This is a genomic window from candidate division WWE3 bacterium, from assembly GCA_026396615.1.
Classification (GTDB): domain Bacteria; phylum Patescibacteriota; class WWE3; order JAPLWK01; family JAPLWK01; genus JAPLWK01.
This window is the reverse complement of record JAPLWK010000004.1, coordinates 9,668-66,829: the sequence shown is the minus strand read 5'-3', so window position 1 is coordinate 66,829 and position 57,162 is coordinate 9,668. Positions and strand designations below refer to the sequence as shown.

Genomic DNA, 57,162 nt, shown 5'->3' with positions numbered 1-57,162 from the left:
GCTCCAGTAGCAGCTTCAACCGTGCCTGTTATTACTGATATTTATGATGCCTCGGAAGAGGAAGAAGTTGTCGTGTCAACTCCGGCTCCTAAACCAATAGCGCCTGTTCAGAAAAATAAATTGCTGTATCGCAGTAATATTCGTGATCTTCGTCTTCTAGCCCAAAAGATTCAAAAATCCTGTACCAATGCTCACGTCCCATACGCTTTAACCGGCTTCGCTGGCATGTCGCTGCAGCGAGAGATGCCGCCTTTTTCTGTGATCCATGTTTACGTTCGTTTCGACGATTTGCCGTTTTTTGAAAATGTGCTGCAAGCTGTTACCGCAAACGATGAGGCCAACGCTAACCTCTGTTTTCTGGATGTTACCGACATTAACCTCTGGCGCGAGGTAGAAAGTGTTAAAGGTTTTAAAGTTGTCGCCAAGAATAAATTGGAAGCCGATCTTCGTAATATTTAATCATTGACAACTTTATTACTTCTGCTAACTTTAAGACAAGTAATGACTAATTCATTTTCGACTAGGTCGATGTGAGACAAGCAAATATTGACGTGTTTCCACCGTGCAAAACACGCCTCGTTTCCCACGAAGCTTTAGCGAAGTGGGGGTGCCTCGACCTTTCAGATATTTAGGAAAGGTCTTCCTCGTATTACAAATCGCGATAAAATCCGGAGATTGAGAGTGTCGACAATTATTAAATAACCATAAAACTCTCCAAAATGCATTTGGGGTAAAATAAATGGACGAGTGACACTTAAGATCTAACGTATCATCGTCCCAGAGACAGACTACGCAGCCAAGGTACCAGTCGCCAAACGTTATTACTTGATCAGTAATCGCGCGAGGCGACTTTTTGTTTCCCAACTTGTCATTCCGGCCCCAGAGCCGGAATCCAATAACAAAAAACAATAACGTAGGGGCCGGATTTATCCGGCCCTCGGTCAATTGAATCGAGGGCTTGATGAATCAAGCCCCTACGTTTGTTGGATTGTTTACTGGATTCCGGGTCAAGCCCGGAATGACATATCTGGTATTGTGCTATACTTTTATTTAATGACGATCCTCTCCAAAGTCCAAAAATTCATTACAGAAGAAAGCAAAACTGACAAGCCACTTAAGATTCTAATGGTCGGTGCCGAGGTTTCGCCGTATGCCAACGTTGGTGGTTACGCTCGGGTCCTCGCATATTTGTCTCGGTCACTCGCTGCCAGAGGACATGATGTCCGCTTATTCATGCCTAAATTTGGTTCTATTGACGAGTCCGTTTACAAAATGAAGATGGTTAAAGTCGGTCTTTCAGTACCCACCGATTCCGAAGATGGTCTAAAAGAGTTAATTTGTAACGTTAAAATGAATAAATTTGAGGACGGTGTACCCACTTACTTTTTAGAAAATCAGGAATACTACGAAAAACGGGCCAATGTTTACGGTTACAACGATGATCCGGTTCGTTGGGCCTTGTTGTCACGCGGCGCTTTGGAGTTCATCAAGACTTCCGACTGGGTGCCGGATATTATTCAAACTAACGACTGGCATACCGGTATACTGTCAAATTACCTAAAAACTGTTTATAAAAATGATCCGATCCTCAAGAAAATCGCCACTATATTTACGATTCACAATCTCCGCTTTCAAGGGATGTTCGACCATCGCACGATTTCAGAAATGGACTTTGATGACGGCCATTCCGAAGTGGCGGCACTATTTTCACCGCGTTTGGAAAAGCAGAATTTTATGCGTCGCGGAGCGATGTATGCCGACTTGGTGAACACCGTTTCCGAAACTTACGCTCATGAAATTTTAACGCCGGAATATGGTGAGGGCATGGATAAGTTACTTTTAGAGGTTCGCAGCAAGTTATTCGGGGTCGTCAACGGCATTGATTACAGCGAATTTAATCCGGCTACCGATAAATATATTGCCAAGAATTTTTCGGTAAATAGTTTAGAAGATCGTCCCGAAAATAAAGCCGCGTTACAAAGGGAGTTTGATCTGCCTATCAAACCAAACATCCCGGTGCTAGCTTTTGTGGGGCGTCTTGACAGCCAAAAAGGGGTGGACCTGATACTTGATGTCATTCATCCCTTAATGCGTGATTTTGACATTCAGTTCGTGCAAGTGGGTGGGGGAGATGGCTCTTTCATCGAAGCTCTAAAGAAACTGCACGAGGAATATCCGCGTAAAGTCAGCATTCACCCCATGCCTAATTTCACTTTACCTCGCTTAGTCTTTGCCGGGGCCGATATTGGCTTGTTCCCATCCCGTTTTGAGCCTTGTGGGCTAGTTCAAATGGAGTACCAGCACTACGGCACTATTCCTGTTGTCCGCGCCACTGGAGGACTGGCCGACACGGTCACTAATTTTGACGCTGTAACAGGCATCGGTACCGGCTTTGTGTTTCATGATTTTGACATGTGGGCCTTTTTTGCCCAGATCGTGCGGGCTATCGAGTCCTACCACCATGTTAATACTTGGCGCGGTCTTCAAGAGCGCGCCATGACCCGTGATTTTTCTTGGAAAAAGGTTTCCAAGGATTATGAAAAGCTATTTGCCAAGGCTCTTGATTTTCACAATCGCAGTCCGCTTATTGAAACGGGTGGTTTAACGCTGTCATGAAAATTTCCTGGCTTTTACACCTCCATCAACCATCTTTTCAAGACCCAGAGGTCGTCGCCAGCATTAGCAATTCATCTTACAGACCGCTGCTGGCCATTTTACAGCGTCACCCCGCTTTCCACGTCACTTTAGATATTAGTGGGACTTTAATCAAATGGTGGTCGGATTCGCCGGAATACGCCGATATCCTTAACAGTTTGCGGGAATTAATTGGGCGTGGTCAGGTGGAAGTGACTGGCGGTGGCTGGTGCCATCCCGTTTTGCCATTATTACCTGAAGCCGAGATTAAGCGACAAATTGAGTTGCAGGAAGACTGTCTTAGGCATAACGGGCTGTGCCACGTTTCGCCCAAAGGGCGATTACGTGGATTCTTTCCTCCCGAACTCGCCATAAATGACACTGTCATATGTATCCTAAATGAGAAGAAGTATGACTGGGTGTTGGTCGATGAAGTAGCGGCCTTAGGTAAATCACACTTTTTGTCACTGCCTAGCACTGCGACAAAGGTGATTGTTCGTGATCGCGGTGCCAGTCTGGCTGTCGCCTTTGGTTACGCTCAGAACATCGCCGGTTTTAAAAATTTAATTGACGCTTACGGTCGTTTTTCTGATCAATTAGTGCTGGCACTTGACGGCGAAACCTTTGGTCATCACTGGACAGAAGGCGTTAACTTTTTAGAAGCCGTGGCGGCCCTTAATTACGAGTATCTAACTATTAGTGAATTGGCATCCGTAGTCGATTTTACCGCCACTACGGCCATTGCCGAGTGTAGCTGGGGGACGACTGATGCCGGTCTTAAAGCCGGAGTTCTGTATCCCCATTGGCAGCGAGAGGGGAACGCAATTCATGCGTTGCAGTGGGAGTTGATAGGGTTAGCTATTAATGTTGTTGAAAAATCCGAATTAATCCGAAACGGAATCCGAATTAATCCTAATCTTGAAATCGATAAAAATAGGAGTCTGCTAGATCGCGCTCTCAACTCCGATCAATTCTGGTGGGCCTCTCGTGACCCGTACTGGAGTCCGGACATGGTTCAGCGGGGCGCAGAACTATTGCTTTCAGTCGTGGGGAGTACTAATGACGGGATAGCAAAGGTTAAAGCGCAGGATATTTACAATAAAATTGTTAATTTACTGGATTCCGGGTCAAGCCCGGAATGACATTTTATCTATGATCTGGAGTAATTTTCTTCATTTTTATCAGCCACCTACTCAGAAACAATACTGGGTAGATCGGGTTACCAATGAATGCTATCGCCGGATCGTGACGGAGCTTCTAAATAATCCTGAGGCTAAATTGACATTGAATGTCAATGCCGTTCTATGTGATTTATGGTCACAATATGGCCATCAGGATGTCATAGATGGTCTTAAGATTCTAGTGCAACGAGGTCAAGTGGAGTTAGTGGGCTCTGCCAAATTTCATCCTTTATTACCTAAAATATCTAAAGAGGAGATTACTCGTCAAGTTCATCTTAATGAGGAGGGTCTTTTTAAGTATTTTGGGGTTTTGCCGCCAACCTCTCGTCATTCCGGGCTTGACCCGGAATCTAGTAAATCCGATCAATCTGAGTTACTGGATTCCGGCTCCGGGGCCGGAATGACAAGTAAAACCGCGCCTCGATTACGTGGCTTTTTTCCTCCCGAAATGGCTTATGACCGCTACGTAGCAGAAGTTGTAGCTTCGCTTGGTTACGAATGGATCATTGCCGAGGAGTTGTCGTATTCGCAGCATTTAGGTCAAGTAAAATATGACCGTATTTACAACGTTTCCGATGTTGGGTCGTTACAAATCTTTTTTCGGGATCGGAATTTCTCTTACCACGTGCTTTCCGGTCAACTTGGCACTCCGGCTTTGTTCCTGCAAGCTCTGGGGGAACGCCGAAACGACGGCTCGTACCTCTTAACCGCTATGGATGGTGAGACTTTTGGTCATCACCGCCCCGGAATGGAGAAATTACTGTTTGAAATCTATAAAGATCCCGAAATCAAGTCCGTTACTATCAGTGAACTGCCTACTTTGTACCCAAAACGAGAGTCGACTCCGACCTTCCCGTCCACCTGGGCCTTAATGGAGAAAGATATTCCGCGCGGCGTGCCTTTTAATCGATGGGATGAGCCAACAAACGAAATTCATCAGTTGCAGTGGGAGTTGACGAGGTTGGCTACATCTGTCATTCCGGCCCCAGAGCCGGAATCCAGTAAACAAATAACAAACAACAAAAAACAATCGGCCGGGGTTACTGGATTCCGGGTCAAGCCCGGAATGACGAGTAGAGAGCTGCTAGACCGCGCCCTCCACTCCGATCAATACTGGTGGGCTTCGGCTACTCCCTGGTGGAGTTTGGAAATGATTGAACGGGGCGCGATGGAGCTTCTGGCGACCGTCAAAGCGGCTAAAGAAGAGGGTCTGTGTGGTCAAGATAAAGTCGACGAAGCCCAAGATCTTTATTATCGAATTTTAACGACGGGATTTGCTTGGCAACGATCTGGAAAAGTTGACGAAATGAGCAAGGCTGAAGATGAGGCGGTGCGGATGTCTACCGACCAGGGCCTGCCCAGCATTCCGGGAAGCGAACTTGATAAGATGATTGCGACTATCAAAGTAGAACTTAACAGTGTCGTCGCTCATGAAGAGTACGAGCGGGCCATTCAGCTTCGCGATCGCATAAAAGAGTTGGAAGGGTATCGGAAATAATATTCCATCCTGACAAAAATGTAGTGGCGGGGTTTTCCCGCCCGCAATCCAACCACTGGATTCCGGGTCAAGCCCGGAATGACGGAAGTGGGTTGAATGTGCTAAATTATTAGTTGATGAAAGTACTGCTCGCGGCCTCAGAGTGCGCCCCGTTTATAAAAGTCGGTGGTCTTGGCGATGTCATTGGAGCTTTACCCAAGGCTCTTTTGTCACTCGGGGTAGAGGTGGCGGTGGTAATTCCGCTTTATAAATCTCTCGTTGACACTGTAACGACAAAGCGCGAAGAGTTTTCGGTCAGGTTTAACAACAAAGAAGAGTCGGTCACAGTTTACGTTAGCAAGATTCCTGAGTCACAAGTTCCGATTTTCTTTCTGCAAAACGAGACTTATTTAAGTAACGGCGGCGTTTATTTTGACAAATCAGCCTTCGCCTCCTCCCAAGAAGAAATTTCTCGCTTCGCCTTCTTCAGTAAAGCCGTGGCTCAGTTTTGCGACAGTCTTCAGCCAGATCTTGTTCATTGTAATGACTGGCACACGGCTTTAATTCCATATTTTCTAAAAGATAAACACGTGCCCACGATTTTAACGATTCACAATTTGGCTAACCAGGGCTTTTCCTCTTTAGATATAAACAAAAGTCTTGATCTTATCACTAACAGAGATAGACTGCTTGATTGGGATGAAGCTGATAGCAATCTAGACCTGCTTCTGCAAGGGGTGACTCGTTGTACTTTAGTGACAACAGTTTCCGAGAATTACGCTCGTGAAATCACGACCCAGGAATTTGGGGAAGGGTTAGACGATGTTCTGCGAGCCCGAGCCGGTCGGCTGGTTGGCATTCTTAACGGCATCGATACCGACACTTATGATCCTAAAACCGATCCTAATATCTCAACTCACTATGACAGTGAGCTTTTCGTTAGCGGTAAACTCGCTAACAAAATAGCTCTTCAAAAAGAATTAGGACTTAATCCGGATCCGACGAAGTTGGTGATCGGTTTAATTGGCCGTTTGACTCATCAAAAGGGTATCGACTTAGTTCTCGGTAGTTTGAATGAGGTACTTAGAAATAACGCACAACTTATCATTTTAGGCAGTGGGGAAGAGTCCCTGGAAGAAAAATTGAAGTCGGAAAACGATCGGTTCGGTCAAAATTCTGACTTTAAGGCCGTTCTTGGTTTTGATGAAGGACTGGCGCGGCGCATTTATGCGGGGTCGGATTTGTTCCTGGTTCCCAGCCGTTTTGAGCCCTGTGGTCTCACTCAAATGATTGCCATGCGCTACGGCTCACTACCTGTCGTTCGGGACGTCGGTGGGCTTCACGATAGTGTTAAAGACGGGATCGACGGTTTTGTATTTAAAGACTTTTCCCCGAAATCACTAGGGGAAGCGATAAACCGCACTGCTAAAACGTTTGGAAACCCTTATTCGTGGAAAAAGATGGTTTGTAATGCCATGGCTTATGACTGGTCCTGGGCCCGGTCAGCGGAGAAGTATGTGGAAGTGTACAAGAAGGTAGTGATTTTAGAGAAAACCAACAACCAAATTCGTCATTCGGGACAAGACCTGGAATCCAGTAAAGCCGATTTCGATAACAAACAACAAACAACAAACAACAATCGGGCCGGGTTACTGGATTCCGGCTCCGGGGCCGGAATGACAAGTAAGGCAGGGGGTCTCTTTCGTTTCGATAAAACCAAAGAATTGTGGACTGTTATTGCCCCTAGTCGAAAGTCTCGACCGGTTTCCGTGGGTTCAACGGTCAAAGTTGACCCTTTTGCTTATGGCAATGAGGCTTTAACGCCTCCCGAGGTTTTCAGAATTGGTGGCGGTGAGATCAACAAAGAGGGTTGGCAAGTGCGGGTCACGCCCAACAAATATCCGATTACCGACTACCACGAAGTCATTATTCATAATCCTGATGGGACTCGCGACTGGGCAGATTACACTGTTCCTGAAGCTTTAAACGTTCTAGCCGCCTACAAGCAACGCTTCGAATATTATGCAGCCGAGCGGGAAGACTTTTACCCCCACTTATACTGCAATCATGGGGCGGCGGCCGGGGCCAGTCTCTCGCATCCTCATTCGCAACTTGTCATCTTCAATCGTCTACCGGAAACGATTGCCGAAGAGGTCACTCAGTCTGATTCTTACTACGCTGAGCGGGGCGAGTGCGTGTATTGTCGCCTTATAGAGAATGACAACGTCTTCACGGAGCGGCTTATCTACGAGGATAAGTACATCATTGTCGTGACGCCCTTCGCTTCGGCTTGGCCTTATGAGCTAATGATTTTGCCGAAGCGCCATCAAAGTGACTTTACGGAAATTCGCAAAGAGGAAATGGCGGCTTTGGCGGCGTCATTAATCAAAGTCACCGCGGTCATTAAAAAAGGCTTTAGTGATGCTGCTTATAACTTCTGGATTCATAGTCTTCCCAAATACGGTCTTTATAGCAGTCATCAGAAGTCCTATCACTGGCACTTGGAACTGGTGCCGCGCCTCAAGGTCCTGGCTGGCATTGAGCTGGGGGCGGGCGTTATGGTTGATGATAAGGCCAGTCCGGAAGAAGCGGCGAAATTTTATCGGGAGAATTTGTAGAAAAGATTCGTCATTCCGGCCCCGGAGCCGGAATCCAGTAAACAAATAACAAACAACAAAAAACAATCGGCCGGGGTTACTGGATTCCGGGTCAAGCCCGGAATGACAGGTTTATTTTATGAATACTCTTTATTACCTCGCTTTCTCCCAACTCTTCGACGTCATCGGTCCGTCACGTCTTCATAAATTAATTGATATTTACGGTGACGTGGAAACAGCGTGGCGTAGTTTCCAGCTGCGGGATTTAGCTTCAATTGGCATGTCAACTGAAGTATCTGCTAGAACTATACAACAACGAGATAAAGCTGATATGAAAGGACTAGAAAAGATTATTGATAGTAAAGATGTGAGTGTGCTAACCGAAAAAGATGCTCTATTTCCCGCAAATTTGTTGGCCATTCCCGATCATCCCTATTTAATTTACGTTCGCGGTCAGCTGCCGGATACGATCGCGAGGGCCGTTGCTATCGTTGGTACTCGCCGCATGACGGCCTATGGCGAGCGGGTCATCGAAACTATCGTCCCTGAACTCGTCCGGGCCGGTCTGACGATTGTTTCCGGACTGGCCTTTGGGGTCGATGCTAAAGTGGCTGAAGAGACCCTTCGACAAGCTCAGGGCAGGCCCGTGGCGGTCCTTGCTTCCGGGGTCGACAATATTACTCCGGCCGCCAACGAACAACTCGGTCACGCTATCATCGAGAAAGGCGGCGCCATCGTCTCCGAATTTCCGCTCGGCACAATCCCTCAGAATTATTATTTTCCAATTCGGAACCGCATCATCTCGGGCCTGTCACTGGGAACGGTCGTCATTGAAGCGGCCGAAAAAAGCGGTTCGCTGATCACTGCCGGTAACGCCGCGGAGCAGGGGCGGGAAGTGCTCGCCGTGCCGGGGTCTATTTTTAGCGAAGAATCCGCGGGAACGAACCGTTTAATAAAGGATGGGGCCACTCCTGTGAGTAGTGCCGCCGATATTCTACAAGCGTTAGGTTTGTTGGTCGATAAGTCTGATAGGTTTGATAAGTGTGATAGGGACAATATGAACATGGGTTTATCGGCCGACGAACGGCTGGTTTTCGATCTTCTCGCTCGAGAAGAGTTATACGTTGACGATTTGAGCCGTCGCTTGGGGTTGCCTTCGTCACAAGTCGCCGTGGCGCTCACAATGTTGGAATTAAAAGGATTGGCCAAGAGTAAATCTGGTAAATGGGGACGTTGAATCGTAATTTGAAATTTAAAATTCGAAATTTGAATTCAATATTAAATTTGAAATGTTTCAAACATCGGTTGTTACTACTTTATAAACGATTCTTTCAAATTAAAAATTCTAACATTTCAAATTGACTTCAAATTGTAAATTTCAAATTGAAAATTGGATTTACATTTTTGTTAGTGGTCACCTCTTGACAGTTATGTTACTCTTTTAGAATATGCCAAAAAAGCTTGTCATCGTTGAGTCTCCCACCAAAGCCAAAACTTTAGGCAAGTTTTTAGGGGAGGATTATACCGTCCTGGCCTCTTACGGTCATGTGGCCGATCTACCCAAGTCCAAAATAGCCGTTGACACAGAGCATGACTTTAAGGCGACATATATAATTCCCGAAAAAGCCGAAAAGCACGTGGCCGAGTTGCGAGCGGCCGCCAAAACCGCTTCCGAAATTTATCTGGCCACTGACCCTGATCGCGAGGGTGAGGCGATTGCATGGCATATTGCGGATTTGTTAAATAAGTCGAATAAGTCGGATCCTTCGACAAGCTCAGGACAAGTAGGTCGCTCTTTTAAGCGGGTGGCGTTTCATGAGATTACTAAAAGCGCAGTGGAAGAAGCGTTTGCGCATCCGGGTGTCGTCAACATGGATCTAGTTAACGCCCAGCAGGCGCGGCGCATTCTAGATCGGTTGGTTGGCTATGAGTTATCGCCGTTACTTTGGAAGAAGGTCATTTTTGGCCTCTCGGCCGGTCGGGTCCAAAGTGCGGCAGTCCGCCTCGTCGTCGAGCGGGAGCGGGAGCGACAAGCGTTTAAGCCTGTTGAATACTGGGAGGTTTTTGTTCCCCTCGCACGTGAGGCAACGGCAAAAACTTCTGGCTTCGATGCTCAGTTAGTAGCAGAGATACGGGGCAATCAGGGAGATACAGGCGATACGGGGGTTAAATTTGAGATCGGATCGGGGAAGCAAGCTACCAGCATTGTTGCGGAACTAGAGTTGGCTAAATACCAAATTAGTGCTGTCACCAAAAGCGAGAAGCGGCGAAATCCTTACGCGCCCTTCATTACTTCATCCTTGCAGCAGGCGGCCGGCAATGCTTACGGTTTCGCGGCTAAACGAACCATGGACGCCGCTCAAAAGTTGTTTGAGGCTGGTCTCATCACTTATCACCGCACTGACTCCACTAACCTCTCACCTCAATTCGTAGCTTCTGTCAGGGAATATATCGGGAAGCAGTTCGGTCATAATTATTTGCCCGAAGTGGCGCCCGTTTATGCCACTAAATCCAAAAATGCCCAGGAGGCGCACGAGGCTATAAGGGTTACGGATGTTGATTTGTCTGATATGGGTGATAAGGGAGATAAGGCTGATTTGGGGAAGATCTATAGATTGATTTGGGAACGATCACTCGCTTCTCAAATGACACCGGCCGTTTATGATACCGTAAGCGTTGAGGTCACCGCGGATAATAAATATTTACTGCGTGCTTCCGGTTCGGTCTTGAAGTTTGATGGATGGATGACGGTTAGTGGTAAATCAGCATCCTCCTTCGCTGAAGCTACGGACGATGCTGCCATGAGTGGTGACACTACGAAAATACTAGCTAACTTAGCTGAGGGGCAGATTTTACATTTAGTGCCACCGATAAAGAGCGGGCAGCATTTCACGGAGCCACCAGCGCGTTACACCGAATCTTCCTTGATCAAAATTATGGAGGAATACGGCATTGGGCGCCCCTCCACTTACGCGCCCACCATTAACACCATTCAAACTCGCGGTTACGTAGGAAAAGATGGCCGGGCCTTGTTTCCCAAGGACGTCGCCTTTGTGGTTAGTGACTTGCTGGCCGCCAATTTTCCGGACGTCGTTGATTACGCCTTTACGGCGCACCTGGAGGATGAATTAGACGAAGTCGCTGCCGGCAAGATAGAGTGGGTCCCTGTCATTCGCGATTTCTACGGACCTTTTCACCAGTTAATTCTTGCCAAAGATAAGGAACTTAAAAAGTCCGACTTTGTAAACGTTGGGAAAAGTGACAAAAAATGTCCGCAGTGTGGAAGGCCGCTAATTTATAAGTTGGGGCGTTACGGAAAATTCCTCAGTTGCAGCGGCTGGCCGGATTGTAAGTACGCGGAGTTTATGGAGACACCGGAAAAGAAGATGGCGGCCGATGTCCTAGTCAATTTAGAGCAAGCGGGTCGCCTCACCGAGCAATTAAAAGAACCGTGTCCAACCTGCGGCGGGAAGTTGGTCCTTAAATCCGGTCCTTTTGGCGAATTTATCGCCTGCGAAAAATACCCTAAGTGCAAATTTTTAAAGCCAATCACACACTATTTAGGTCTACCGTGTCCAAAATGCAAGACTGGCGAGGTCGTAATTAAACAATCCAAACGCAAGCAGACGTTCTTTGGCTGTAGCCGCTATCCTGCGTGTGACTTTGTGTCGGGAACTGATCCACGATTACCGGTCACAGAAGCAGCCAAAAAGCCGCGCAAGAAAGCAAAATCTTAATTGAAAATTAGATTTACTTTCCAACTATTTGTTCAAACCTCTGCATCGTTGTGTACCCGTTAACATTATCTCTCGGTAGTGTCCGACTTTTTCCGGCCGCGATGCCGCCCCGCGTGCTCACCCCGCCCACAAACCCCACCGCTTGAGCGGCTTTAAGAGCAGTATCGTTAAAATATCCATATGGGTATGCGACGTACTCAACTTTGCTGCCGGTCTGCGTCTCTAAAGCCACTTTGCTGTTATAAAATTCATCATAAATTGCTTTGTAACTTAGCCGTCGTAAATCAGGATGAGTGACAGTATGATCCTCAAATTCTATTAGACCGGACTGCTGAATCTCTTTGATTTGGTCCCAGGTCATATAATTTGACTTGCCTATAGAGCCGGTGATTATAAAGGAGACAGCCTTAAAGTGATGTTTTAGGAGTAGGGGATAGGCATTGGCGAAAAAGTCGGCGTAGCCGTCATCAAAGGTCAAAATGACAGGGTGCACTGGTGTCTTTAGCTTGCCGTCGAGTATATTATAGTAGTCGCTAAGGGTAATTGGGGTAATCTGTTGTTGGTCTAAATAGTCTAATTGATCACCAAAGTTACTCGGAGTCACTGCCAACCCCGTCCTAAGCCTATCCTTAGGGTTGGGGTTCACTTCTACGTAGTGATAAGTCAGAATCTGGACTTTAGCCAGGGTCACCGCTTTCGTCGCTTGTGCCGTCACTGACGCCTCTCTGGGGGTCATCAGTAACGAGGTCCGAGAGCTCTGTGGCTTTGGTGACAGGGTCGACGTCTGTGTGTTAGTACTAGGGAGGAGGGTTGTCATTGGCGGGGTTAGCGTCGTAACCAGCAGCACAACAATGGCTAATACAGCGGTGGTAATGACAAAAATATACTTACTTTCGGGATGGGGCATGTCTGTTTATTCTATCATTTTTGAAGATCCTAAAATTGGGATTTTACAAAGCCTCTAACTCTTGTTTCTCTTCCGCAGGCTTCGTCACATAGGCCAGGTACTTCTCGGTCGTCGAAATGCGTTTGTGACCGGCAATCTTGCTTAAAAGATCTAAACTAACCCCGCGGCTTAAGTGGAAAGTAATAAAAGTGTGACGAAGATCATTAACTTTGGCGTTAGTAATACCGGCTTCTTTAAAATAACGATCAATCGTCGCTCGAATATTACGGATCAACAAAGGCCGTCCGGTCTTAGTAATAAATAAATGCTCATCGTGACTTGTCGGTCGAATCTTAATGTACTCGGCAACCGCTTCCGAAGCCGTTAAGTTTAAAGGCACGTTGCGACTGGGGCGATTCTCAAAGATGGCAATGGTGAGTTCACCATTCTTTTTAGAAGTCGCGGCTTTAAAATCCTGAACCCGCAAGCCGGCCACTTCGCCAATCCGAATGCCAGTCTGCAGAAGTACTTCAACGACGGCTCGAGTGCGGACGTCATTACGAGCGGCATCACGCAGGGCTCGGTATTCGGAGACAGTCAAAATCCGGGGCGCTTTGGGAGACAGTTGCGGGTGGGTTAATGTTGACGCCGGGTCTTCCTTAATAATTCCTTCAACTTTTAAGTACTTAAAGAAGGTGCGGGTAGAATTTATTTTTCGGGAAATGCTTTTGGCGGTGTAGTTTTTGGCAGCCAGATCATCTAAAAAGCCTTTTAAATCAACTGTTTCCACGTCGCTGGCGGTTAGTTTAGCTAACTTTTCCAAATGGGTAATCACCTGCTCAATGTCCTTGCGATAGGCGATAACGGTGGCTGACGCCCGCTTTTGAGAGCGCAAATTTTCGACGAATTTAATATGGGCGTTGCGTAAAGTAGTGGTATTAGCCATAGATTTTGTGATTATACACATAACTTGTAGTGATGTCAACTGGGATATCCCACAATTTACGACTCGTAAATTGGTAGCGAGCGAAGCGAACGTCCATTAATCCGAAATGGTATCCGAATTCGTCCGAATATCGGTTGACGTGCTCTTCGTTATGCGGCATTATTAAGGGGTGGCTAGTGAGATGGTTCCTGAAGACAAACTTCGTGAAGTGAACTCGGAAACAGAGTTTAAGCTTTTTGTAGACGCTCCTGAGGATTTTTCTAAAAGGCAATATTTGTGGGATGTTCTTGGCACCCGTCCTGAGAATTTTTATGGCGATTATTTAGAGCATGCTCGCGAAGAGCTGGAAGACTTGTATGTGAGAAATCGGCCGCTGGCGAAGGCCGTCAACGAGACTTTATATGCCGCTGGGTACGACACTTTAGCCGCGGAGGCTACTAAAGCTCGTCATGATACTCACGAGGCTTCGTCAACTCTATCTAAGTATGATACTCACGCGGCTAATTTAATGAGCGTGGGTTCTAGTGACGTAAAATCTAATAGTTTACCTGGGCTATCAGACTGGGCAGCGTCAGAGTCACAGGAAAAGTGGTCAAAAGGTGCCTCTAGTCCTTTTGATGAAAGCAAATTAAGTTCATCTGAACTTTCAGCAGTAAAATATCTAACCAGTAAAAATGACGAAGAGTCGGCCGAAAATCTGCAGGCAGTCTTGTCAACCTTTGAAGATCTAGCCACTGGTTCGCCGGAAATGGCCATTAAAGTTATTAACCGGACTTTTTCGGAAGACCATGGTGAGGAGGCAGCCGCCTTGTCTGCTATGCTTGCTAAGGATCATCCGGAATTGGCTGAGCGCTATATTGATTTGCTGCGGGAACGTTATCAAGACAAAGAATTCGCGGGGGCGGTGGCCCTGGCAGCCGGTCAGCCAGAAGTGGCTTTGGCTGAAGCTCAGGAGTTGCTTAATGTTAATCCGGCGGCGGCCTTAAAAATAGCCGGTTTTATGGAAGTTAATTATCCGGAGGCGGCTACAAATATTCGCGAGGCTCTTCAAAAGGCTGGAGCTTACACCGAAATTGAATTGCGTAGTCCTGCCGAAAAGGCCCATTTCTTGACTCTCGATGGTGAGTCGGCCGTCGCCAACGGCGATATTTCTGAAGCGATTAATGATCTGGATGACTTACTCAAATTTGGAAAAGCTGATCCTCTGGCAATTTACAAACTAGCTAGAGACCTTGGTCCCGATCTTGACCCCAATTTAGCCGAACGGGTCCATCAATTCCTAGTTGCAAACAAGCGAACTCCCTATTGGAATGGCCTTGAGCGTCTACTAGCTGAACAACCGGCCGATGCGGTCAATATGATTACGACTTTAGCGGCGGCGGAGAGCTCCTTTATTAACGGTAACACGCAAGTCACACAGAACGAAGATCACTACCAGAAACTTTTTAGAGAGAACGCTATCACCGGCGAGCGGGAAATTAGTTACTACGGACTTCAGGTGGCCGCTGGGCTTTCTGATGAGCGACGAAGCGAGTTATCTCAATATTTAGTAGAATCGAAATCTTTTAATGACCTGCTACTTTTGGCGGAAGTGGCTTTGGACCCAAAGCCAATGCTGGAAGCCGCTATAGCTAGCGAGGAGGCGGCGACTCTATTATATCCGGTTGCAGCCGAGTATGCGGTTCAATATTACGCCTTGTCAGATATTCAAGATTTTTATATTAGTAAAGGTCATTACCGGGCGGCCCGGCAGATAGTTGACTATTACAAAACTCAGGTAAAGCCCCCGGTTATTCTTGGTTCTAATGAGGATTTAACTATTGAAGCTGATTTGCGGGCACGGATGGCGGCCTTTTTAGACGGGGCGCAAATCCAAGAAGCTAGAGGTGGGTTTTCACAAATTGAGGATCCTAACGAACAAGTGGAGATTTTAGTTAGCGTGGCCTCCGAAGATCGCACCAAGGTATTTGTGGGACTGACGATACCGGAATTGTTAGTCCTTGGCGAACGCATTAACAGTTCCAAAGATTCAGTAGTGCGCGATTTACTAAAACCGTTGTTTACTTCGTTGCTGCGTAGTTCGTATGATGAAGAGGCGGCCTTGCCGCTAGCTAAGGAAATTGCTTGTACCGGTAAAGCCGACTTGTCACTCATTTTAAATTTATACTCGCAAGCCGATCGGTTTGATTTAGTAACGCAGGTAGCGGCGGAGTACCGGCTTCGGGCCACTCGCCGCCGTCTAAATCCTGAATCTGCTTAATAATTTCCGTTAAATTGTCGGCGGTAAAGAAATTAGTTAGTCTATTAATGTCTTCTCCCGGGTCGTAATTAGCGGGGGAGCCGGCAAACCACTGTCCCATATTGTCACAGGCCAGAAAATAAGCGTGATACTGCCAAACACTACTTTTAAAACGGTGCGCAGGGCTGTCAATGCTGGTTTGCAAAATCATCAGCTGGTTAAAATTATCACCGTAGTTATTAGCTAAAAACCGCAAGGCTCTTTTAGAGTTAATCAAGCAGTTTTGCGAGGTCGACTCTTGTAAACAGGCCACGTCGCCCTCGTTGCAGGCTTCCGGTTGATAGGCATAGTGCATCGCTTTTTGAATCATTTCCGATGATGTCATTAGGCGATTATGACTAAACTCTAGGGGTTTCACAAGTTGTTGACAGAAGACAAAATGTTGCTAAAATGCTATTAAGTCTTGATATTGCTAACCCCTCCCAGCTCTGTAACAGGACCTGGGAGTTTTTAATTCATTAGTGAGGCGAAGTCGATCGTTCATTTGTGATATTATTTTTGTGTGTCTAAATCAGCATCTAGAAATCTGGTAATAATTGATGGCAGTAATTTTTATCACAAAGCCAAGAAATTAGCCCCAACTGTTCATTTATCTCATGTAGATTACCGTCAACTCTTATCAAAAGTTTTAGATATTGGTATTCACAAAATGGACATTCTTTATTGTGTCGGTGAAGTAATCAATATTCGCGGAGACGCAAAATCCAAACTACTTTTCGCTAATCAGCAGGCCCTGTTTTACTTATTGGAACAACAAAAGATTATAATCAAGAGGGGATATTTATTGAAAACAGGTAGCATTTATCACGAGAAGGGAGTTGACGTAAGAATGGCATTAGAGATTCAACGTGGGGCTCTTACCAGCACTTATGATTCTTGTTTCTTAGTATCTTCTGACACTGATTTACTCCCGGCGGTTGAAGAAGCCCGTACAATAGGAAAAGAAGTGGTTTATGTTGGTTTTGAGAATTCGCTTAGTAGCGCAATGACAAAAGGTTGTTCCAGAACAAGAGTGATCACGAAAGTAATTCTTGAAGAGACGCCGAAATATCAGAAAAAATAACCCCTGCAAACAGCCGAAGCTCTCACAGGGGGGATTAACGTTTATTATTATATCACGAATACCAACATCCCACTTCGCTAAAGCTTCGTGGGATTGATGGTTGCTAGATTCGCTGCGCTTATCAAGCAACCAATCAAAAAAACCTGCAAAGGCTCGTCAGCGTTGCAGGAGATTTAAGATCCTCATTTTAGGTCTTTTTGAGAGGTACGTCAAGAATAAAATGTGCGGTGTCCAACACATGTCACACAAATAACTGTTGCAATTTGGTTAATATTTGATATAGTCACTACCAGCCATTCGACTCGCTTCGCTCGCTCATGGCAAGCCCTCGATCTCGAATGACATTACATACGGCAGCGGTTCTCCTAACATTCAAGCCGCCGTAGGTGAACAAGGAGAAATTGGAACTTATCATGTCAGACACAGCAAAGACGAAACAATCTATACCATCTGTTGAAGAACTCTTATTATCCGGAGCGCATTTTGGTCACCAAGTTTCCCGCTGGAATCCCAAGATGGCGCCTTTTATTTACAAAATTCAGGCCGGGATTCACATTATTGATCTTTACCAAACTCACAGTGCTTTGCAGAAAGCGACTGACTTTTTGGCCTCGGTATCCGCTTCCGGGCGCCAAATCATTATTGTGGGTACTAAAGGCCAGTCCAAGGAAATCGTAAGATCCGAGGCTACGGCTTCCGAAATTCTCTATGTCTCTGAGCGTTGGCTGGGCGGCACGTTAACTAACTTTAACGAAATCAAAAAGCGTTTACACTATTTAAAAGAATATTATCGTAAACTTAAAACTACCGAGCTTGACCGCTTTACCAAGCGAGAGCGGCTTCTTATGTCCCGCGAGGCCGACAAGATGAAGAAGGTTCTCGAAGGAATTTTGGATTTAAGCGGCATGCCTGGAGCGGTCATTATTATTGACCCGCATCGCGAGCATTTAGCAGTCCGGGAATGTCTGCGAATGCATATTCCAATTGTGGCTATAGCCGATACTAACTGCGATCCGACCGGTATTGATTACTTGATTCCGGCTAACGACGACGCTTTGCGGTCGATTAATATAATCGTTAGCGCGCTCTGTTTGTCTATTAAGACGAACGCAGTCACCAAAGAAACTTTGGAGCCTGTAATGACAAAGAAGACAGCCCTTCGACGAGATCAGGGTAAAGAAGTGGTTGAGCCGATGAAAGTTGTAGAGAAATTTGTTGTTGCCAAAAAGATTGATGAGTTAGGTCTATCGAACCGGTCTGTTAATGCTTTAACTAAGGCTGGGATCAAGACTTTGGCTGAGTTGAAGAAAGCCAATCTTGATGAAGTGTTTGGTCTTGGGGAAAAGAGTTTGACCGAGATTAAGGCCGTAATATGAACCTAGAACTACTCAAAAAACTACGAGAAGAAACCGCCGCTGGGGTAATGGACTGCCGTCAGGCTCTTGATGAATCCGGTGACGACTACGCCAAAGCCTTGGAATCGCTCCGTCAAAAAGGCGTTCTTAAGGCAGCTTCCAAAGAAAGTCGTGAGGTTAAAGCCGGAGTAGTGGCTTCGTACATTCATTCCGGGGACAGAATTGGATCATTAGTTGCTGTCGCTTGCGAAACTGATTTCGTGGCCAGAATTGACGAGTTTAAAGAACTCGCTCACGAAATTGCCATGCAAGTCGCCGCTATGAATCCCGCTTCTGTTGAAGAGCTTTTAGAACAACCGTTCATTCGCGATTCCAGTAAAACCATCAAAGACCTCATCATTGCCGTCGTCGCCAAGACCCGTGAGAATATCAAAATCGTCGAATTTTCCAGATTTCAAGTCTAACTTTTTTCGTGTTATTATTAAGGCATGCTTGCTGATCCTCTGTCTAAAAAAGATGCTTTGGCCGATCTTTGTCGTCAATACGGCATTAAATATTTAGCGCTATTCGGGTCTTATGCCCGTGGTGAGGCCACGCCGGAAAGCGACGTTGATCTGTTAATCCGTTTTAAGCAGGAATCAGTACCGTCGTACTTTGGTTTATTTGATATCGAGAAGGGCTTTGAGAATTTATTGGGAAAGAAAGTTGATTTGGTGCAGAAGGATTATTTAAAGGAGCTAGTTCACCCTTACGTTGATAGAGATTTGAAACCTATATATGAAGAAAGATAGCCGAGTATATTTGGACGATATACTGAAAGTTATTTATAAAAGCGAGCAGTATATCTTAGGTAAGAGCTTTGAGGAATTTTACGAAGATGAACCCGTGAGATATATGATTGTCCATTTTATTCAAGTAGTTGGAGAAGCGGCTGGTCATTTTGGGAAACCGCCATCACTGATTTTCCTAAGTTGAAGGCAATTATTGAAAGTTATAATAATACTTTATGAAAGCTTCAGAATTTACATCACACCTCCAAAAAGTCGTTGATCATTTTAAGGAAGAGCTGGCTGTCATTCGTAGCGGGCGGGCGACGTCAGCCTTGGTTGAAGACGTCAAAGTGGAAGCCTACGCCGGTAGTTTAATGTCGCTACGGGAGTTAGCCTCAATTACGGTGCCTGATCCCACCGTCATAATTATTACTCCTTGGGACACTTCCACCATTCCGGCAATCGAGAAAGCTCTACGGACGATTAATGGCGCCAGTTTTAACCCGGTTGCTGATAAGTCGCAACTGCGTCTTCCTATCCCGCCTCTTTCCGAAGAGCGTCGGCGGGAGATGGTTAAAGTTGTGCGGATGAAGCTTGAGGATGCTCGTGTCGCTATCCGAAATATTCGTCAAGACGAAATGAAGACGCTCGATGAAGAAGAGGAAAATGGTGCGATCAGTAAAGACGAGCGCTTTAAAACACGCGAAACGGTGGAAATCGAAGTCAAGAAGTTCAATTCACATTTAGAGGATGCGGCGAGTAAGAAGGAGCAGGAGCTACTTCGGATTTAATTTGAAATTGTAAATTAACAAGCATGCAAATACTCATTACAATTCTAGTTTTTCTAATCCTGTTTTCAATCATCATCATGTTCCACGAACTGGGTCATTTCTTGGCCGCTCGAGCTTCCGGTGTCCTTGTTGAAGAGTTTGGCTGGGGCTTTCCCCCTAAAATCTGGGGTAAAAAAATAGGGAAGACCACTTACACGATTAACGCTTTGCCGATCGGCGGCTTCGTGCGGCTCTATGGCAGTGAGTTTGAGAAACCGAACGACCCTAAAGCCTTTTGGAACCAATCAATTGCCAAACGTTTACTGGTCCTTTCGGCCGGCGTCGTTTTTAATATCTTATTAGCCGCCATCTTTTACTATTTTATTTTAGTCACTCATAACTTTGTTTCACAGCCGATTTTCCTATTTAACGAGTACAAATTTCCTTTCGGTCAAACGCAGGTCTACAGTACTTTAATCACGAATGTCGCGGTCTCGTCACCTGCCGCTAACGCCGGTCTGCTGCCTGGAGACCTCGTCACCGCTGTTAATAGCCACGCAGTTACTACCAGCGTCGAATTAAACAACGCCGTGGCAGGAAAGCAGGGTAAAAGCCAAGTCCTTACCGTTAAAAACATTTCTTTAGGCACGACCCGAACGGTCAACGCCACGCCATATTATGACAGTCAGTACCAGAAAACTCGTTTCGGGCTGGAACTGGGAGAAGTGGCTTACGCTAGTTACAACACACCACTGGAAAAGGCTGCTTCCGGCTTTTTACAGACAGCCAACATTGGGGCGTACACCGTTAAAACTTTAGTGGACCTCGTTAGCGTCTCTGTGAAGACCAAAAGCTTTGCGCCAGTATCAGAGAATCTCACCGGCCCGATTGGGATTGCCCAGATTGTCGGCATTGTCGTTCAAACCTCCGGTCCGCAATTAATATGGAATCTCCTCGAAATTGGAGCACTACTTAGTTTAGCCTTAGGAATCACCAATATTCTGCCGATTCCGGCCATGGACGGCGGCCACATTGCCTTCGTGCTTTTTGAACTGATCACCAAGCGCAAGCCCAGTCGCGTTATTCACGAAAAAGTGACTCAGTACGGCTTCTACGCCCTCATCGCGCTTTCTATATTGATTGCGGCGAAGGATATTTGGCGGCTCCTTAAACAGTAGGGGTGAAGCAGTCTGAACCCGCACGCCGATCTCTTTACAGTCTTAATTCTCTCCGCTATTCTGTTCATATGCGATTTTCCCAATTATTTTCAAAAACTCTAAAGAATGTACCAGCCGATTGTGATTCACTCAATGATCGTCTTCTCACTCGGGCCGGCTACATTCATCAAGAAGTGGCAGGAGTTTACACCTTTCTTCCTTTAGGCCTAAAAGTTTTAACGAAAATCGAAAACATTGTTCGTGAAGAAATGGACGCTATCGGTGGGGCTGAAATTTTAATGCCTGGGTTGTCACCGAAGGAATATTGGGAAGCGACCGGCCGGATCGAAGCGGTTGACGTACTATTTAAGGCCGTAGGTGCCAACAAGAAGTCACAGTTTCAAAATGACAAAGAGTACGTTCTTAACCCCACGCACGAGGAAGTAGTCACCCCGGTCGCCAAAAACATCATCTTTTCCTACAAAGATTTGCCGTTGCTGCCTTATCAACTACAGACTAAATACCGCAATGAACCGCGGTCTCGTGGTGGCCTGCTACGTGGTCGGGAATTCCGAATGAAGGATTTGTACTCGTTTCACACTGACGACGTTGCGTTTCAGGATTTTTATCGCGTCATCGCTTTGTCTTATAAGAAGATCTTTACCAGGCTTGGTCTTAGCGATAAAACTTACTACACTTACGCTAGCGGCGGCGATTTTACCGAAAAATATTCGCACGAATTCCAAACGGTAATGAATGGAGGGGAAGACACTATTTACATCTGCCAGAATTGCTCGTCGGACTTCGGGGCGGGGCTCGCCTACAACAAAGAGGTAGTACTTCCAAATAGCGCTGAGTTTAAGTGTCTCCATTGTGGCAAGTCAGATTTTAGGGTCGAAAAAGCCTGCGAGGTGGGGAACATCTTTCCCTTAGAAACCCGCTTTCCTAAAGCCTTTGATCTTAAATATTCAGCTAGCGACGGGTCATTACAATACCCAATCATGGGGAGCTACGGGCTGGGAACAAGTCGGGTCGTTGGAGTTCTCGCCGAAGTCTTTGGTGACGCCTTAGGTCTAAACTGGNNNTGGCCAAAAGAGGTGACACCATACGATATTCACCTAGTGGGCCTAACAAAAGAGATAGATAGAGTACAAAATGTGTACAATAGTCTCGTCACAGCGGGTAGCACAGTTCTTTGGGATGATCGACAAGATGCCTCTGCCGGTGAAAAGTTAGCTGACGCCGATCTCATCGGAATAACGACCCAGATTATCGTGTCCTCCCGTTCGCTTGAGAAGGGTGGGGTGGAGGTTCGGGCGCGGGCCGGTCGCGCGGAAGACCCGAAGAAGCCTGGGGAAATCGTTGCAATCGAAAATTTGAAATTGTAAATTTCAAATTATGTCTGACTGCCTTTTCTGCAAAATTGGAAAACACGAGGAAGCGTCCGAAATCGTCCTCGAAGACGAGAACTATATTGTCATCGAAAATAAATTTCCCAGCGCCCCCATTCATCTTTTAGTGATGCCGAAAAGCCACATTTCCAAAAAAGACGTTTTTACGTCGCCCGGTGTCAACATCTACGACGACATGGTCCGATTAGCCTTTACCGCCGCGGCAAAGATGGGGTTGAATGATGGCAACTTTAAAATTATAATCAATGGCAATAAACTGGCTCATTTTGAGCACGAGCACCTGCACTTGCTTGGTGGTTGGGCAGAGGGCGCCGTCCCACAACTAGAGTAGACTAAACCGCTTTGATTGAGTACAATAGACACTCAGTTTAATTGACTATTAACGATTGATGATTGACGATTTAATCGCAGTTATTAATCGTTAATCGTAAATTGTAAATCGTCAATTCGATAGGAGGTGTTTTCTTGTTTAAGAAACAATTATGGCTAAAATTAAAGTTAACGCAGGTGAAAGCATTGATGCCGCGTTGCGGCGTTTCAATCGTGAGGTGCTGCGGGATGGAATACTTCTGGAGATTAAAAAACGGGAGTTTTATCAAAAGCCTTCCCTTAAGCGAAAATTAGAGAAGGAAGAGCTTCGTCGTCAAAGTATTTATAATCGTCACAATTCTAAATAATAAGATCCATTGTGACGAATACATGATCGTAAGATTAATTCAATAAAACGCGTAACAACAATTAAAATCAATGCTAACCGAAAAATTACACGAAGATTTAATAACAGCCCAAAAAGCCGGCGACACCGCTAAAGTCGCCGCTTTGCGGTATCTTTTAGCCGATGTTAAAAATCGCGAAATAGAGCTGCGCTACCTGCAAAATACCGGGAAGGTACCAGTCGGTACCTTCCAGGCCGATGGTAATATTTCTGATCAGGAGGTCATCTCAATTATCCAAAAGCAAGTTAAGCAGCACATTGAGTCGGTAACGGCTTTTGAGTCTGGGAATCGGGCCGATTTAGCCAACAAAGAGGCCACAGAACTGTCTATTTTGGAAGCCTATCTTCCTCCTCAAATGGCCAGGGATGATATTAAGGCCGAGGTCAGCTTACTGGTTGGAATTCTACCGGAACCGGATCAAAAGAATTTTGGCTTGGTGATGCGAGCGGCCATGGCAGAACTTAAAGGTCGGGCGGATGGATCTTTAGTACAACAAGTGGTTAAAGAGGTACTTGGAGTTTAGCCCATTTTGTCATTCCGGGCTTAACCCGGAATCCAGTCAATCAGATCCAATCTTTTACTAGATTCCGGCTCTGGGGCCGGAATGACATGTTTTTTATGGATACTTTCATTAATGTAACTATCACCACTGACTCCGAAATTCAGAAGCTTAATAGGAAGCATCTAAAGCATGACAGGCCGACCGATGTTTTGTCATTTAACATTGATGAGACTTTGCCAGATGGGCGTTACTATCTAGGTGACATCATCGTGAGCCGCGAAACGGCCGAACGTCAAGCTTTGTCACAGGGTCACAGTGTGGAAGTTGAGATCTCCGAACTCATTGCCCACGGCGTTTTACATCTTCAAGGAGTCCATCACGAAGGACACTAAATTGAGACGCTCGCATTACCCGCTACCAATTTTACCGAGGCGATAAAATTGTAACGCTCACTCCGTTCGCTACCAATCGTCTCGTGGCGATCCGATTGTAGTGGCGACATTTATGGCGCTTTTCCAAGCTAATTAAGCGTAGCGTCAAGTTAATTTTACAACCTTTCCAAAAAGTGTTACCCTATAGCCACTAAATTAAGATAGAGGAGAGTATCAAATGAATTCCACACTGTGCACCTTTCAACTAAAGGCGCTTTTTGACCTTTTTTACAAGAAAATGTCAGTAAATGGCATAGCCACCTCGGCTTGGTTATTGCCGGTTTCAGTTGAAGTTGGTGGTAAGAGGCAAAGTTTGTTTTTACAGCTAAAACTTTCGCATAACGTAGTAAGCAAGATTATTACGACCGAAATTGCCTGGCATAAGCGTTCCAAGATTACTAGCTGGGCCTACAGTATCACAGAAGCGCTACCACCGCTGCACGAGGCGCTATACAATGTTATTGCACGGGTTCAGAAGTGCGCCCTTGAAAATAAGGAGGTAATTTTTGAAGTTCTTTGCAATGGAAACAGGCAGTTAATTACAGGTAGTAGCAACGTTTCGCCAGATACTTTGATTGTTAACGCATTACTAGCCGCGCAATTGGAAGTTAAAGCATAGAAATAGGTTGTAAATAAGGCCCGAAGTGTTTTTTTTAAATTAAACACCTTGGGCCTTTTAAGAACTAAATTAGAAAGGGAGGAAGAGATGTCAACTCAGAACTGTATTAACAGTCTGCAAGTAAATTATTTGCGAAGTTTTGGTCATCGGGATAGGGGCACACGACTCAATAGTAACTATATCTGGTCGTTACCAGTTAGGAGTGGGTCAAAAGTTGATTTTTTAGAGATCATAATCGCAGAAAGTTCACTGGGTGGGGTGAGGGTTGGTCTGGAGTGGAAGCACTATCACATGGCGGCCTTCACGGCTCAAATCTCTGGCAAGAAGATTTTAGACTTGGCGGAAGTAGCTAAACTTATTGTTGACGGTTTTAACGATACCGCTAATTATCATCGTGGCATAGATTTCTTTATAAAGTGTGGAGATTTTTGTCAAATTATCAAAAGGCCGATACTACGATCAAAACCTCTTAGTGTAGACGAACAATTCTTTAGCGGCGAGACTTTTGAGCTCCGTTTAGAAGCGGTTATAAACGCACTGGAGTCGTCTTTAAAGTAAAAACAGGATTATTGCAAGGCACGCTGAGAAAATATTTCAGCGTGCCTTTTTTGTTGTTTCCTGTAACTCCCCAAAATAAAAAAAGACCCCGGATTGCGGGATCTTCTTTTGTAATCGTTTACTGGATCCGCCAGTTGGCGGATGACAGGTTACGCGAGTTCTACTTTCGCTCCGGCGGCTTCGAGTTTAGCCTTGGCAGAGTTGGCGTCGTCTTTTTTGGCGTTTTCTAAAATCGTCTTCGGGGCGCTTTCGACCACTGATTTGGCCTCAACTAACCCTAAAGTGGGGTTGATTTCCCGAACCGCTTTAATTACAGCGATTTTGCTGGCTCCAGCCTCTTTTAGAATCACGTTAAATTCCGTTTTTTCTTCAGTGGGTGCAGCGGCTGCAGCCCCGGCAACCATGACAGGAGCGGCAGATACGCCGAATTTCTCCTCTAAAGCCTTAACTAACTCGTTAAGTTCTAACACGGTCAACTTTTCTACGGATTCGATTATTTTAGTTACAGATTCAGACATAATTACACCTCCAATCGGTATTATGACCATTATGGCCATTGGGACTATTGAGGCCATTTATCGATCGACAGATCAATGGTCGTAATAGTCTTAATGGTCTCAACGGGCTTAATTTCGTTTTTTAGCAATCTCACTAAGTGCTACAACTAATTTCGTTTCCAGTCCGGTTAAACTCCACACGAATTGGCTTAGTAAGCCTTGGCGAGAGGGGATCATGGCTAGAGCTTTAATTTCAGTTTCATTAATAGTCTTGCCGTCAAAATGGCCCAATTTAAATTTTAAAGCCTCAAATTCCTTGGCAAAAGCGGCCAGGACTTTAAAAATAGTTAAATCTTCAGTTTCGGTTGACACGACGGCGGTTTGGCCCTTTAGAACTTCTTTTAATTCCATGGCCTTTTCTAGCAGGGAGTTTTTGGCCACGGTCATAATGGCGGTGGCGGAGTCAAGACGGGCCCGCAGGTCATTGACTTGGTTGACCTTAAGGCCGGTATAGTCAATTAAAACAAAAGACTTGGCGCCTTTAAGTTGCGTCTTTAGATTCTCGAGTTGTTTAGTTTTAATATTTTTAGAAACAGCCATATTCAATATGTATGTCATTCCGGCCTCAGAGCCGGAATCCAGTAAAAGATACGATTTTTATACCGTAGTTACTGGATTGCGGGTCAAGCCCGCAATGACTTGTTTATATATCAATATTAATCCAAAGCCAGGGAAAATAAACGAGGATTAGTCGAGTTTCTTCCTGCGCAGGTTATTAAGTCAGACTTTGTCCAACACCCGCGGTCTTTGGTTGCAATCGTCAATATAACAATAAAATAGAGCTACTGTCAACCGCATGTTTAATTAACGACTTGGGACAAATTTGCACACGTGGGCAAAAATGTCACTGACAAAAAGTTGCTCGAGCAGTAAAGTGTCAATCTGGACAAAATTTGCCGATCGGCATAAAATGTCAGCGTTTGAATTTTAATTAAACCGGCGTATACTACGAGCCGTTTACAAATGGGATAACTTTCTGTGACAATTTTTGTCGATATACCTAATTTGTCACCGAAAAGGAGAGAAAGATGAAATCAGTTATTAAGGTGTCATTGCCGCCGTCGGCTGATGCTCGACCATTGATTTTGTTGGCTGGACAGATACATGGATAATTTTGGGATGATGGTTTCGGGTATGTCAGCCTCGTTTGTGCGGTTGAGAAACAGGCCGAGGTTTTGGCCTTGTTAAAAGCTAATAATTACGCTATATTGGCCTAGGATAAATTTAGTTCAGGAGCGGTAAGATTTTCGGATAAGACAAGGAGAAAATAAATGGCAAGTTCATCTACTTATGTTTTGGCTGGAGCGCCGGTTGGGGAATACGTTTCTATTTTACTGACGTATAGGTATAACTTTCAAACTTGTATCGACTGTATTCAGAGAGGTATTCTAAGTTTTGAAAATTTAGATGATGCTGTGATTGCAACTACTTGGCTTCGAGAGCACGGCTTTAACAACGCCAAGGTTGCTCCGGCTGATTACAAGTATGTTCCGTTGGATTAAGATATGGCCTGTTTTCACGACTTAATTGTTGTTGAAGGCAGGCCGTTTTTTGCTATTATATAAATCATGAAACTCTACAACTCCCTCACTCGTCAAAAGGACGAGTTTATTCCTATAAATCCGCCTCATGTTGGTCTGTACACCTGCGGTCCCACGGTCTACTTTTATCCTCAAATCGGCAATTGGCGGACGTTTGTGTTTGAAGATATCTTGCGGCGGACGCTAGAATACAACGGCTACGAGGTTAATCACGTTATGAATGCGACCGATGTCGGTCACCTAACCGGCGATAATATTGGCGACGCCGATCTCGGTGAGGACAGAATGGAAAAGGCCGCCAAGTCAGAAAATAAGACGGCGTGGGATATTGCCGATTTTTACATTAAAGACTTCATTGATTCCCGTCAGAAGCTAAATATTATCGCGCCGACCCATTTTATGCGGGCCACCGACTATATTCCTGAGCAGATAGATCTCATCAAACGTCTTGAGGTCAAAGGTTTGACGTATACGACCAAGTCTGGCGTCTATTTTGATGTTGCTAAGTGGCCAGAGTATGGGAAGCTTGGCGGGCAAAAATTGGTCGATAAGCGGGTAGCGACGCGGGAAGAGTTAGTCGAAGATCCAGAGAAGCGGCATCCTTACGACTTTGCTTTGTGGAAATTTTCGCCAACTGACGTCAAACGCCAGATGGAGTGGGAGTCGCCGTGGGGTCGCGGCTTTCCGGGCTGGCACATTGAGTGCTCGGCAATGAGTATGAAGTATTTAGGCGAGAGTTTTGACATTCATACCGGTGGCATTGATCACATCGCCATTCACCACGCCAACGAGATTGCTCAGAGCGAAGGAGCGACTGGCAAACAGTTTGCGAAATATTGGCTCCACGCCGCTTTTCTGCAAGTCGATGGCGGACGGATGGGGAAGAGCCTGGGGAACGCTTATACTCTGGCTGACATTGTTGCCAAAGGATTTTCGCCGTTAGCGCTTCGTTATTTTTATTTAACGGCGCATTACCGAAAACCGCTCAATTTTACCTGGGAAGCGCTGCAGTCAGCGGCACAGTCGCTTGATAATCTGATCAACAGATTACAAACGCCAGTTGCAGCGCACGTTGATTTAACATCGTCAGAAGTGGCGTCATATAAGGCCAGATTTGTTGAGGCGATATCTGATGACTTTAATATGCCGCAAGCTTTGGCTGTTGTCCAAGAATTGGTGAGTAAGCATAGTGGGGCAGAGACTATTAAATTAATTTTAGATTTTGATCGGGTTTTGGGTTTAGGTCTTCATGAGAGGCATGACGTGAAGGTCGAGATTCCGGTTGAGGTCGCGTCGTTACTTAAGGAACGAGAACAGGCCCGGTCACAAAAGGATTTTAGGCGGTCCGACGAGTTGCGAGATGAGATTAAAAAGTTAGGATTTGAGGTTAAGGATACAACGGACGGCCAACAAATACATGCCCACGATTACACCAAAAAAATTCTTTAGAAAAGTGGTGGCAATTCAGTTCCTCACGGCCGCCTCGGGAGCCATTGTCTCGGTGGTTTTTACTTTAATGCTCCGGAAATATTTAGGGAGCGATAAGGGAGTCAGTTTGGCGATTGCCGGCTTTAATGCCGCAGCACTATTCTTCTTTTTCATTACCGTTCCTTTAGTTCGCTATCTTCACCAACGCCGCAGCCTCGATATCGCTTTGCTCCTAATGCCCTTCGTCATTTTTCTGCTGGGATTCGCGACTAATATCTATGAATTGTGTTTTCTGTACACTATTTGGGTTCTATTTTCGGTGATTTACTCTTTTAACGTGGAAATATATATGAAGCGACTAAATGCTGAAGAGAACATCATTGAAAACAACTCCAAAATGGGGGCAATTTATAACAGTGCCTGGGTAATTTTTCCGTTCGTTGGTAGTTTTATCTCGGAACGTTTTAATTATTCTTGGGTTTTTGTAGTCGCGGCGGCCTTTGCGGCTATTGCTTACTTAATTCTTCCGCGGCATGGGATGCCACGAGCGCCGGTGAGTGCGGGACTGCAAAACCCTTTGAAGACCGTCAAATTATTCTTTAGCAACCGCTTTCGGGTGCATGCCTTTATTAACGCCCTAGGACTGGATTTTATTTACGGCAGTTGGTTTTTAATCACTTTATTCTTAAATAAGCTAGGAGCTTCGGCCACTCAGATCGGAATCGTCACCATGATTGTCTATTTACCGTGGGTTCTCCTGGAGATTCCGGTGGGGCGGCTGGCTGACCGCCGCATCAAAGCTCCAATTATGTTCATCATTGGCTACGTCATTATGGCTATTACGACGGTCATTATGGGTTTGACTACTAATATAGTCTTGTTCACGGCAATTTATTTCCTGTGCGCCTGCGGAAGCACGCTAATTGAGCAAATTAGGTACCCATATTTCCTTAAACACCTGTCTGCTGAAGAGAACGGACTAGTCAGCATCTTTTTGATGGAATCACCAATTGGTCGCATTCTGGCTCCCTTGTTAGTCTTCTTACTGCTTAAGTTTCTGCCGATTCAAGGGGTTTTAATAGTCTTTGGTCTTATTACACTAATTTTTGCGGGTAACGCCTTGTTTTTGAGGGAGAAGAAAGGGATAAACTTAGTTAAAAACTTGTAGCCGTTAGTAAAAGCTGATTTAACAGAATAAATTTTTAATTTTTAATTTAAAATTTTTAAACAATTATTAATGAATTAAATCATTAAAAATTTACTGGGGTACTGTATTTTGAATCTTTTCCTGGAATCACGGAATGGTGTTGTTATATCTCGACAATGGCGGCCTTGGTCTGCGTGGCTTTAAGAAAAATTTCTTTAATGAATTTGCCCTTAACTTTAGCCGGCTTGGCGGCTGTTAAAGCGTCAATGACGGCTTTAAAATTAGCCTCTAATTTTTCGTCGCTAAAACTTAATTTTCCGATTAACGTGTGAATTACCGGAGCGTCCTTTTCAGTTTTTAAATTAATTTGGCCTTTTTTTATTTCGGCAATGGCTTTTTCGGGGGTGGCGGTAACCGAACCGTTCTTGGGAGAGGGCATTAAGCCTTGAGGACCAAGGATCTTGGCCGCGCGAGCTAGTTTGGGCATCATCTCCGGAGTCGTTACAATGGCGTCAAAATCAACTTTGGGCTTAAGGGTGCCTTTTATAATCTTTTCAACTATTTCTTCGCCGCCGGTTAGATCAGCAATGGTTTTAGCGCTGTCAGCAGTAATTAGGAGGACTTTCTTTTCCTTGCCGGTGCCGTTTGGTAGCGTTAGAGTAGCCTTAACTGCTTGCTCTTGCTTGGTAGGATCAATTCCCAGGTTTAAATGAAGCTCAACCGTTTGATCAAATTTGCTACTTTTAGCGTATTCACGAATAGTTTTTAAGGCTTCTAAAAAGTTCATAAGTCTATTTAATCACGTCGACCCCCATACTCCTCGCTGTTCCCGCAATTATCTTGACCGCTTCAGGGAGGGTTCTGGCGTTAAGATCCTTCATTTTAAGAGTGGCAATTTCTTCTAACTGAGCGTTAGTGATCCTTCCTACTTTGTCGCGATTAGGCACACCGCTGCCGGCAGTAATCTTTAGTGCTTTTTTAATTAACACACTAGCGGGAGGAGTTTTTAAAATAAAAGTGAAACTACGATCCTCGTAAACAGTGATAATAGCGGGCACTACAATATCGCCCATATCTTTTGTGGCGGCGTTGTACTGCTTGCAAAATTCCATGATAGCCACTCCATGTTGTCCTAATGCAGGACCAATGGGAGGAGCGGGATTGGCCTTCCCAGCACTAGCGTTAATTTTTACGATTGCCTTAATTTTTTTAGCCATAATATTAAAGAGGCGCGACTTGCAGGAAATCCAGTTCGACTGGAGTTTCTCGTCCAAAAACACTGACTAGTACTTTCACTTTACCTTGCTCTTCATTAATTTCATCAACGGCGCCTACAAAGTCGGCAAAGGGTCCGTCCACAATCTTAACACTATCGCCAACGGTGTACTTGGCTTCGAATTTGGGCGCTTCCGATTTAATAAACTTAAGAATCGAATTAACTTCGGAAAGTGGGATTGGGGTTGGCCGATCGCCAGTACCCACAAAGCCCGTCACTCCGGCCGTTGATCGCACTAAAAACCAAGTGGCGTCGGTCATTTCCATGTGGACCATGACGTAGCCGGGGAAAAGTCGCTCATCAACCTTGCGCTTTTTGCCCTCAGAAATGGCAATCTTCTCTTGAGTTGGTACTAATATTTCGTTAATCTTCGCGGCTAAATCAAAGCTGGCAGCCCGTTGCTGCAATGTTTTACAGACTTTTACCTCGTGCCCGGAGTAAGTATGCACCACATACCAACGTGAATTTTCAGTTGGCTCCGAGATGCGGACTAAATTATCTTTTTTTTCTTCCGGTGTGTCGGCCATAAATTATTTATTAATTGCCAGTTTTAAAGCCTGTCCTAATAGCGCATCCAAACCACCAAGGTAGAATCCTATCACGATACTGACCCCAATTACAATCCCCGAAAGCTTTAGTAGCTGGCGACGAGACGGCCAGATGACTTTTTTAAGTTCGTCACGAGCCTCAATTAAGAATTGTTTGGCTTTAGTTATGATGTTCATTTTAGCTTACGTGGGCTTCATTTTACGGGTAGATCGTGTTAAAGTAAAGGGCGTATTTGTCATTCCGGCCCCGGAGCCGGAATCTAGTAACAGATTAAATTTATGTTAGATTTACTGGATTCCGGGTCAAGCCCGGAATGACATTTTGATTATGCTGCTATCACTTCTTGGCTCCGGCCTACACCTAGATCCTCTTACTTTAATAATTACCCTGGTCATCATTTTGGCATCATTGGCCCTAGTCCTGAGCGTTCACGAGGCGGCGCACGCCTTTGTAGCGAATGCACTCGGCGACCCAACGGCCCGTTTGTCCGGTCGTTTAACTCTTAATCCACTGGCCCACTTGGACCCAATTGGCACTATTGGAATTTTATTTTTTGGTTTTGGATGGGGCAAGCCGGTGCCATTTAACCCTTATAATCTTAAGAATCCCAGACGCGATGCCGCTTTAACCCTTCGACTTGGCTCAGGGCAAGTAGGGGTGACAGGTATGGTAATTTCGCAGTTGGTGGTTTTGAATCTAACTTTGGCAGTATTTAATTTAATTCCACTCGGTCCATTAGACGGCTTTAAGGTGGTCGCCGGCCTTTTACCGTGGCAACTAGCAATAGACTGGCAGCAAACGGAACGCTGGGGCATTTTTATTTTGCTATTCTTAATGATGACGCCGGTTTTTGGTACTATTGTAGGGGTACCGGTTTCGGTGTTATCTAGGTTGTTGTTGGGGGTATGAAATTAATTGTCGGTTTAGGAAATCCGGGAAACGAATATAAAAATACTCGGCATAACGCTGGGTTTATGATCGTGTCTGCCTTGGCCGAAGGCTTAGCTTGGAATAACGATAAGGGATTTAAAGCAGAAATTGCTGATAAGGGTAATTGGGGGGATAGGGGTGATAAGATTTTATTGATGCGGCCGCAGACGTTTATGAACTCTTCTGGTGAAGCAGTTGCTGCTGTTGCCGCTTTCTACAAAGTCAACATAAGCGATATTCTCGTTATTCACGATGATCTTGACGTCAAATTAGGAGAATTTAAATTGCAGCAGGGGATTGGTCCTAAAGTTCACAATGGGCTATTAAGTATCGAAGAGAAATTAGGAACGAAGGATTTTTGGCGGCTGCGGGTTGGGGTTGACGCGCGTGATAATGGCCAGCGCGATGTGCCCGGAGAAAAATATGTTTTGTCAGATTTCACCTTGGAAGAATTGTCGTTACTACAAAAAAACACCCCCCAATTTTTAGAAAAAATTGAAGGGTGGTTACAAACAAATCATCCAAATTCCTCTGCAGCGGCTTCGTACCCTTTTTGATCTACACAAACAGCGAAATTGATTTCGTCTCTAGATGGACTGTGGTTCCATACTTCAATAATTTTATTGTACAATTTCAGTTGCCACAATTCCGAATCCATTTGCCACAAATCGTATTGGCCATGTTTTTCCAGCCATGTTCCACATTGACTCATGTCAACGATTGGATACACGATAGGTTGTTCACCAAGTAAACGTGTTAACCAATTGCCATTTTTAGTCGACATGTTTCTCCTTTTTACACATTTCGCCAAACATTTGGGCCGCCCATTCGTCACCAAGTTGGCTACTCTTTAGTAGCCCAAATAGCAAGACTGTGAGGGCGACTACACTAACGACAGCGCAGAAATAGGCTAGCGGTTGCAGCTCCCTGGGAAAAACGGCGTCAATGACGAATTTGACCACAGCCGCCATCCCAATGTAGCAAGCGACCAGGCTAGTCAGACTTACGATGATCAAAATAGTCTTGCCAACGACTACTTCCAGCTTAGTAACCAAATTAACGTTCGATTGAATGTTCACGTCTTCCTCCGGTTAATGGTGCAGCGCGAATAGCAGCGCCGCAAATAGGGCAGTACAAACAATCACGATAAGCGGCCCAAGGAGGACGCCGCTCCGACGAACGTCTACATGCAGACTGTTCCAGACGCTCTCTGTTTTCAGCAGCTCGTCTATTTCAGCTCCACTTAGTTTAGCCATTTATTCTACCTCTCCTTTACTATGTACTCCGATTTATTGCCTGATTATACTCTTTTCCCACCCGTTGCAACTCGCCAGACTACTAAAACTGACAAATAGCTGCTCGAGCAGTAAAGTGTCAATATTTTAGAAATTAGAAATTGGATACTAATAACTATGGTTGGAGATGAGATTTGTTGACGGATGTCGCTGTGACAACAAAGAAAAGGGGTTACGGTTTGCGAAATTTTAGTTACACTGAATCTCGAATATGTTTTACACTAAGTATCGGCCCCAGAAATTTAGCGAACTTCTTGGTCTTTCTAATGTTTCCAAATCGATTCTGACGCAAATCTCTGAGGGCGATACGCCGCAAGCTCTGTTTTTCTACGGTCCACGAGGAACAGGAAAGACAACGACCGCGAGGCTCGTTGCCAAAGCTTTAAACTGCCTTAAACCCGGAAAAAATTCTGAGCCTTGCGGGTCTTGCGCTAATTGTAAAGACATTGCGGATGGTCGTTTTTTGGACCTCATCGAAATCGATGCGGCTTCTAATCGTGGTATTGACGATATTCGAGATCTACGAGAGAAGATTAAGTTGGCTCCGTCATCGGGAAAGTTTAAGGTTTATATTATTGATGAAGTCCACATGCTCACTACTGAAGCCTTTAATGCCCTGCTTAAGACTCTAGAAGAGCCTCCCAAGCACGCCGCTTTTATTTTAGCTACAACAGATCCTCAAAAAGTGCCGGCCACTATTAAAAGCCGTTGTCAGAAGTTTGAGTTTAAGCGGGCCACGACATCAGACCTGGTCGCTAAACTGTCAACTATTGCCAAAGAGGAAGGCAAGAAGATAAGCGAGGAAAATCTAGAGTTAATCGCGCAGTCTGCAGCTGGAGGATTCAGAGATGCAGAGACTTTGCTGGAATCTGTCATTAGCGGCGGAGTCAGTCCTAAAGAAGCTTTGGGAATGGCCAGTGATTCGCGAATTGCGGAGTTTGTGGCTAGTCTCGTCACCTCTAATACTAAGGCGGCGATCACTATTGTTAATGAAGTTTACGAGAGTGGGGCAGAGTTATCTGCTTGGACACGCGAGTTACTAGAGTATCTGCGGAAAATGATGTTGACGGCGGCTGGAGTAGGGACTGATTTTGAAGATCAAGTTAAGCTACTCGGCCCGAAACCGGAAGCCACGATTGCTAAATATCTGGACTCATTTATGAAGGCCCACGAGCATTTAAAGCAGGCAGTGATTCCGCAACTTCCTTTAGAAGTTGCGGTGCTGGAAGTAATCGGGTCTGATAAGGGAGTGGTTGTTGATAAGTGTAATGTGAAAGTTATTAAAACAGTAACTAAAGCTGAGGCTCCGGCTAAACTTGACGTAGTGCTAACTTTACCCCAAGTTAAAACCAAGTGGGACGCGTTTTTAGAAGCTGTAAAACCTTATAACCACTCTTTGGAAGCAGTGCTGCGGTCGTGTTTTGTGCAAGAAGTCGAAGAGGGCAACGTCATTGTCATCGGCGTACCGTTTAAATTTCATCAGGAAAAGTTGCAAGAGGCGACTAACTTTTCAATCGTCGCTAAAGTATTGTCAGAAGTGCTGGGGACGCGGGTCACCTACAAGTGCATTATTGCTAAAAAAGTCTTGACCGATGCCGATAAGTTAAAAGAGAGCAGCAAAAAGGCGACGGCGACGTTTAATGGGGACGTTAATCTGTAAATTTTTACAATTATTGCCTCGGTAATTGGTAGCGAGTGAAACGAGCGTTATAACAATTTGTTACTGGATTCCGGGTCAAGCCCGGAATGACAAGTGTTATTCTTCTACTTCTCTTCTTCCCTCAAGTGCTCTAGCCAGCGTTCCCTCATCCGCGTACTCAATATCACTGCCAATTGGTAATCCTCTCCCAATTCTCGTCATCTTCACCGGTAGACCTTTGAGAATCCGTTGAATGTACATCGCCGTTGCTTCACCTTCCATGGTTGGGTTGGTGGCCAGGATTAATTCTATTGATGATTGACTAGTTAATCGGCTTTTTAGTTCATCGATTTTTAGGTCCTCTGGTCCCACGCGGTTGAGAGGGTCAATTAGGCCGCCGAGGACGTGATAAACACCTTTAAAATTAGACTTTTCTAAAGCTATTACGTCTAAAGGGGTAGCCACCACACAGATAATGTTCCGGTTACGGCTGCTGTCACCGCATATTCTGCAGGGATTGATTTCGTCAATATTAAAACAAGTTTGGCAGATGACGGTCTTGAGTTTCAGGTCAATAAGATTCTGGCTAAATCGCTCCAGTTCCATTTGGGGCATTCTTAAAAGGTAGAAAGTTAGCCGCTGGGCGGTTTTAGGGCCAATCCCGGGCAGGGACTCTAAGCTGTCAACGAGGTTTTGGATACTTTTAGGAAGTGTCATAGGTTTTCATGTCATTCCGGCCCCAGAGCCGGAATCTAGTAACTGGATTCCGGGTCAAGCCCGGAATGACAATATGTACGGTAGGAAGATTAACAAACCTACAACCACCGCTCCAATTGCCGTCACGAGAACAGCCCCCGCGGCCACGTCCTTGGCCACACCAATTAAGCGATCTTCCTCTGGCGTCTTTTTAATGAGCTTATGAGCGTCGGTAGTGGCCTCGAGGCTAGTATTAAAGAGCTCGGCTGTCATCACCAGAACAACCATTATTAGAAGGACTAAATATTTATCAAGATTTACCTTTAGAATTAGGGTCAGAGCGGTCACCGCTAACGCTGCGAAACAGTGGATTTTAAAGTTAGGCTGAGTTTTAAACGTGTAGACAAGGCCGTTCCAGGCATTCTTGAATGAGGTGATGACCGAGGACGGGGCGTGCCCCGTCCTCAATCCCGATAATGCGATATAATGGTTTAATTATGGATTACGTTGAACAGGAATTAGTAAACCTGCGCCTAAAACTTACTGAAACTGAGATTTTGTCTGCGTCAGAAACTGACACGGAACTAAGTCGTTTATTTACTGACGAGGTTATAGATATTAAACAAAAGATTGCTTATTTAGAAAATCTTAAAAATCATCCTATGGAAGCGAAGATTGAAATCGCTGTCGCAACCGAAAGTGTGAATGAGTGTTTCGTGGAAATTAGAGCCGGTACCGGTGGCGATGAAGCCTCAATATTTGCAGAGGAATTAGCTGGGATGTACACAAAATATGCTCAAATTAAAAATTGGAAAGTGTCTGCTATCGATAGCGGAAGAACTAAAACAATTAAAATAAAGGGATCAAATTGCTATTCGCTTTTGAAGAGTGAATCGGGAGTTCACAGAGTACAACGTGTACCCACTACCGAGAAATATGGTCGTGTTCACACCTCAACCGCCACTGTCGCTGTGATGCCGGTGGTGTCGCCGGTGGAAGTTGAGCTAAATCCGGCAGATCTTGAAATCGCTTTCTTTCGTGGTGGGGGCCATGGCGGCCAGAATGTTAACAAGGTGGAAACTGGCGTTCGTTTAACTCACAAACCGACCGGCGTGGTTGTTGAGTGCGTGGAAGAGCGCTTTCAGGCTCAGAATCGAATCATTGCGGAGCAAATGCTGCGGTCAAAATTGTACACTTTGATGCAAGAGCAGCAAACAGCTAGGCTCTCTGAACTTCGGTCATCTCAAATTGGTCGCGGAGATCGCAGTGAGAAGATAAAGACGTATAACTTCCCTCAAGACAGGTTAACTGACCACCGAATAGGGGAGAGCTGGCACAATTTGGCGAAAATTATGAACGGAGAAATTCCAAATTCGTCATTCTGAACTTGATTCATAATCCAGTTACTAGATTCCGGGTCAAGCCCGGAATGACGAGAGTTATTTAGGATTTCTTGCCTTCAGCCAGCATCTCGCGCAGGGTTTTGGGGGTGTTATCGCCTTTAGCCTCAACTTTTTTAGACTTAGTGTTTTTACCAGCCGCTTCAGCAGCCGCTCGTTTCTTAGCAAATTTTTCAACCCGACCTTCAATGTCTACAATCTTTTCAACACCCGTATAAACAGGGTGGCACTTACTGCAAAGCTCAACTGTGGCTTTTTGTACCGTGGATCCAACCGTATATTCGGTGCCGCAGGCGCAGGTTATTTTAGCGTCGGGGTACCATTTGGGATGAATAGCGTCTTTCACAGGGTTCAATATAGCAAACCTGCGTAGTCGAATCAAGTAGGGACGCATCATGATGCGTCCTCGATTGGTTAAATATATACGTTATCACATTTGACGTCTCTATATGCCCGTGCTATAAGGTTTGTTAATGAAATAGGAGAGACAAGACCCCAGAAATATACTTATGGGGTTTTTGTTTGTCTAGTCGTTGTTCGTCACGTCGCACTTTGAAAAGTGTATATCAAAATGTTAGTTAATTATGAGTCTTCTGAAAAGAGGATTTATGTCAAAGGAGATATAAAATGTTTGGTAAGTTATTTAGGTTTGTTCGAGGCCTTTTAATCTTGGTTGTAATTTTGGCAATCGCGGTGCCGTCAGCGGTGGAATCTTTATCTCCACCCCCAGTAGTTGTTCCAATACTGTATAAGCTAAACAATTTCGCCGGAACAGCTCTAACCATAATTTTTAAGGCCATCCTTGACCCTAGTGTGCCTGTAAGCACTGGGAAGATAGCCACGCAAGCTGGTCAAACCATAAAATCCGCAACACCGGGGACTCGCTCTTTTGTTGATGGGGTTGTGGCAGCGTGGCCAGTGTTTTTAGTCCTCTTCTTCTTAGCGATTCTAGTTTGGATCATCGTAAGTAAGAATGGCCGAGCTAGTGCAATGAAGACTGTTAAGGGTACATACACGGCAGCTTCAAGCAATATTAAAGGCTTGGTGTGGGTTGTTTGTGCCGGTGTGGGAACGTTTTTGGTTTTTTTGGCCTTTTCCTCACAAGCTGGTTATAACTTTAATCAGCCAGTACGTGGTTTAATGGCCTTAATACCGAGTGGGGTTGTGGCTTTAGTGACTTACATTATTTTCCGTTCGTCAGGTACGTCTAGATTCTTCAAACTGATTTCTACTGTACTTGGTTGTGGGATTTTGGTGGCTATCTTTATGGTTGGGAACAATCAAAGCCCAGCTAGTATAAAAGCGTCACTTACTAGATCCGTTCCGGCGCCGGTAGTGACCGATGTCGGTTCAAGTGCCGCGGCCACTGTAAGGTACGCCATTGTAGATGCGCCAGGTATTATTGCTTCGGTGGTATCTATTTTTGGTTACTCTGAAGGTTTAAGTTTAGCGGCGATTGGCTGTTTGTTTTTAATCGGGGCTTTGCTGGTAAAACACTTGATCCCGGATAATAATCAAGCTACACCTTTTGACTCATCTCAACCTCAGCGTTAAGGAGATTCGTGAGAAAAATAATCTTGTTGTCATTTTTTCTACTCGGATTAACTTCCGGGTGTAGTGTTTTAGGCTCAGAAGATGGTCTAAAGCAGCAGATTGGTGCTTTTTACTACAAGGAGCCAACTCTAAAGACGCGTTTGGGAGTTTTAAATCAAAACAATATTGATGCTGGATCTTTCTTTAAGGAGGAGATTTCCGGCACTTTGGCGATTCAGTTGTGCTCTAAAACGGTCGAAAGTGTGACTTGTGATCAGGTGGTGTACTTTAAACAGTTAACGCCCCAGGTTACAGTTACACAAACCGCTAACGGCACTCCGAAAGTTTCGGCGACTAAGGCAGTCTCGGAAGTAGCAGCTACTACTGGTTCTCCAGTGGTGAACAACGTTTTAGATTCAGTGTCATCGACATTTTCTACAGTCTCACATATCCCGTGGTTTTATTTCATTGTAACCTTGTTATCGATACCGTTGTGTATAAACTTCTGGCGGCGACAAGTAAGAGTTGAGGGCGCTTCCGAAACTTTTACTGTTGAGCCGGAGATTGTTTTTCTGGATGCCAGAAAGGCCTCGGTAAAGATAACGGTAATCTTAAAAAGAGGGTTATCACCATCTGCACTAACCGTTTTTAAAGGTTGGGATCTCGCTAAGGGGTTATACGGTCAAGTGATAGAGGGTGTTGCCCAAAACTTAGCTGGCAGCATGGCATCAGACAAACCGGAAAGATTTCGCAGCTTTTTGTCTAGGATTACCGGTAAAGAACCGATGTTTCAGTTAGTAACGAGATGTGGGGCTCTAATACACTCGGTTCAAGTCGGGAATGTAGATATGTCGGCGGCTGATCAAGCTGAAGCCGCATCTAAGGGCCAAATCATGAGGCATGCAGAGGAATTAAACAATTTCGCTGCTTCTACCAAACTACCGCCACTTTTCGCAGGATTTTTAATGGTGGCACAAACAATTGCAGATTCTATGTCTGTAGGTGCTAGGGTGGCTTCAGAAAGTCAGGCAGCCACAGAACGGCGGGAAGAGTTAACACCAACCACTGGTGGGGAGGCAACAAATGCTCCAAATACTAGGTAGTCTCTTGGCTTGGTTACGGAAGGGTTATCGCGGCGTAATTGTGTGGAAACCATTACGGTGGATTCTACTGTTATTCCTTATAATGCCTGTCGGCAAGCAGTTTTACTACTTGCTGGCTGTCATAACTGGGGACGTAGCCTGGACCACTCGGGAATTCATCTTACCGGCGCCAATCTTAAGTCAGATCTTCACACTTCACGCTGACTGGAGCATCGCTTGGTTTTGGTGGCCAGTGTGTTTTGCTTGGCTTTGTTTGCTACCGCTGTGGATTTCGTTTAATAAGCCTAACTCTGGGCTCTTTGCCTTCGGGTACATCCAGATCTGGCTTTTGGGTTTTTACAAATGGTTTTAAGGAGAGAAATGGAACTCAAAAATTACTTGCGTCGAAATCTGTTGATTGTTGCTTGCGGGGCTTTGGTGATTTATCTGTTAATGCTAGCGGCGACGTCACTCGTTCCGATTCCACTCGTTCCTTAGGTTTTAGCCACGGTGTTTATTTTTAATTAAATAGATATCGTGGCGATTTTATTTTTAAGTCGCTGACAAATAGCTGCTCTAGCAGTAAATTGTCAATTTCGATACTTGTTGCGTCTCTAGAGTGAGATGGTTATACTCTGAACTATGGAAATTTCTCAAAACTCCGCCACTTCAATTCGCATCAAAGGCCGCGACGTGGCAATCGTCATTAATCCCACTAAGCTTAGCGAAACGGCCGCGACCGCTATTACCATCTTTTCTGACCCCTCAAAAATTATCGATAACGTCATCGATTCCTTCGTGATCACTACGCCCGGCGAATACGAAGTCAAAAACGTCCGGGTTTACGGTTATCCTCTTAAAAACGAGGTTATTTACATGATCCAGTTGGAGGGCGTTAGTATCGTTTATATGGCTGGGAACTCCGCGGAAATCACTAAAGAATTATCCGAAGAACTTAATATCGTTAACGTTCTTATTATTCCTGTTTCTTCCGATCCCGACGACCTCATTTCCGAACTCGAACCTAATATCGTTATCCCCCAGAATTTTACCGAGGAATCGCTGCCGAAGTTTTTGAAGAATTTGGGAGTGGAGAACGTCGAGAAGACGCCGAAGTTGAAGGTGGCGACATTTGGTGAGGAAGAAGAGATGAAGGTCGTAGTTTTAATTTGAAATTGAAAATTATTTTCAAGATTTACTGGATTCCGGGTCAAGCCAGGAATGACGTATTTGTTGTTTTATGTCACAACCAAAATTGCCACCACAAAACGTCGAAGCTGAGCGCTCGGTCCTCGGAGCTTTGCTTTTAGACCGCGACGCCATTATTAAAGTGGCGGAGTTTTTGGAATCCAAGCATTTCTACAAATTCGAGAACTCACTAATTTACGAGTCTATCCTAACTTTGTACGCGGCCCATCAGTCAATCGATATTTTAACCCTGTCGGAAGAACTCCGTCGCACCCAAAACCTAGACAAAGTAGGAGGCATGTCATATCTCACGGAGTTAGCGGCCGACGTGCCAACCGCCGCTCATGTGGAAAGCTACGGCCGTATCATCAAGGACGCGGCCGTCCGTCGCTCCTTGATTTCCGTTAGTTCTGATCTCACCGAAATGGCTTTTGATGAGCGCGTTTCCTTGTCGGAACTCCTTGAAAACAGCGAGCAGAAGCTGTACGGAGTTTCTCAAGAAACGCTGCGGAAAGACTTCGTACCGTTAAAAAATATTCTTAGCGATTCTTTTGATCGTTTGGATGAACTCCACAAAAAAGCTGGTGGTTTACGAGGAGTTCCAACTGGGCTTAAGAAACTCGACAACATGCTCTCCGGTCTTCAAGATTCTAACTTAATTATTTTGGCGGCCAGGCCGTCTGTTGGAAAGTCCTCTTTAGCTTTAAATATTGCCCAATACGCCGCCGTTACCGAGCATATTCCGGTCGGCTTTTTCTCGTTGGAAATGAGTCAGGAGCAACTTTCGGACAGGCTTTTAGCCGCTCAGGCCGATATTGACGCCTGGAAAATTACCACTGGAAACCTTACCGATGATGAATTCGCGCTTTTAGGGGACGCCATGGGCTCGCTGGCTGAAGCGCCGATATTCATAGACGATACGGCTGGGGCCAACATCATGGAAATGCGCACTAAAGCCCGGCGGCTGCAAATGGAGCACGGCGTTAAACTTATCATCGTCGACTATTTACAGCTTATTCACGGCCGAAATCTAGAAAATAGAGTACAAGAAGTGAGCGAAATATCCCAAGCGCTTAAGAATATAGCTCGCGAACTTAAAGTGCCGGTGATGGCTTTGTCACAACTCTCCCGGGCCGTCGAGCAACGCGGTGGTCATAATCGGCCGCAGCTGTCCGATCTTCGTGAATCCGGGGCATTAGAACAAGATGCCGACGTGGTTATGTTTTTATATCGAGAGGATGATGATAACCGTCAGAACATTAAATTATCCGTTAGTAAGCATCGTAACGGAGCGACAGGGGAGATCGATTTGTTCTTCAGGGGCGAGCGCACGCGCTTTTACGAGGCGGACACTTCCCATTCGGAATAATTACTCGAGTATTTTTAGATTTTTGATTCTCTCAAAATGCTTGCGATTGTTAGTGACCAAAGTCTTGTTATAAATTCTGGCCGTTGCTGCAATTAAGATGTCGAAGTTTTCGAGTTTCTGCCCAGACTTTTCTAATTCATTTCTAATTTCCGCATACTCTAGTGACACAGGTGTATCAACTTTCAAAACTTCAATTTTCCAATCAGTAATAGTTGAATATATTAATTCGAGGTTAAACTTACTATTTGATGATTTTACCGCGCCATGAAATAGCTCTGCTAATGAGATAATACTTAGTGAGAGGCCGTCCTTTATCAAACCTCGTTGAATCCTGCTGCGTTTGCGAATATGATCAATTACGACGTTCGTATCAAGCAAATAAGACATTAATCAAAGTTAACAGCTGGACGGTGTTCTTTATACCGTTTGACCTTGGGAAAATCAGGAGCGATCCCAAAGTATTTATCTAGCACTTTTTCCATATCATCAGGTTCGCTAAGTGGAGATATCTTATACATCGGTTTACCGTGTTTTTCGACGATAACGGTATTTCCACCGTAGGTAACGTCAACTTCCAGTTGGGCCGGATTTCTCTTAAGCTGCGTGGCGGTAATAGTTTTAGTCATAATGTACATTTTAGCCATTTTGTACATTTTGTCAATTTCTTCCGGGGTTGGCGGCGGAGGCTTACTGTTAATTTATTAGTAATTCTTTTTCGTAGTTTATAAAAAGATCATCAAAATCATCCTTTTCTTTTTCTAGTTCAGGCACCTCTGACTTTATTTGAACACTCCAAGCTTTTAATAATAGATTAGCACTCGCCCTTTCATTATTTTTAAATTTATCATAAAAAGTGGGATCGAGGCGTTTATTAATAACGTATCCATCTATGTGCAAAGGGCTAAAATCTTTGAAATCATCATTTTTGATAGTTACTTCAAGATCGTTAACTCGCCGATAATAGCTATTTATATAACCTTGAGATGTTTGTAGTCTGTCCATAGCTATACCCAATTCTTTGGGAATACTTGTGGGATTAAAGAACAGATCTCTATCAGTTTCCGTAATGGTACTTACTAGATCATCCAGTGGCTGAAAATTAACCACACCGGATTTTTTAAGAGTTAATTCTTGAAAAATTACTTCTAATTCAGCCATATTGGCTACCGGCTCACAATTACCGGGAATATCTGTTAGTCCCATTTCTGTAAATAATTTTCCAAAATTGATGGCCAAAAAGTTGGTGCGACCCCATGCCTCAGGGAAAGCCATAACCCCGATTTCTTCATAAAACGGGTAACCCGACCAAGGATAAATTCGGATCTCGTTACCACTAACTCTTATTGCCTCACGAAGTTCCTCAAGGAAAGCAATTACATATTGCCTTTGAATCTCCGGACTTTTGTTTATCGCTTCCATTAGCGGATAAGTAAGGCCACCCCAGTAGTTAGTAACAATGTCGAACGATTCGTTAGCAAATGGTAGATGAGTAGAAATACCGGCCACATCCGGTTTTTGGGAGGCACCGGGAGCCACAAGATCTAAACCAATGGCATTGATTCCTTTGGCTTTTAGTTCCGCTACAAACTGACCGCGGCCGCTACCAATATCTAGCACCTTTGCATTCTGAGGTATCGAATCTACATCAATGAGATAGTCACGATATTTCGGATCATGACTAAATAAATCCGTTTCATGGGAAGAAAACAGCACCGGGATTTCAGCTGGGTTCAGTAGGCTTGGTTGACTTGTGGCATCACGTGTCTCAATATTTATCATACCTTTATGGTGGACCCACGGGGAATTGAACCCCGAACTCGTCAATGCGAATGACGCGGTATACCGTTTACCTATAGGCCCGCATGGAGCCGTCTGTCGGATTTGGACCGACGACCTGCTGTTTCAGATTAAATTCTTGGAGCCTCTTCAGGGAATCGAACCCTAGTCTGCGGTTTACAAAACCGGTGCTCTGCCATTGAGCTAAAGAGGCGTATAAAGAATTTAATCGCTGACTGCGAAACAGTCAGTCAAAACAGCTCGTCTGCTATTATATAGACATGACTGCCCGTTTAAAATACCTACTTCTTATTTTAGCCTTCTTAACGCTGTCACTTGGCACCTATCAATACTTTAAAACTCAGACCAAAAGCAGAACGTCGACATCGATTATACGCCTCAATAGTGCGACCCCGTCAGCAGTAACCAAAACAACATTACTTAAATTCGCCGTCATGAGTGATATTCACTCGGATCTGGAACATCTTACGTGGGCCCTAAAAGATGCCAAGTCAGACAAGATGTCGTTTGTTATCGTGACCGGCGACCTTACCAACGTCGGTGAGAGTGCGGAACTTGAAGCCGTTAAAGTCGCTTTAGATAAATCAGGGCTTAAATATTACGTGATTCCAGGTAATCACGACGTCTGGATGGCTAAAAAAGTCAATTCACCGATTTTTAGCGACGTTTTTGGCGTCACCTGGCAAAGTTTTAGTGACGTTGGCCTCAAGTTTATTTTAATCAACAACGCCGACGAAACGGCCGGTTTACCAAGTGCCGAAATGACTTGGGTTAAAAGCATGGTCACTGATTGCAACGTCCTTAAGTGTCTCGTGTTTCTGCACGAACCACTTAATAATTTAAATTCTTCACATATTATGGGAGAGCAGTCAAAACAAGTAGCCAGTGAAGCGGCGACGTTGCGTCAGTTGTTTGTTACTAATAATATCTTACAGCTTTTTTCAGGTCACTTACACTTCGCAACAGAATATGTTAAAAATGGCTTAAAGACGGCCATAGTCGGCGCGGTCACAGGTGATCGTAACACCGAAATGCCGCGGTTTTTGGAAGTGACTTGGAATGGTGTTGATTTAAAGTCACACGAGGTTATTTTGGAATGATATAATCTCAAATTGAGCCGGGGTGATGGAATGGCAGACATGCGGGACTCAAAATCCCGTGCCAATAATATGGCGTGAGGGTTCGACTCCCTCCTCCGGCACCACTAAAGTCTGTACAAATACAGATTTTTATGTTATAATTGAAAGGTGAAGCGATAGGCTTTTTAGCCTACATGACGCTAACGTACAACTACTTAAGCGTGAGGCACTTCACAAATATCTCCGAGTCGGGAGATATTTTCATTTCTTGATATTATTCCGAGTGTTGTTGCTCAGTTTAATTAGACTAAGCTGGCGTTGCTTCTTGTCCATAACGCTGTAGAAAATCTTATTTCCAGCTGCGTCTTCGATTAATACTACTCGGACTTTACGAGGCAGCTCCTTGCCGTCTTCTTTGACTATTACCATCGCCTCAATTCCATAAAAAGTTCGGCCATTTTTAGTGATTATATTTTGGATTGTCGTTGATTTTTCGATGATCCCCTTAGCATAAGGAAGCAACATTAAACGGCGATAGGCGTCACTGGCCGTTCGTTTCTTACCGTAACCTTCGTGATCAATATTTCCAGCTAAATGATTCCAACCTTTAAGAGAGATTCGGACATTGCATTTTAGGGCTGGGGAGTAAGTAGCTTCCTGACGCCATTTATTATAAAACTCCCAGGCTTTTTGTTTGGCAATTTTGATGTTTGGCATAATCTAGTTTTAATGTTAGCAGAAATTTAAAATCGGTTATACATATTTAATTTGACACCAGCACCTCAGAGTGTTAAGAATATCCTCAATTCAGATTTAAAAAAGGAGTTAGGAACAAATGGGTGGTTACGACATTTTAGACGTTATTCCGATACGAGCGGCGGAGTTTTATGACGCTTTTTCGAAGTGGTACAAAGGTAGCCAGCTAACAAAAAAGCATGTGACCTTGGTAAAGGAAGTTCTGGAATCGGCCGGTTTCGGTTCTAAGATCAGCCCTGAAGAAGGCATTCTTTACGCGGAGATTGCGGATACTAATCGGCAACTTGAGAGAAATAGCTGGAGTCATCTGATTGTGTGGGATGCTAAACGTCGGGAGCACGTCTGGGCTACCGGCTGGTTGGACTGTGCTTTTAACTTGGTTATTCGGGCTGGTGAACTGACATACCATACAGATACTGTCAGACACGATGGCATTTTGCAGCTGGTTAAGGAGATTAGACGAAGTCAGCCTTGGCCAGGAATTAGATTCACCAAAAAAGGCGATTGCGTGGTAGAACCTAAACCTTGGTATGACGGTCATTTCTTCGTTGACCATCGCCGCGACGGTGATAAAATCACAAACACGAATGTCGGTGTTCATGTTGGCTGTAACGGCATAGTATCGCTTCATTACAACTCTGTTACTGGTTGGTCCATTTTACGCTGTATTAAGTGCGGTACGATGGTTGAGTATCACGGGAAAGCGGCATATTACAAAGATTTGCGTGAGTTTTTCACAGTGTAACGATGCAAGACTTCAGGGCAGGGGATTTTTTTATAAACATCCTGCCCATAATTATTTCTAGGCACTGACAAATATCAGCACGTGCTAAGATTTGTCAGTTTACAAATTAAATAAGAAAAAATAAAAGGAACGGTGGGGATGAATCACCGTTCCTGCGAACTACTTCGTTACTTCTTTTACCTCAACTTTTTTTGGTTGCAGGATTTTTTCAAACAAACCAACGATAGGCCAACCAATAACTCCAACGACGATTGCATACGAGATGCCAGAGAGCCAGGTGGTACCATCAATCGTTAGCTGTAAGTTACCAACTCCGATAATCAGCATCACTGCGGTGATTATGGCCGTTCGTGGCGTGTCAAACCTTATCTTTTCAGCTCTGGCGACCTCAAAGGCAACCCATGCAGCAAAGATTCTAGTCATAGCAAGAAGTCCCAAGTCCTCCGCGTATGTAGTGTTACCAGAAGTACCCATGACAGCCCCCAAGGAGTCGCAGATGCCATCGGCTACCATGGCTTGCCACAGTTTCTTCATTAGCGGCCGGCCCAGTAACATCTGGAGTACTAAGATATGCCCCAAAGTTTCAAACGATGTCGCGAGGCTTACCGGAGCCATTTGCACAAAGCCAGCGAAGTTGAAGTTTGGCAGCATGAAGTTTGGTACTCGCAGAAGCGGTGCTTCCACAAAAGTCTGCAGATTTACCAGTCCCAAAGCGGCCGAAACCAAATACATAACCAGTAGGGCCAAAATAATTGGGATCGTACCCCAGAACTTTGGCAGGTACTTAAAAAGGGCAATCAGTAACACTGTGGCCAGTCCCAGAATGATGTTGGTACTAATCATACCCACAGCCACTCCAGCTAGAGACAAACCGATTATGAACACAATGCTGACGGCGATTTCATTGGGCACTAACCTTGTAAAAACGGTTAGTTTATTACTCACGTCGTCACCATCTTTAGCCCCGCGAGTCGTCAAGTATATAAAACCGGCGATCAGAAGCGTCCAAATAGTACTGAGCATCACTGCACCGGTGGCGTACGATAGGGGATTGGCGTCCGATTTACCGACCATACTGGCAGTGATAGCCGCGATGGTCGGAATGTAGGTAAAGCTAGTGCCTACAAAGTTCGGCATCTTACCCCGGGTAATGATCATCCACACAATCGTTCCCACTCCGGCGGCCACTAAGGCGATATGCGGGTCCAATTGAAACTGGGCGGGCACGTTGTTTACCTTCAGCAGTCCATTGATAGCCAGAATTCCAACGATGGTAGCTGGGGCGGCGACTGCGAACATCTGTAGACCCCAAATTAGTGATCTCCAAATCGGCGGTATTTGCTCGGGCATCACGTCGGTCGTGGCGTTGGTATTACCCCGTATAAACACGCTAGGATGTCTTAATGCATCTAATAACATGATTTTTCTCCCTTTCTTAGTAATTAGAATTTGTATGACTTTTTATGACGTTTAACTTTCATCCCGAAGTTTAAAGTCAGTAAAAAGGGCATAAAAAAACCGCCCAGAGGCGGCAGAAACTAAGTAATTACTTTTCGGTTTAATTCTAGAATTAATCATTCTAGGAATTTAATATGCCAAATTCGAAGACTATTGTCAACGGGTGAGTCGTAGTTGTACAATGACGAGGCTTATGGCATTAGTCGTCACTGGTCTTCGCAATGGTACGGCCTTTATGGATCCCGAAACGGGAAATCCTTTCATTGTCCTTAAATATGAGCATATTAAAATGGGCCGGGGCGGAGCGGTCATTAAAGTCAAAGCTCGTAATATTCTAACTGGTGCTATCATCGAGCGTGGTCTTAAAAGCGGCGGTACAGTCGAAGAAGTCGACTTGAGCAAAAAGCCGGTGCAATACTTATATAAGGACGGCCAAACATTTAACTTCATGGATCCGGTGACTTTTGAGACCATTGAGTTGTCGGCTGACATAGTAGGGGAGTTGTGCAACTTTCTGCTTGAAGGTTCCACTGGCACCGTCAACTTCTACAATGACACCCCTATTTCTTTTGATCTACCCACCTCCATGTTTTTCACTGTCACCTCAACAATGCCTGGAGAAAAGGGCAATACCGTTGGGAACGCCCAAAAGCCGGCAATAATTGAAACCGGGGCGACGGTCTACGTGCCGATGTTTATTAATGAGGGCGAACGGATAAAGGTCGACACCCGTGACGGAAAATACGTCGAGCGCGGGTAAATTTTAATTTTTCTTAATCACTTCATCCGAACAGGCAGTTTTTGGTTCACTTCCCTTAATAAAGTACTCTGTTTGTCCTTGGCAACTATTACAGGCCAAAGTGCCGGTGTAGGGGCATAAATTGACAGCGGTCACGTCACTGGGCATTACAAAGCTAGTCGTGGGCTGTCCTGTCAATAAATTCGTCATGATGTTATGCCAAATCGGGGAGGCGCCAGTAATGCCAGAGGCGACCCCGCTCATCGGCGTATTATCGTTATTACCAACCCAAGTTCCTACTACGTAATCCGGCGTATAACCAAATGTCCAGTTGTCACGCAATTCATTGGTGGTGCCGGTCTTTACAGCAACGGTGTAGCCTGGGATATTTAGGACTGAGCTCGGTCCAAAAGCGGGAATACGGGCGTTGTTGTCACTCAGAATATTACTTATAATATAAGCGACGCCGGGCTTAACGACTTGGTTCGAAGGCTTTGGGTCAGCGGCCTGTGACTCTAAAACTAGACCTGCACTATCTTTAACTTCTAAAAATGGGTTTAGTTGTGTCTGCTTGCCACCATTAGCTAAATCGCCATAAACGACCATCATTTGCGTCATCGGGACTTCAATGCTCCCCAGAGTCATCGACAAACCGAAGCGGCCGGGGTCCACATTTTGCCAACTAGTTAAACCCATTTCAATGCCCTTGGCGACCATTTTAGGGACTCCTTGAGCGGCCAGGACTTTCACGGCCGGAATGTTAAAAGAGGAGGCCAGAGCCGTTCGCACAGTAACGTTGCCGTGGAATTTGCCGTCATAATTGACCGGATTATAAGTCGGTCCTCCCACCGATGGAAAGGAAATCGGGGCGTCAACGATCCGAGTGGCCGCCGTAAAGCCATCTTCCAGAGCCCCGGCGTAATTAACTACTTTTATAGAGGAGCCGGGCTGGCGAAGACTCAAAGCGACATTAACATTGCCGTCATGCTGTAAATCAAAATAATCTCTACTTCCCACCATCGCTAAGACTTCACCGGTCGCCGGTTTGGTGATCATCGCTGCCCCGTTGGTGACATTCTCAAACTTCAAGATCCCCAACTGCGTTTGAACTTCGGTTTGGACCATATTTTGAAGATTAATGTCAAGGGATGTCTTCACTGTTAGTCCTCCTTTGTCTACCACGTCTTCGCCGTACCTATCAACTAATAGTTGTTTAACCCACATTACAAAATGAGGGGCCAGAATGCGATCAACCTGCGGTTTAATATTCAGAGGTTCACTTACCGCAGCCTCCATTTGGTCGTAAGTGATTTTGCCGTCTTCGAGCATCCGCTGCAGAACGAGACGTTGTCGCTCTTTGGCCATCTCAGGGTGAACTCCAAAAGGCGAGTAGGTAGTAGGGGAGGCTGTTAGACCGGCTAAAAGAGCACTTTGAGCCAGATCTAAATTGCGGGCCGAAATGCCAAAATATTCTTGAGCTGCTTCCTCAACCCCGTAACTACTGCCACCATAGCCGTTAATGTTTAAATACATCTCTAAAATTTGGTCTTTGCTGTAGTGTCTTTCAGTCTCGACTGCGAGGATTAGCTCCTTAGTTTTGCGAACAATGGTTCGGTCCGGCGTTAAAAAGACGTTTTTCACCAGTTGCTGGGTGATCGTGCTGCCCCCTTGCACGGCACCGCCGCGGGCTTGGGTCACTGCGGCGCGGACGATACCGCTGACGCTAAAACCGGGGTTGGTGTAAAAATCCTTGTCTTCCATGCTAATCGTGGCTTCAGTTAAAGTCTTTGGGATGTCTGAAAGCGTGATCCAGGTTCGATTCTGGGGGCCGTGAATTTTGTAGAGCAGAACGCCATTACGATCGAGTATCTTAGTGGTTAGATCCGGTTGATTCGTCGATAGTGTTTCCGGCGACGGTAAATCTTTCAGAATCAGCTGATAGAAAGCATAAGCGCCGTTAGCGGTAGTTAAAATAAGCGAAATGCTAATCAAAATCGAGGCCGTTATTTTATAGGCAGCCAGTCCTTTGTTGTTTGGAATGGTCAAATTGGCTTTTTTGACTGCTAATTGGGTCCGTTTTGGTGCAAGCGCTGCTTTAGGTCGGCGCTTAATAATACGTTTTATAAGTTTTATAAAATTTATAATTGTGATTCTTATTTTGGCTTGAAGTTCCGCAGCCGAAACTAATAAATCTTTATATTCCCAAATTATTTTATACTTTAGTTTCTTCTGGCGATCCGCTAGATAGCCTTTAATGACAGCTTCGTTTTTAGCAATGCTCTTTTTTAATACTATTAGTCTTGTCAAAATTACACTATTTATTACTCCTATCTCCCTTACCATCAATTTTATCGAAGTTTGGAGCGTTCTTTTAAGCTTTAAGTACGCCAAAATACCCCAGTTTATAGGGCTAAAAATTAATATTAAAAAAACCTCTACTATTTTTAAGTAGTAGTTCCAGAGAATTCGTATAAATTTTTCCATAGGTATTTGGGAATTGGTGTTACCCGCAATATACAGTATGTTAAAATAATTGTCATGCATTTTGATTACGCTAAAAAAGATCTTCCCAACGGCGTCCGTCTTCGCGCTCTGCCAATTCCCGGCAGTTCTACCGTCACTTTTGCCGTTCTCGTGGGGGCGGGGAGCCGTCAAGAATCCGCGGAAACATCCGGTATCGCGCACTTCATTGAGCACAATGTCTTTAAGGGCACGCCGTTACTTCCTTACAGCCAAGCAATTTCTAACGCCATAGAAGGCATTGGCGGCATTAACAACGCTTTTACCGGCTACGAATTTACCGGCTATTGGGCGAAGAGCGCCGCCAGCAAGCTAGACCGTTTGGTCTTCGTCGTTTCCGACATTTTCCTAAATCCATTATTTCCCGGCAAAGACTTGGAAATCGAGCGCGGTAACGTCATCGAAGAACTCAACATGTACGAAGATCAGCCTATGGAAAAAGTCGAACAAGAATTCTTGTCACTCGTCTTCAAAGGCCATCCTCTGGGCCAAAAGATAGTTGGTACCAAAGAGAATTTACAACGTTTTTCTAAAGCGGACTTAGAGAAGTTTCGGTCAGAATTTTATGATCCTAAACGTGTCGTCGTCATTGCCGCTGGTGACCTTGATTCTTCGTCATTCTTTAATTTAGTCGAACCTATTTTTAAAGATTTTAATCTTGGTCAAAAGTTCTCCGAAATTCCTTACGTGACTAGTCAAGCTGGTCTGCAAGTCAAGGTCATCAACCGGAAACTTGACCAAGCCCATCTATATTTAGGTTGGCGTGGGCTAGATGACAACGACGAACGAGCGGAGATTTTAGAAGTTGCCAACGACATTTTAGGGGGCGGTATGGCTAGCCGTTTATTTAACAAAATTCGCGATCAGCTAGGTTTAGCCTATTACATCCGCAGCAACGCCGAGAGTTTTAAAGATACGGGACTGTGGACGGCTTCGGCCGGCGTCACTGTTGACCGTTATCAAGAAGCTTTAGTTGCTATCGTCACCGAGTTTAAAAATATCGCAATTTCTGGCGTCACTGAAGCGGAATTAACCAGGTCAAAAGAACATCTTAAAGGCATTTTAGCCTTAAGTTTGGAGACTAGCGACAAAGTCATGAATTACTATGGCCTGCAAGAGCTGACTCGTCAGAAACTCGAAACGCCGGAAGAAACGATCGCCAAGATCGACGCTGTCACTTTGGAGGACATTCAGACCCTGGCGTCAGAACTGATTAAGAATAGCAAACTTACCGTATGTCTTCTCGGGCCCTTCGATGAAGCCCTAGAAACAGCGAGAATACAAGAAATATTATCCAAGTAAGCGTATAATCCTTACACTAATAGCTTAATTTATAGGAGAGAAAAAAATGACTACATTTACGCTCTGCAATAAGGATGGTGTTGATCGTGGTTTTCGTAAAAAAGTTAATATTGAAGTTTATCGTTTAGGTTCGGGGCAAAATCTTCCTGTCGCATTTGCTCTGGCCAGTCAAGTACAAACCACTCGATGCGAATTTCTGAATGGTAATCCCGAAGCAGCTCATTGGTTTAAGACAGTACAGAATTTTAAAGATTACTCGGACTACTGCGGGCAAATCCTTATTCGACCACAACCAGAGTTGGCGGAACCCGATGCCAAGGAAGTCGCGGTTCGTTTTATAACTCGGGTAAGGAAGCTGCAAGGCTATGAAAAATTACTCATACTGGTTACAGAAGATTGTTGTAAGGCCTTTACTAGCTTGGGACTGGGCCAATTTTTTATTTTCCCGTTGCGGTACGGATCAGTAGAATCAATTGGTAAGCCACCGCAGATATTCGCGGATAGATTCGGTACTTGTTTACCTCGTTGACCTATTGGGACTGGTGAAGATTTTTATCTAGCCGGTCCCTTTTTGTGACAAATTTTGTCTATAGTATCAAATTGTTAATTATCACTTTTAGCGTTTGGTCGAAACCGGAGATTGTATTTGGTACACTGTTAACGTGAATAAAACTTTCGCATTTATAGATAGTCAGAATTTAAATTTAGGAATTAGATCTCAGGGTTGGAAATTGGACTGGCGAAAGTTCAGGCTGTATCTTCGGAATAAATATAACGTTTCGGAAGCTTACTTATTTATTGGTTATAAACCTGGTAATGGGGCACTTTATACTGAACTTCAGAAAATGGATTACTTGGTAATTCTTAAACCAACGATGGAATTACCGGACGGGACAGTAAAAGGTAACGTGGATGCTGAACTGGTTTTACATTCCATGATTCAATTCGAAAATTATGAAAAGGGCATTATTGTATCCGGTGATGGAGACTTTTTTTGTTTAGTAGAATATTTAGCTTTAAAAAATAAATTATTACACTTGTTTACTCCAAATAAACATTATTCGAAACTATTTAAGCCGTACTCTGGGTTTGTGGTTAGAGCGGATCAATTAAGAGGTAGTTTAGAAATGTTAACGACTGGCATCGGCGTTCGGTCGAAACCTTAGGCCTATCCAGTCATCGTGATTGGTATATTATACCATACTTTTATGAATATTTCAATTGGCATCGTCGGTCTTCCGAACGTTGGGAAGTCAACATTATTTAATGCACTATTAAAGAGGCAGATTGCCGAGGCGGCGAATTATCCTTTTTGTACTATTGAGCCGAATGTTGGGGTGGTCGAAGTTCCTGATCATCGTCTCCAAGTTCTTTATGACATGGTAAAAGACCGCGACACGAAGATTATTCCGGCGGTCGTTAAGTTTGTGGACATTGCCGGCTTAGTCAAAGGCGCCGCATCTGGCGAAGGCCTTGGTAATCAGTTTTTAAGCCATATTCGGGAGTGCCAAATGATTCTGGAAGTAGTTCGGGATTTTAGTGACGAAAACGTGATTCGGGCGGGAGCCGAAAATCCTGAGAGCGACATGGCCACGATTAAAACGGAGTTGATTTTAAAGGATTTAGAAACGGTTACTAAGTTATCAAATAACAAACAACAAAAAACAGTTAACAAATTAGATTTGGTGCGTGGGTCTGCGGCAGATAAACTTTTAACAGGTTTGAATCAGGGTTTGGCTGCGTCGGAGGTTATTTTATCCGAAGAGGAAATGGTGGAAGCTAAAAATTGGCAGTTGCTCACCATGAAGCCGATTGTGTATGTTTTGAATGTCGACGAATCGAGGACGCATCTTGATGCGTCCCTACAGGTGGTATCGTTGTCAATTTCAGCAAAGATGGAATCAGAACTCTCTGCGTTGTCAGACTTAGAGCAGAAAGAATATCTCGCTGGTTTGGGTCTTTCTGAATCCGGTTTAGACAGGGTCATTAAAATCTGCTTTCACACACTCGGTCTTCAAACTTTCCTCACGGCTGGTCCTAAGGAAGTTCGGGCCTGGACGATTCGGCAGGGTGCGAAGGGGCCAGAGGCGGCCGGAGCCATTCACGGCGACTTTGAACGCGGTTTTATTTCAGCCGAAGTTTGTCATTATGACGATTACATAGCCGTCGGCGGTTGGTCGAAAGCGAAAGAGTTAGGCAAGGTGCGACTGGAGGGTCGAGAATATGTAATGAAAGAGGGGGATATTGTGGAGTTTAGATTCAGCGTGTAATGTACCAGATAGACCAATCAAACAAAATAGAAAACACGGGTAAAACAACCTACGTCTGTTTAGCTAATGGCCAAACATTCCTGAGTTCAATTGATGCCCACGAAAAGCAGGAACTGAAGCTATTTTTTAGGGAACTCGGTAAGCCACTAATCTTTAAATTATTCACGTTCGCAGTACTCTGCGCAAAAGTGATTATGGCTTCCAAGGCAGACGTGGTCGAAATTGATTGTGAATACACCGGCTACGAACGTCAGATAAAATTATTTATTTCCCAAGTTCTCTTAATAAATAAAGCTCAGAATTTGGATATTTGGTTTGCTCATGTAGGTAAGAAATCTAACGCTCACCTTAAAGGGTACGTAGCAATGAAAAATAAAAGTAAGGGACTCAGAATCAGCGCTCGTGAGGTCGTATACTATTACGACAAAATTAGTAAACCTTAGAAAGCTAAAAAGACCGCGAGCTTTATGGGCAGCTTAGATCCGAATGGTTACGGATGGCCCCTGCCCCTAGCGGTCTTACTGAGGTAAGTATAACAAAAAGGCCCAAAAAGTCAAGGAAAAATTAATTGTAAATGTTGACAATGCTGCTGAAAATATATAGATTAAACATATGCCTACAGACAACCAACCTTTAACCCCACCAGTAGCGCCGGCTCCAGAAGAGCCGTGTTGCCGAATTAGCCACAAAACCGCTGTCATCATTGCTCTAATCGTCATTGGTCTACTTCTCGTCGGAAGCGCTGTATACGCCGCTTTTTACTTTAGTAAATCAGCGTCATTAAATCCGTCAGCCACGAAAAACGTCGTAACTCCGGCAAAAACCGTTACCGCCAGTCCGTCCGCCGCTACCGACCCCACCGCCGGCTGGAAGACTTACTCTGGAAAAGAATATTCATTTAAATACCCTGCCAATTGGTCTTATCGGGGATATGACGCTAATGGCGGCCATGTAACTGTTTATGACAAATCTTCTAAAGATTTAACAGAGAATGACGTCTACGGTGTTATAGATATTTATCATGAAGCCGGTAGAGATTCCCTTCCTGTGCAAAATTACATTCCCACCTTTAAATTAACCGATCCGGCTGGTCTAAAAATAAATAGCGGTAAAACATATGTTGAAGAAAAGTTAAATAACGTATCTGTTTCTGGAATCGAGTCAGTAGAGCAACGGATTAGTAATTTAAATGATGCCAATAATAAAATAAGCCCCGGTTTAATAGTGGTGGCGACACATAATGGTCAAAATCTATTTTTCCGGTCCTACTATGATAATGGAAAAACCAGCGTCAAAATATTAGATCATAACTTTGATTTAATTCTTTCCACCTTCAAATTTCTCGACGTCGGAACGGGGACGAGCGGGGACACGAGTAGTTGGAAGAGTTACCAGAAGAATGGTGTCTCTTTTAAATATCCCACAAATTACAATATCGAAGATCGTTTTGCGGTTTTAGCCCAGACTGCAGAAAATTACAAAAACATTCTTTGCTTTCATACTTATAACTCACTTGACCTCACTCAAACCGCATACGCCGCCCAAGCTCAAAATCCAGGGATTCATTTGGAGGCCTTTGATTACACCGTAGATCAATCACCGCTGCAGTGGTCACAAAATTGTCTACTTTCCGCTATCGACACCTGGCATACTACAGCGAAAGAGTTTGGCTTAAGTGCCGCGGACACTGCGAACCGAGAACCCACGATTTTATCGACAGCTTCTGTTACAAATGGCATGATTACGGCGCTAAAGA

General features: G+C 44.8%; 61 protein-coding genes, 3 tRNA genes and 1 pseudogene (1 of these 65 running past the window's edge). 44 read left to right on the top strand and 21 right to left on the bottom strand.

The features are described 5' to 3' along the window. The 7 genes from NT141_01095 to topA all read left to right on the top strand — a co-directional run. Positions 1–459 carry the 3' portion of a helix-turn-helix domain-containing protein gene (locus tag NT141_01095; protein ID MCX6783655.1) on the top strand. It extends 345 nt beyond the left edge of the window, so 459 of the gene's 804 nt are visible here — the last part of the coding sequence; its start codon lies beyond the left edge, outside the window; its stop codon occupies positions 457–459. A 594-nt stretch (positions 460–1,053) separates the two neighbouring features. Then, a complete protein-coding gene (locus NT141_01090) occupies positions 1,054–2,616 on the top strand; it encodes a glycogen/starch synthase (GenBank protein ID MCX6783654.1) in 1,563 nt (520 codons plus the stop codon). Beyond that, complete coding sequence (locus tag NT141_01085; protein MCX6783653.1) at positions 2,613–3,776, top strand: hypothetical protein; 1,164 nt, start codon at positions 2,613–2,615, stop codon at positions 3,774–3,776. Before NT141_01090 ends, NT141_01085 begins: the two co-directional genes overlap by 4 nt. Before the next feature lie 10 nt (positions 3,777–3,786). Then, a complete protein-coding gene (locus NT141_01080) occupies positions 3,787–5,313 on the top strand; it encodes a UvrB/UvrC motif-containing protein (protein ID MCX6783652.1) in 1,527 nt (508 codons plus the stop codon). Positions 5,314–5,429: 116 nt separating this feature from the next. After that, a complete protein-coding gene (locus NT141_01075) occupies positions 5,430–7,910 on the top strand; it encodes a glycogen/starch synthase (protein MCX6783651.1) in 2,481 nt (826 codons plus the stop codon). Positions 7,911–8,028: 118 nt separating this feature from the next. Next, a complete protein-coding gene (gene dprA / locus NT141_01070) occupies positions 8,029–9,126 on the top strand; it encodes a DNA-processing protein DprA (GenBank protein ID MCX6783650.1) in 1,098 nt (365 codons plus the stop codon). A 211-nt stretch (positions 9,127–9,337) separates the two neighbouring features. Then, on the top strand, positions 9,338–11,626 hold the full coding sequence (topA, locus tag NT141_01065; protein MCX6783649.1) for a type I DNA topoisomerase: 2,289 nt from the start codon (positions 9,338–9,340) through the stop codon (positions 11,624–11,626). A gap of 13 nt (positions 11,627–11,639) precedes the next feature. On the opposite strand, the gene NT141_01060 is transcribed toward topA, so the two are convergent. After that, positions 11,640–12,533 (bottom strand): polysaccharide deacetylase family protein, encoded by an 894-nt coding sequence (locus tag NT141_01060; protein ID MCX6783648.1) that lies wholly within the window; start codon positions 12,531–12,533, stop codon positions 11,640–11,642. Between the two features lie 43 nt (positions 12,534–12,576). Further along, positions 12,577–13,458: a tyrosine-type recombinase/integrase gene (locus tag NT141_01055; GenBank protein ID MCX6783647.1), complete on the bottom strand. Its 882-nt coding sequence runs from the start codon at positions 13,456–13,458 to the stop codon at positions 12,577–12,579. Positions 13,459–13,627: 169 nt separating this feature from the next. Here NT141_01055 and NT141_01050 point away from each other — a divergent pair, with 169 nt between their 5' ends. Beyond that, positions 13,628–15,718: a hypothetical protein gene (locus tag NT141_01050; GenBank protein MCX6783646.1), complete on the top strand. Its 2,091-nt coding sequence runs from the start codon at positions 13,628–13,630 to the stop codon at positions 15,716–15,718. Here NT141_01050 and NT141_01045 read toward each other — a convergent pair. Next, positions 15,609–16,082 (bottom strand): hypothetical protein, encoded by a 474-nt coding sequence (locus NT141_01045; protein ID MCX6783645.1) that lies wholly within the window; start codon positions 16,080–16,082, stop codon positions 15,609–15,611. The genes NT141_01050 and NT141_01045 overlap by 110 nt on opposite strands. 177 nt (positions 16,083–16,259) lie before the next feature. On the opposite strand from NT141_01045, the gene NT141_01040 reads away from it, so the two are divergent. The 14 genes from NT141_01040 to NT141_00975 all read left to right on the top strand — a co-directional run bounded on the left by NT141_01040 (position 16,260) and on the right by NT141_00975 (position 25,110). Continuing rightward, on the top strand, positions 16,260–16,820 hold the full coding sequence (locus NT141_01040; GenBank protein ID MCX6783644.1) for an NYN domain-containing protein: 561 nt from the start codon (positions 16,260–16,262) through the stop codon (positions 16,818–16,820). 413 nt (positions 16,821–17,233) lie between these two features. Beyond that, entirely contained in the window at positions 17,234–18,196 is a 963-nt protein-coding gene (gene rpsB, locus NT141_01035) for a 30S ribosomal protein S2 (GenBank protein ID MCX6783643.1), read from the top strand. After that, positions 18,193–18,639, top strand: a complete 447-nt coding sequence (gene tsf / locus NT141_01030) for a translation elongation factor Ts (GenBank protein ID MCX6783642.1) — start codon at positions 18,193–18,195, stop codon at positions 18,637–18,639. Before rpsB ends, tsf begins: the two co-directional genes overlap by 4 nt. Positions 18,640–18,663: 24 nt before the next feature. Next, on the top strand, positions 18,664–18,966 hold the full coding sequence (locus tag NT141_01025; protein ID MCX6783641.1) for a nucleotidyltransferase family protein: 303 nt from the start codon (positions 18,664–18,666) through the stop codon (positions 18,964–18,966). Next, the gene (locus tag NT141_01020) at positions 18,953–19,150 is read left to right on the top strand and encodes a hypothetical protein (GenBank protein ID MCX6783640.1); all 198 of its coding nucleotides are present in this window, start codon (positions 18,953–18,955) and stop codon (positions 19,148–19,150) included. Before NT141_01025 ends, NT141_01020 begins: the two co-directional genes overlap by 14 nt. Positions 19,151–19,181: 31 nt before the next feature. Continuing rightward, positions 19,182–19,736, top strand: a complete 555-nt coding sequence (locus tag NT141_01015) for a ribosome-recycling factor (protein ID MCX6783639.1) — start codon at positions 19,182–19,184, stop codon at positions 19,734–19,736. A 23-nt stretch (positions 19,737–19,759) separates the two neighbouring features. Further along, on the top strand, positions 19,760–20,893 hold the full coding sequence (locus NT141_01010) for a M50 family metallopeptidase (protein MCX6783638.1): 1,134 nt from the start codon (positions 19,760–19,762) through the stop codon (positions 20,891–20,893). Between the two features lie 68 nt (positions 20,894–20,961). Beyond that, the gene (locus tag NT141_01005) at positions 20,962–22,260 is read left to right on the top strand and encodes a His/Gly/Thr/Pro-type tRNA ligase C-terminal domain-containing protein (GenBank protein ID MCX6783637.1); all 1,299 of its coding nucleotides are present in this window, start codon (positions 20,962–20,964) and stop codon (positions 22,258–22,260) included. Between the two features lie 10 nt (positions 22,261–22,270). Continuing rightward, a complete protein-coding gene (locus NT141_01000) occupies positions 22,271–22,615 on the top strand; it encodes an HIT domain-containing protein (GenBank protein ID MCX6783636.1) in 345 nt (114 codons plus the stop codon). Positions 22,616–22,766: 151 nt separating this feature from the next. Next, on the top strand, positions 22,767–22,961 hold the full coding sequence (gene rpsU / locus NT141_00995; GenBank protein MCX6783635.1) for a 30S ribosomal protein S21: 195 nt from the start codon (positions 22,767–22,769) through the stop codon (positions 22,959–22,961). Positions 22,962–23,031: 70 nt separating this feature from the next. Continuing rightward, positions 23,032–23,523: a GatB/YqeY domain-containing protein gene (locus tag NT141_00990; GenBank protein MCX6783634.1), complete on the top strand. Its 492-nt coding sequence runs from the start codon at positions 23,032–23,034 to the stop codon at positions 23,521–23,523. 95 nt (positions 23,524–23,618) lie between these two features. Then, a complete protein-coding gene (gene ybeY, locus NT141_00985) occupies positions 23,619–23,894 on the top strand; it encodes an rRNA maturation RNase YbeY (GenBank protein ID MCX6783633.1) in 276 nt (91 codons plus the stop codon). A gap of 217 nt (positions 23,895–24,111) precedes the next feature. Further along, positions 24,112–24,552, top strand: a complete 441-nt coding sequence (locus NT141_00980; protein MCX6783632.1) for a hypothetical protein — start codon at positions 24,112–24,114, stop codon at positions 24,550–24,552. Positions 24,553–24,639: 87 nt separating this feature from the next. After that, complete coding sequence (locus tag NT141_00975) at positions 24,640–25,110, top strand: hypothetical protein (protein ID MCX6783631.1); 471 nt, start codon at positions 24,640–24,642, stop codon at positions 25,108–25,110. 149 nt (positions 25,111–25,259) lie between these two features. On the opposite strand, the gene rplL is transcribed toward NT141_00975, so the two are convergent. Together rplL and rplJ are read right to left on the bottom strand one after the other, a co-directional pair. After that, positions 25,260–25,628, bottom strand: coding sequence for a 50S ribosomal protein L7/L12 (gene rplL / locus NT141_00970; protein MCX6783630.1), 369 nt, complete (start codon positions 25,626–25,628; stop codon positions 25,260–25,262). A 108-nt stretch (positions 25,629–25,736) separates the two neighbouring features. Next, positions 25,737–26,207, bottom strand: a complete 471-nt coding sequence (gene rplJ / locus NT141_00965) for a 50S ribosomal protein L10 (GenBank protein MCX6783629.1) — start codon at positions 26,205–26,207, stop codon at positions 25,737–25,739. 731 nt (positions 26,208–26,938) lie between these two features. Here rplJ and NT141_00960 point away from each other — a divergent pair. The 3 genes from NT141_00960 (at position 26,939) to NT141_00950 (ending at position 29,804) form a co-directional block, all read left to right on the top strand. Further along, complete coding sequence (locus NT141_00960) at positions 26,939–27,169, top strand: hypothetical protein (GenBank protein MCX6783628.1); 231 nt, start codon at positions 26,939–26,941, stop codon at positions 27,167–27,169. A 66-nt stretch (positions 27,170–27,235) separates the two neighbouring features. Next, positions 27,236–28,657, top strand: coding sequence for a cysteine--tRNA ligase (cysS, locus tag NT141_00955; GenBank protein MCX6783627.1), 1,422 nt, complete (start codon positions 27,236–27,238; stop codon positions 28,655–28,657). Next, a complete protein-coding gene (locus NT141_00950) occupies positions 28,626–29,804 on the top strand; it encodes an MFS transporter (GenBank protein ID MCX6783626.1) in 1,179 nt (392 codons plus the stop codon). The genes cysS and NT141_00950 overlap by 32 nt, the downstream gene beginning before the upstream one ends. A gap of 142 nt (positions 29,805–29,946) precedes the next feature. Here the strand turns inward: NT141_00950 and NT141_00945 are convergent, their stop codons facing one another. The 4 genes from NT141_00945 to secE are packed head-to-tail and all read right to left on the bottom strand — an operon-like array spanning position 29,947 to position 31,784. Beyond that, positions 29,947–30,570, bottom strand: a complete 624-nt coding sequence (locus NT141_00945; protein ID MCX6783625.1) for a 50S ribosomal protein L1 — start codon at positions 30,568–30,570, stop codon at positions 29,947–29,949. Between the two features lie 4 nt (positions 30,571–30,574). After that, complete coding sequence (gene rplK / locus NT141_00940; GenBank protein MCX6783624.1) at positions 30,575–31,000, bottom strand: 50S ribosomal protein L11; 426 nt, start codon at positions 30,998–31,000, stop codon at positions 30,575–30,577. Positions 31,001–31,004: 4 nt separating this feature from the next. Continuing rightward, a complete protein-coding gene (nusG, locus tag NT141_00935) occupies positions 31,005–31,586 on the bottom strand; it encodes a transcription termination/antitermination protein NusG (GenBank protein ID MCX6783623.1) in 582 nt (193 codons plus the stop codon). Positions 31,587–31,589: 3 nt separating this feature from the next. Beyond that, positions 31,590–31,784: a preprotein translocase subunit SecE gene (gene secE, locus NT141_00930; protein ID MCX6783622.1), complete on the bottom strand. Its 195-nt coding sequence runs from the start codon at positions 31,782–31,784 to the stop codon at positions 31,590–31,592. A 151-nt stretch (positions 31,785–31,935) separates the two neighbouring features. Here secE and NT141_00925 point away from each other — a divergent pair, with 151 nt between their 5' ends. Next, the gene (locus NT141_00925) at positions 31,936–32,517 is read left to right on the top strand and encodes a site-2 protease family protein (protein MCX6783621.1); all 582 of its coding nucleotides are present in this window, start codon (positions 31,936–31,938) and stop codon (positions 32,515–32,517) included. Continuing rightward, positions 32,514–33,095, top strand: a complete 582-nt coding sequence (pth, locus tag NT141_00920; protein MCX6783620.1) for an aminoacyl-tRNA hydrolase — start codon at positions 32,514–32,516, stop codon at positions 33,093–33,095. The genes NT141_00925 and pth overlap by 4 nt, the downstream gene beginning before the upstream one ends. 216 nt (positions 33,096–33,311) lie before the next feature. Here the strand turns inward: pth and NT141_00915 are convergent, their stop codons facing one another. Then, positions 33,312–33,617: a hypothetical protein gene (locus NT141_00915; GenBank protein MCX6783619.1), complete on the bottom strand. Its 306-nt coding sequence runs from the start codon at positions 33,615–33,617 to the stop codon at positions 33,312–33,314. 427 nt (positions 33,618–34,044) lie between these two features. On the opposite strand from NT141_00915, the gene dnaX reads away from it, so the two are divergent. Continuing rightward, complete coding sequence (dnaX, locus tag NT141_00910; GenBank protein ID MCX6783618.1) at positions 34,045–35,493, top strand: DNA polymerase III subunit gamma/tau; 1,449 nt, start codon at positions 34,045–34,047, stop codon at positions 35,491–35,493. A gap of 96 nt (positions 35,494–35,589) precedes the next feature. On the opposite strand, the gene recR is transcribed toward dnaX, so the two are convergent. Together recR and NT141_00900 are read right to left on the bottom strand one after the other, a co-directional pair. Beyond that, on the bottom strand, positions 35,590–36,189 hold the full coding sequence (gene recR, locus NT141_00905) for a recombination mediator RecR (GenBank protein ID MCX6783617.1): 600 nt from the start codon (positions 36,187–36,189) through the stop codon (positions 35,590–35,592). A 54-nt stretch (positions 36,190–36,243) separates the two neighbouring features. Beyond that, positions 36,244–36,636 (bottom strand): diacylglycerol kinase family protein, encoded by a 393-nt coding sequence (locus tag NT141_00900; protein ID MCX6783616.1) that lies wholly within the window; start codon positions 36,634–36,636, stop codon positions 36,244–36,246. A gap of 29 nt (positions 36,637–36,665) precedes the next feature. Here NT141_00900 and NT141_00895 point away from each other — a divergent pair, with 29 nt between their 5' ends. Beyond that, positions 36,666–37,553 carry a PCRF domain-containing protein gene (locus tag NT141_00895; GenBank protein MCX6783615.1) on the top strand — a complete coding sequence of 296 codons (888 nt, stop codon included), beginning with the start codon at positions 36,666–36,668 and terminating at the stop codon, positions 37,551–37,553. A 163-nt stretch (positions 37,554–37,716) separates the two neighbouring features. Here the strand turns inward: NT141_00895 and rpmE are convergent. Continuing rightward, positions 37,717–37,914: pseudogene (gene rpmE / locus NT141_00890) on the bottom strand (50S ribosomal protein L31). A gap of 281 nt (positions 37,915–38,195) precedes the next feature. On the opposite strand from rpmE, the gene NT141_00885 reads away from it, so the two are divergent. From NT141_00885 to dnaB, 5 genes are all read left to right on the top strand, one after another. After that, entirely contained in the window at positions 38,196–39,122 is a 927-nt protein-coding gene (locus NT141_00885; protein ID MCX6783614.1) for a hypothetical protein, read from the top strand. 8 nt (positions 39,123–39,130) lie between these two features. Beyond that, positions 39,131–40,204: a hypothetical protein gene (locus NT141_00880; GenBank protein ID MCX6783613.1), complete on the top strand. Its 1,074-nt coding sequence runs from the start codon at positions 39,131–39,133 to the stop codon at positions 40,202–40,204. Next, positions 40,185–40,556, top strand: a complete 372-nt coding sequence (locus tag NT141_00875) for a hypothetical protein (GenBank protein MCX6783612.1) — start codon at positions 40,185–40,187, stop codon at positions 40,554–40,556. Before NT141_00880 ends, NT141_00875 begins: the two co-directional genes overlap by 20 nt. 269 nt (positions 40,557–40,825) lie before the next feature. Continuing rightward, positions 40,826–41,356, top strand: coding sequence for an MBL fold metallo-hydrolase (locus NT141_00870; GenBank protein MCX6783611.1), 531 nt, complete (start codon positions 40,826–40,828; stop codon positions 41,354–41,356). A gap of 67 nt (positions 41,357–41,423) precedes the next feature. Beyond that, positions 41,424–42,740, top strand: coding sequence for a replicative DNA helicase (gene dnaB, locus NT141_00865; protein ID MCX6783610.1), 1,317 nt, complete (start codon positions 41,424–41,426; stop codon positions 42,738–42,740). Here dnaB and NT141_00860 read toward each other — a convergent pair whose 3' ends face one another. From NT141_00860 to NT141_00840, 5 genes are all read right to left on the bottom strand, one after another. Continuing rightward, entirely contained in the window at positions 42,741–43,127 is a 387-nt protein-coding gene (locus NT141_00860; protein MCX6783609.1) for a type II toxin-antitoxin system VapC family toxin, read from the bottom strand. Continuing rightward, positions 43,127–43,366, bottom strand: a complete 240-nt coding sequence (locus tag NT141_00855; protein ID MCX6783608.1) for a hypothetical protein — start codon at positions 43,364–43,366, stop codon at positions 43,127–43,129. The genes NT141_00860 and NT141_00855 overlap by 1 nt, the downstream gene beginning before the upstream one ends. 67 nt (positions 43,367–43,433) lie before the next feature. Next, positions 43,434–44,519, bottom strand: a complete 1,086-nt coding sequence (locus NT141_00850; GenBank protein MCX6783607.1) for a methyltransferase domain-containing protein — start codon at positions 44,517–44,519, stop codon at positions 43,434–43,436. A 7-nt stretch (positions 44,520–44,526) separates the two neighbouring features. Then, positions 44,527–44,600, bottom strand: a tRNA-Ala gene (locus tag NT141_00845). A gap of 56 nt (positions 44,601–44,656) precedes the next feature. Beyond that, a tRNA-Thr gene (locus NT141_00840) sits at positions 44,657–44,730 on the bottom strand. A 67-nt stretch (positions 44,731–44,797) separates the two neighbouring features. Between NT141_00840 and NT141_00835 the strand changes: the two genes are divergently transcribed. After that, positions 44,798–45,637 (top strand): metallophosphoesterase, encoded by an 840-nt coding sequence (locus tag NT141_00835; protein MCX6783606.1) that lies wholly within the window; start codon positions 44,798–44,800, stop codon positions 45,635–45,637. A gap of 16 nt (positions 45,638–45,653) precedes the next feature. Continuing rightward, a tRNA-Leu gene (locus tag NT141_00830) sits at positions 45,654–45,741 on the top strand. 136 nt (positions 45,742–45,877) lie between these two features. Here NT141_00830 and NT141_00825 read toward each other — a convergent pair. Next, entirely contained in the window at positions 45,878–46,333 is a 456-nt protein-coding gene (locus NT141_00825; GenBank protein ID MCX6783605.1) for a hypothetical protein, read from the bottom strand. A gap of 118 nt (positions 46,334–46,451) precedes the next feature. On the opposite strand from NT141_00825, the gene NT141_00820 reads away from it, so the two are divergent. After that, entirely contained in the window at positions 46,452–47,117 is a 666-nt protein-coding gene (locus tag NT141_00820) for a hypothetical protein (protein MCX6783604.1), read from the top strand. A 159-nt stretch (positions 47,118–47,276) separates the two neighbouring features. On the opposite strand, the gene NT141_00815 is transcribed toward NT141_00820, so the two are convergent. Further along, entirely contained in the window at positions 47,277–48,536 is a 1,260-nt protein-coding gene (locus NT141_00815; protein ID MCX6783603.1) for a hypothetical protein, read from the bottom strand. A gap of 232 nt (positions 48,537–48,768) precedes the next feature. On the opposite strand from NT141_00815, the gene efp reads away from it, so the two are divergent. Beyond that, positions 48,769–49,335: an elongation factor P gene (efp, locus tag NT141_00810; protein MCX6783602.1), complete on the top strand. Its 567-nt coding sequence runs from the start codon at positions 48,769–48,771 to the stop codon at positions 49,333–49,335. A gap of 3 nt (positions 49,336–49,338) precedes the next feature. Here efp and NT141_00805 read toward each other — a convergent pair whose 3' ends face one another. Further along, positions 49,339–51,798 (bottom strand): transglycosylase domain-containing protein, encoded by a 2,460-nt coding sequence (locus NT141_00805; protein ID MCX6783601.1) that lies wholly within the window; start codon positions 51,796–51,798, stop codon positions 49,339–49,341. Between the two features lie 54 nt (positions 51,799–51,852). Between NT141_00805 and NT141_00800 the strand changes: the two genes are divergently transcribed. The 6 genes from NT141_00800 to NT141_00775 all read left to right on the top strand — a co-directional run. Next, entirely contained in the window at positions 51,853–53,136 is a 1,284-nt protein-coding gene (locus NT141_00800; protein MCX6783600.1) for a pitrilysin family protein, read from the top strand. Positions 53,137–53,182: 46 nt separating this feature from the next. Beyond that, positions 53,183–53,665 (top strand): hypothetical protein, encoded by a 483-nt coding sequence (locus NT141_00795; GenBank protein ID MCX6783599.1) that lies wholly within the window; start codon positions 53,183–53,185, stop codon positions 53,663–53,665. 133 nt (positions 53,666–53,798) lie between these two features. Then, positions 53,799–54,302: an NYN domain-containing protein gene (locus NT141_00790; GenBank protein MCX6783598.1), complete on the top strand. Its 504-nt coding sequence runs from the start codon at positions 53,799–53,801 to the stop codon at positions 54,300–54,302. A 42-nt stretch (positions 54,303–54,344) separates the two neighbouring features. Continuing rightward, positions 54,345–55,406, top strand: coding sequence for a redox-regulated ATPase YchF (gene ychF, locus NT141_00785; protein MCX6783597.1), 1,062 nt, complete (start codon positions 54,345–54,347; stop codon positions 55,404–55,406). Then, on the top strand, positions 55,406–55,849 hold the full coding sequence (locus NT141_00780; protein MCX6783596.1) for a hypothetical protein: 444 nt from the start codon (positions 55,406–55,408) through the stop codon (positions 55,847–55,849). Before ychF ends, NT141_00780 begins: the two co-directional genes overlap by 1 nt. Before the next feature lie 169 nt (positions 55,850–56,018). After that, a partial coding sequence (locus tag NT141_00775) for a hypothetical protein (GenBank protein MCX6783595.1) occupies positions 56,019–57,162 on the top strand: 1,144 nt, incomplete at its 3' end.

Coding starts and splice junctions, on each gene's coding strand:
- NT141_00950 (MCX6783626.1), top strand. CDS start 28,626: ATGCCCACGATTACACCAAAAAAATTCTTTAGAAAAGTGGTGGCAATT.
- NT141_00835 (MCX6783606.1), top strand. CDS start 44,798: ATGACTGCCCGTTTAAAATACCTACTTCTTATTTTAGCCTTCTTAACG.
- NT141_00895 (MCX6783615.1), top strand. CDS start 36,666: ATGGATTACGTTGAACAGGAATTAGTAAACCTGCGCCTAAAACTTACT.
- rplL (MCX6783630.1), bottom strand. CDS start 25,628: ATGTCTGAATCTGTAACTAAAATAATCGAATCCGTAGAAAAGTTGACC.
- NT141_01090 (MCX6783654.1), top strand. CDS start 1,054: ATGACGATCCTCTCCAAAGTCCAAAAATTCATTACAGAAGAAAGCAAA.
- NT141_00980 (MCX6783632.1), top strand. CDS start 24,112: ATGAATTCCACACTGTGCACCTTTCAACTAAAGGCGCTTTTTGACCTT.
- rplK (MCX6783624.1), bottom strand. CDS start 31,000: ATGGCTAAAAAAATTAAGGCAATCGTAAAAATTAACGCTAGTGCTGGG.
- NT141_00925 (MCX6783621.1), top strand. CDS start 31,936: ATGCTGCTATCACTTCTTGGCTCCGGCCTACACCTAGATCCTCTTACT.
- tsf (MCX6783642.1), top strand. CDS start 18,193: ATGAACCTAGAACTACTCAAAAAACTACGAGAAGAAACCGCCGCTGGG.
- NT141_00885 (MCX6783614.1), top strand. CDS start 38,196: ATGTTTGGTAAGTTATTTAGGTTTGTTCGAGGCCTTTTAATCTTGGTT.
- NT141_01075 (MCX6783651.1), top strand. CDS start 5,430: ATGAAAGTACTGCTCGCGGCCTCAGAGTGCGCCCCGTTTATAAAAGTC.
- NT141_00825 (MCX6783605.1), bottom strand. CDS start 46,333: ATGCCAAACATCAAAATTGCCAAACAAAAAGCCTGGGAGTTTTATAAT.
- NT141_00945 (MCX6783625.1), bottom strand. CDS start 30,570: ATGAACTTTTTAGAAGCCTTAAAAACTATTCGTGAATACGCTAAAAGT.
- NT141_00855 (MCX6783608.1), bottom strand. CDS start 43,366: ATGACTAAAACTATTACCGCCACGCAGCTTAAGAGAAATCCGGCCCAA.
- NT141_01055 (MCX6783647.1), bottom strand. CDS start 13,458: ATGGCTAATACCACTACTTTACGCAACGCCCATATTAAATTCGTCGAA.
- NT141_00795 (MCX6783599.1), top strand. CDS start 53,183: ATGACTACATTTACGCTCTGCAATAAGGATGGTGTTGATCGTGGTTTT.
- rplJ (MCX6783629.1), bottom strand. CDS start 26,207: ATGGCTGTTTCTAAAAATATTAAAACTAAACAACTCGAGAATCTAAAG.
- NT141_00815 (MCX6783603.1), bottom strand. CDS start 48,536: ATGTTATTAGATGCATTAAGACATCCTAGCGTGTTTATACGGGGTAAT.
- ychF (MCX6783597.1), top strand. CDS start 54,345: ATGAATATTTCAATTGGCATCGTCGGTCTTCCGAACGTTGGGAAGTCA.
- NT141_01085 (MCX6783653.1), top strand. CDS start 2,613: ATGAAAATTTCCTGGCTTTTACACCTCCATCAACCATCTTTTCAAGAC.
- NT141_00820 (MCX6783604.1), top strand. CDS start 46,452: ATGGGTGGTTACGACATTTTAGACGTTATTCCGATACGAGCGGCGGAG.
- dnaB (MCX6783610.1), top strand. CDS start 41,424: ATGTCACAACCAAAATTGCCACCACAAAACGTCGAAGCTGAGCGCTCG.
- NT141_01010 (MCX6783638.1), top strand. CDS start 19,760: ATGCAAATACTCATTACAATTCTAGTTTTTCTAATCCTGTTTTCAATC.
- efp (MCX6783602.1), top strand. CDS start 48,769: ATGGCATTAGTCGTCACTGGTCTTCGCAATGGTACGGCCTTTATGGAT.
- NT141_01020 (MCX6783640.1), top strand. CDS start 18,953: ATGAAGAAAGATAGCCGAGTATATTTGGACGATATACTGAAAGTTATT.
- recR (MCX6783617.1), bottom strand. CDS start 36,189: ATGACACTTCCTAAAAGTATCCAAAACCTCGTTGACAGCTTAGAGTCC.
- dnaX (MCX6783618.1), top strand. CDS start 34,045: ATGTTTTACACTAAGTATCGGCCCCAGAAATTTAGCGAACTTCTTGGT.
- NT141_00960 (MCX6783628.1), top strand. CDS start 26,939: ATGGCAAGTTCATCTACTTATGTTTTGGCTGGAGCGCCGGTTGGGGAA.
- NT141_01015 (MCX6783639.1), top strand. CDS start 19,182: ATGAAAGCTTCAGAATTTACATCACACCTCCAAAAAGTCGTTGATCAT.
- NT141_00780 (MCX6783596.1), top strand. CDS start 55,406: ATGTACCAGATAGACCAATCAAACAAAATAGAAAACACGGGTAAAACA.
- NT141_00860 (MCX6783609.1), bottom strand. CDS start 43,127: ATGTCTTATTTGCTTGATACGAACGTCGTAATTGATCATATTCGCAAA.
- cysS (MCX6783627.1), top strand. CDS start 27,236: ATGAAACTCTACAACTCCCTCACTCGTCAAAAGGACGAGTTTATTCCT.
- NT141_00975 (MCX6783631.1), top strand. CDS start 24,640: ATGTCAACTCAGAACTGTATTAACAGTCTGCAAGTAAATTATTTGCGA.
- NT141_00875 (MCX6783612.1), top strand. CDS start 40,185: ATGCTCCAAATACTAGGTAGTCTCTTGGCTTGGTTACGGAAGGGTTAT.
- nusG (MCX6783623.1), bottom strand. CDS start 31,586: ATGGCCGACACACCGGAAGAAAAAAAAGATAATTTAGTCCGCATCTCG.
- NT141_01000 (MCX6783636.1), top strand. CDS start 22,271: ATGTCTGACTGCCTTTTCTGCAAAATTGGAAAACACGAGGAAGCGTCC.
- pth (MCX6783620.1), top strand. CDS start 32,514: ATGAAATTAATTGTCGGTTTAGGAAATCCGGGAAACGAATATAAAAAT.
- NT141_01025 (MCX6783641.1), top strand. CDS start 18,664: ATGCTTGCTGATCCTCTGTCTAAAAAAGATGCTTTGGCCGATCTTTGT.
- NT141_01060 (MCX6783648.1), bottom strand. CDS start 12,533: ATGCCCCATCCCGAAAGTAAGTATATTTTTGTCATTACCACCGCTGTA.
- NT141_00990 (MCX6783634.1), top strand. CDS start 23,032: ATGCTAACCGAAAAATTACACGAAGATTTAATAACAGCCCAAAAAGCC.
- NT141_00870 (MCX6783611.1), top strand. CDS start 40,826: ATGGAAATTTCTCAAAACTCCGCCACTTCAATTCGCATCAAAGGCCGC.
- topA (MCX6783649.1), top strand. CDS start 9,338: ATGCCAAAAAAGCTTGTCATCGTTGAGTCTCCCACCAAAGCCAAAACT.
- secE (MCX6783622.1), bottom strand. CDS start 31,784: ATGAACATCATAACTAAAGCCAAACAATTCTTAATTGAGGCTCGTGAC.
- NT141_01080 (MCX6783652.1), top strand. CDS start 3,787: ATGATCTGGAGTAATTTTCTTCATTTTTATCAGCCACCTACTCAGAAA.
- dprA (MCX6783650.1), top strand. CDS start 8,029: ATGAATACTCTTTATTACCTCGCTTTCTCCCAACTCTTCGACGTCATC.
- NT141_00805 (MCX6783601.1), bottom strand. CDS start 51,798: ATGGAAAAATTTATACGAATTCTCTGGAACTACTACTTAAAAATAGTA.
- ybeY (MCX6783633.1), top strand. CDS start 23,619: ATGGATACTTTCATTAATGTAACTATCACCACTGACTCCGAAATTCAG.
- rpsU (MCX6783635.1), top strand. CDS start 22,767: ATGGCTAAAATTAAAGTTAACGCAGGTGAAAGCATTGATGCCGCGTTG.
- NT141_00850 (MCX6783607.1), bottom strand. CDS start 44,519: ATGATAAATATTGAGACACGTGATGCCACAAGTCAACCAAGCCTACTG.
- NT141_00800 (MCX6783600.1), top strand. CDS start 51,853: ATGCATTTTGATTACGCTAAAAAAGATCTTCCCAACGGCGTCCGTCTT.
- rpsB (MCX6783643.1), top strand. CDS start 17,234: ATGTCAGACACAGCAAAGACGAAACAATCTATACCATCTGTTGAAGAA.
- NT141_01045 (MCX6783645.1), bottom strand. CDS start 16,082: ATGACATCATCGGAAATGATTCAAAAAGCGATGCACTATGCCTATCAA.